The sequence below is a fragment of the Caproicibacterium sp. BJN0003 genome, from assembly GCF_026314295.1.
In the GTDB taxonomy this organism is placed as follows: domain Bacteria; phylum Bacillota; class Clostridia; order Oscillospirales; family Acutalibacteraceae; genus Caproicibacterium.
The window spans coordinates 2,417,340-2,458,513 of sequence record NZ_CP111108.1; the positions used below are offsets into that span (position 1 = coordinate 2,417,340).

Consider the following 41,174-nt stretch of genomic DNA (forward strand, 5'->3'; position numbering starts at 1 on the left):
ACAAATAGTTGACATCGCTCATCGAAAAAAAGGTTGCTCCCCGCTGCAAACCAGTGTAAAGATTACTACACAAAAAGAAAATTAAAAGGGCTAGGTAGCCAGCCTGCAAATAACGAATATCCATTGCATGCTGACGTGCTGACGCCGAAAATGCCCCTTCTACCAGCATGACCACAAAGAACGCTGTAATCACTATGTATAAAACCAGTTTTGCCGGCTTATGCAGCAATTCTTTGAAGCCATTTTTGATCTCTTTGCGCATTAGGTATCCAATGGCATTCATGCTTCTTCCTCCTCGTCTTCCTGCGGCCCCTGAGGATTTCCTTCCGTAATTTGAAAAAATGTCTCTTCCAAATTTTCTCCGCTCTCTTCGACTTCTTTTCGAGTGCGGATTGCTGCAATTTTTCCATTCATCATAATTAATGCACGGTCCCAAAGTTCTGAAACGCTGTCCAGCATATGCGTAGAGACTAAGATGGTACAACCTGTCTGTTTTAATTCTTGCATCATCATTTTGAGCTCTTTGATGGCATGCGGATCAAGTCCAATCAGTGGTTCATCAAGCAAAATCACTTTTGGACTCGGCAGCAGCGCACAGGCAATCGAAAGCTTTTGCTGCATGCCTTTCGAAAGTTCCTTGCCTAATTTTTGCCGTTTATCGGAAAGCTCAAGCCGTTCCAACAAATGATCTGTTTTCTCTTTCCAATTTTCCACCCGGTATGCCCTGCCGATAAATTCCATATGCTCCTCTACCGTAAGCATTTCAATAGGGGCGGGTAACTCCGGAATATATCCAAAACATTTCTTTGCCTCTGTGCTTTTATTTGGATTTCCACAAACGGTAATATTCCCATGAAACCGCAAAAGTCCTGCAATACATTTAATTGCCGTACTTTTTCCTGCACCGTTTGGCCCGATCAAAACTGCAATTTCCCCCGGATAGACCGTAAATGAAATGTCATCGTTTGCCTTTAACTTTTTGTACTGTTTTGTCAAATGTGATACTTCAAGCATCTTTTTCCCTCTTCCTTTTTCCTTGGCTGTCTTATTCCTAAAAATAAAACAGATCTTCAAATTTTACGTCCAATGCAACACAGAGAACCAGCGCAAGTTTTGCGGTAGGACTAAATTGTCCGGTCTCAATGGAGCTGATCGTTTGTCTCGAAACGCCCACCATCTCGGCAAGTTCACTCTGAGATAGATTCTTTTTCGCACGCGCTGCCTTTAAATGATTTTTTAAAACAAGTTCTTCTTTCAATATAGATCCACCTCATTCTCAAGGTGTCGGTGACATAATTGATAAAATCAGATAGCAAATTGACGCAACAGCAGCACAAATCGTTACAATTAATTCTCCTTTTGATTTTCCCGTCCGGTATTTACCAAACCCTTCCGCAGCTAAAAATCCCCAGAACAATGTAAAAACTTGATGGTTGGTATGTCCACGAAATAAATTATAAATCATCAAAATGGCTGCTAAAATGATAAAAACAATCTCTCCGTAATATCTGCCGCGTCCTTCTATATACTCCTTGCCCTCATCGCAATCTTCCAACCGACTCTTTTTTAGAATTTCTTCCTTCTTCATCCTTTTACCCCATTGTCAAATATTCATAGATGGCAGACCCAAGCGCCAAAAGTGCCAGTGCGCCAAATAAAATTCCATATGCCAGCTCATGTTTTTCTTTTAATTTAATTCCTTTATAAAAATGAATGGAAGCTATGCTGACAAACATGAGACTGTATAGATCATACCAAGGCTGATTGGTGCAAATCTTGACAACCATCAAAATCAACGCAAAAACCAGCATGCAAAAAACTGAAATTCCGCTTCCTTTCTGCATAATCTGCATTTCTCTTTCGTCAGGATGATGTTTTTTTTCATCTTGCACTTTTTCTAAAACTTTATCGCGGTTCATCGTATCCCTCCAATTAAAAACGACAAGTTTACTTGTCAACGGCAAAAGTGAATTTTTAACCAAAAAAAGCACTGAATCAAATCCAGTGCTTTTCTATTTAATTAGCAGGTTCCACAAACTCCAGCAGAATTTTTGTCATCAAATCCTTTTTCCCTGTTCTATAATATCTCCAGCAAAAAAGTGCAGTTATAAGGCCTCCTAAAGTACAAACAATCATGTCCGTCATTGTATCGGTAACCCCGGTCGTTTTGACCAGCTGCGGATCGTATGTTCCGCCACTGATCAAAGAAGCCGTAAACTCATAGATTTCCCAAAGCTGACCCAACGCCATAGAAGAAAGCAATGCCGCCCATGAAACGCGCGCGCCATCTGTTTTCTCAAGTCGATGATTCGGTTTTAAATAATAATAAAAAAGCATTCCGCCCTCAGCGAAAAGGAATCCCGCAATCGTATGTAAAACCTTATCAAAATGTGGAATCAATGTATATCCGTTTAAAAGGCTAGCAAAGGTAACCGCTAAAATCAAAAAGCTGTCAAAAATCACATCAATTAAATAAAGGCGCGGTAATCGCAATGCTCGGCAAAAAACACGGGGTAAGAATGGTAAAATCCATGCAGAAAAAATCATCACATATGAAAGCCCCAACAGTTGTTCTGTCTTTTGAGCAAAAATCTGTGCGGCCAATGTTATTGCTGCGTAAAATACAATAAAAACATAAAAACGTTTTTGCCAAACCGTCTGACGCTTTTGAAGAAACAACATAAAAATTCTCCTCTTATTGGAAAATTTCATCTTTACTCTGTCAATTTTCCATCCAAAAATACGCCTATGCTTCTGTAGGATTATTAAAACAGGCTCCGCCTGCCGTATAAAAATAAGGGCCATCCGTCGGCAACTGATCATTGCCTTCCCAAGCAAGATAAGCCACCCTCACAGATTTTCCTTTTAATGCTGCAATCGTATAATCAGGGCCCCCAGTTCCGGAAGAAATGCGCTGTATCGCGCGATCATAAAGAATTGCATAAGAAATCCATTGCTTTTTTCCACTGGTGGAAGAAAAAGCAACCGTATAAAAAGAGGCATACCGATTTGATTTTCCCGAAGAAGTCAGCTGCAAAGTCCCAGCCTGATAATCAGTCTGATATCCAGAAAAAACAGGACTCGTTAATGCTACTGAAACCGTCCCCGACTGATTTTCATAAAAAATCAAATTTCCAATCTCTGTAGGCGCAGATTTTAAAATTGTCTCAACCTGAAAATCAGGATTCACTTTACTAGAAGCCTTAAATACTGCAGCCTCGGACGATTTTGGAAGCCGATCATACCAAAAACCAAAGCATACCAGTGCCAATAAAGCCACTGTAACAAAAATGGTTTTCTTTGTATTTTTCATACAAAAGCTTCTCCTTTTATTTATCATCTTATTTAAAAAACATTATAAACTTTCCTATAAAATCTTAATTCATATCATAACAAAAATAAGATCTTTTTTCAAGACAGTCAAAATGAGGCTAAAATAAAACATATTTTAAATTTACAAATAAAAAAAGCCGCCCAAATCAAAGGGCAGCTTTTACATTTTGTACACTGAAAACTGAATAAAGGTAAGTAGAAGAGAGAAAGAGCGCGGACCAAAGAAGGTTAATGGTCAAGCCCTCGACCTATTAGTACTGCCAAGCTACATACGTTACCGTACTTACACACGCAGCCTATCAACCTTGTAGTCTACAAGGGGTCTTACTGACTTACGCCATGGGATATCTAATCTTGGAGTCGGCTTCACGCTTAGATGCTTTCAGCGTTTATCCGATCCGCACATAGTTGCCCAGCTGTGCCATTGGCATGACAACTGGTGCGCCAGCGGTGCGTCCATCCCGGTCCTCTCGTACTAAGGACAGCTCTCCGCAAATATCCTGCGCCCACGACAGATAGGGACCGAACTGTCTCACGACGTTCTGAACCCAGCTCGCGTACCACTTTAATCGGCGAACAGCCGAACCCTTGGGACCGAATACAGCCCCAGGATGTGATGAGCCGACATCGAGGTGCCAAACCTCCCCGTCGATGTGGACTCTTGGGGGAGATCAGCCTGTTATCCCCAGGGTAGCTTTTATCCGTTGAGCGACGGCAATTCCACTCTCATACCGCCGGATCACTAACTCCAACTTTCGTTACTGCTCGGACCGTCATCCTCGCAGTTAGGCTCGCTTTTGCGTTTACACTCGAGAGCACGGTTTCCGTCCGTGCTGAGCGAACCTTTGAGCGCCTCCGTTACTCTTTTGGAGGCGACCGCCCCAGTCAAACTGCCCGTCTAACAATGTCCCCCGGCCGGATTCACGGCCGCAGGTTAGAATTTCAGCAACTTAAGGGTGGTATCCCAAGGGTGACTCCACTCCGGCTAGCGCCGGGGTTTCCAAGTCTCCCACCTATCCTGTACATAAATTACCGAAACCCAATATTAAACTACAGTAAAGCTCCATGGGGTCTTTCCGTCTTGTCGCGGGTAACCGGCATCTTCACCGGTACTACAATTTCGCCGGGCGGGTAATTGAGACAGTGCCCAGATCGTTACACCTTTCGTGCGGGTCGGAACTTACCCGACAAGGAATTTCGCTACCTTAGGACCGTTATAGTTACGGCCGCCGTTTACTGGGGCTTCAATTCAATGCTTGCACATCTCCTCTTAACCTTCCAGCACCGGGCAGGTGTCAGCTCCTATACGTCATCTTACGATTTGGCAGAAACCTGTGTTTTTGCTAAACAGTCGCCTGGGCCTATTCACTGTGGCCACATCTCTGTGGCGTCCCTTATTCCGAAGTTACGGGACCAATTTGCCGAGTTCCTTAACTACCCTTCTCCCGTTGGCCTTAGAATTCTCTTCCTGTCTACCTGTGTCGGTTTGCGGTACGGGCGCCTAAGATATACAATAAGCTTTTCTCGCCCTCGTCTAAGCATGCTTCCCTACTCTAATTTCGGTCCCTTACGCCCGGGTCAACCAACGCCCGGGTCATGCCCTTTCAAGGTGTCACTTATCTTAAATCTTTTGGCGGCTACGGAATATCCACCGTATGTGCATCGGCTACGCCTTTCGGCCTCACCTTAGCTCCCGGCTTACTTGGAGCGGACGAACCTTCCTCCAAAAACCTTAGACTTTCGGCCAATATGATTCTCACACATTTCGCGCTACTCATTCCGGCATTCTCACTTCTATACAGTCCACCATCGCTTCCGCTATGATTTCACCCCGTATAGAACGCTCTCCTACCATGCATTTCTGCATCCCAAGCTTCGGTACACGATTTAGCCCCGTTAAATTTTCGGCGCAGGGTCACTCGACCAGTGAGCTATTACGCACTCTTTTAATGTATGGCTGCTTCTGAGCCAACATCCTGGTTGTCTGTGCAACCCCACATCCTTTTCCACTTAACCGTGTTTTGGGACCTTAGCTGTGGGTCTGGGCTGTTTCCCTTTTGACAATGAAACTTATCTCACACTGTCTGACTCCCGTACATCAATTATCCGGCATTCTGAGTTTGATAGGTTTTGGTAACCTTTCGGTCCCTAGACCATTCAGTGCTTTACCTCCGGTAATCTAATACAAGGCTAGCCCTAAAGCTATTTCGGAGAGAACCAGCTATCTCCGAGTTCGATTGGAATTTCTCCGCTACCCACACCTCATCCGCTACCATTTCAACGGGAGTCGGTTCGGTCCTCCATGGAGTTTTACCTCCACTTCAACCTGGACATGGGTAGGTCACCCGGTTTCGGGTCGAATATAACTGACTTCTTACGCCCTATTCAGACTTGCTCTCGCTGCGGCTCCAGACCTGAAGTCCTTAACCTTGCCAGTCACATTCACTCGCCGGACCATTCTACAAAAGGTACCCGATCACCCTTTGACGGGCTTTCGGTGCTTGTAAGCACAAGGTTTCAGGTTCTTTTTCACTCCCCTTCCGGGGTCCTTTTCACCTTTCCTTCACAGTACTCTTCACTATCGGTCACTGGGTAGTATTTAGGCTTGGAGGGTGGTCCCCCCGTATTCCCACCGGGTTTCTCGTGTCCGGCGGTACTCTGGATACAGCTTGGTGTTTCACCTTTTCACTTACGCGGCTCTCACGCTCTCTGGCCAGCCTTCCCAGGCTGTTCTGTTAAAGTTCCACATCCATTATGCTGTCCGAACCCCAAAGGGATTACTCCCTTCGGTTTGGCCTCTTCCGCGTTCGCTCGCCACTACTTGCGGAATCTCATTTGATGTCTCTTCCTCGCCCTACTTAGATGTTTCAGTTCAGGCGGTTCCCCTCCCGACGCTATGAATTTACGTCGGGATGACTGGACATGTCTCCAGCCGGATTGCTCCATTCGGATATTTCCGGATCAATGCCTACTTACGGCTCCCCGAAACTTTTCGCAGTTTGTTACGTCCTTCATCGGCTCCCAGTGCCAAGGCATTCCCCTTGCGCTCTTTGTAGCTTGACCATGTGTTCTTCTTTGGTTCTCAGCTGACGATGATCTCTCATCGTTGCTTAATGAAATTGTAGATTTGATAATAATTTCTAACAATGATTTCTCATTGTTGCGTTCAATATCTGCTTCTACTTCTTTATTCAGTTTTCAATGTACAACTTGCACCTTTCGGTGCTGGTGGGCTTAAGTGGACTCGAACCACCGACCTCACGCTTATCAGGCGTGCGCTCTAACCGGCTGAGCTATAAGCCCATGTTTCCGGCTTCCGGTTCTCACCGTCTGCCCATCTTTTCTTTTGGCCCCTTTCGGAGCCTTGGTGGAGATAAACGGGATCGAACCGTTGACCTCCTGCTTGCAAAGCAGGCGCTCTCCCAGCTGAGCTATACCCCCATAACTGGTGGCTGTTACCCTTCCACCTTCTGAAGTCCTTTTGCAAGGCCTTCAAAATTAAACAACGATTAGAGACTCAGGAAACCTGACCTTGGAATGTCGTTAAATGCTTCCATTTAACTGTTCTCCATAGAAAGGAGGTGATCCAGCCGCACCTTCCGATACGGCTACCTTGTTACGACTTCACCCCAGTCGCCAATCCTACCTTCGGCAGCGTCCTCATTGCTGTTAGACTACTGACTTCGGGTATTACCGGCTCCCATGGTGTGACGGGCGGTGTGTACAAGGCCCGGGAACGTATTCACCGCGGCATGCTGATCCGCGATTACTAGCAATTCCATCTTCATGTAGGCGAGTTGCAGCCTACAATCCGAACTGAGACCGTTTTTAGAGTTTTGCTCCACCTCGCGGGCTTGCTTCTCTCTGTTAACGACCATTGTAGTACGTGTGTAGCCCAGGTCATAAGGGGCATGATGATTTGACGTCGTCCCCACCTTCCTCCGTTTTGTCAACGGCAGTCCTGCTAGAGTGCTCTTGCGTAGCAACTAACAGTAAGGGTTGCGCTCGTTGCGGGACTTAACCCAACATCTCACGACACGAGCTGACGACAACCATGCACCACCTGTCTTACCGTTCCCCGAAGGGCACGCCCTAATCTCTTAGGGTTTCGATAGATGTCAAGACCTGGTAAGGTTCTTCGCGTTGCTTCGAATTAAACCACATACTCCACTGCTTGTGCGGGCCCCCGTCAATTCCTTTGAGTTTCAACCTTGCGGTCGTACTCCCCAGGTGGATTACTTATTGTGTTAACTCCGGCACGGAAGGGGTCAGACCCCCCACACCTAGTAATCATCGTTTACGGCATGGACTACCAGGGTATCTAATCCTGTTTGCTACCCATGCTTTCGTGCTTCAGCGTCAGTTAAAGCCCAGTAGGCCGCCTTCGCCACTGGTGTTCCTCCCGATCTCTACGCATTTCACCGCTACACCGGGAATTCCACCTACCTCTACTTCACTCAAGTCCCACAGTTTCAATTGCAGGCTATGGGTTAAGCCCATAGTTTTCACAACTGACTTGCAGAACCGCCTACGCACCCTTTACACCCAGTAAATCCGGACAACGCTTGCTCCCTACGTATTACCGCGGCTGCTGGCACGTAGTTAGCCGGAGCTTCCTCTTTAGCTACCGTCATTATCGTCACTAAAGACAGAAGTTTACAATCCGAAGACCTTCTTCCTTCACGCGGCGTTGCTGCATCAGGGTTTCCCCCATTGTGCAATATCCCCCACTGCTGCCTCCCGTAGGAGTCTGGGCCGTGTCTCAGTCCCAATGTGGCCGTTCAACCTCTCAGTCCGGCTACCGATCGTCGCCATGGTGGGCTGTTATCTCACCATCTAGCTAATCGGACGCGAGTCCATCTTTCAGCGGATTGCTCCTTTGATTCCCTCTCCATGCGAAGAGAAAATGTTATGCGGTATTAGCGTCCGTTTCCAGACGTTATCCCCCTCTGAAAGGCAGGTTCCTCACGCGTTACTCACCCGTCCGCCACTAAACTTATCGGATTCCATCCGAAAACTTCATCCTTTAAGTTTCGTTCGACTTGCATGTGTTAGGCACGCCGCCAGCGTTCGTCCTGAGCCAGGATCAAACTCTCTAAAATATTTTATCAAAACGCTTCCGCGCTCTAATCGTATTTCAGAGCTTTCTTATAGCTCATTTCAAAACACTTGCGTGTTTCTTTCTTTGTCCGTTTTTTACGAGTTTTTCTTCTCGTTCCGTTCCAATCCCTCTCGGAATCTTTCCGGGTCCCTTTGTCTCTTTTCGTTGTTTAATTTTCAAGGTCCTGCGCCGCTCGTTCTCGCGAGTCAGCTTTACTATAATACCAAACCTACTTCCTTTTGTCAACCCCTTTTTTCTCCTTTTTTAATTTTTTTTAAGAGGGTTCTTATTTCCAGTATTTCATGATTCATTTTGGGGCATTCTTTCTTTAGAAAGAAGGTTTGGGAAAATGAAAGGATATGGTATGTTTTTTTGGAGGCTGCTTGTTATTTTGCTTGTAAACTTACTGGCAATCACGCTTTTGATTGGACACAGCGGTACAACAGCAGTACTTTCTCAACAAGGCAGCCGCGGAGACGAAGTCGTAAAAATTCAAACCGTATTACAGAATCAAGGGCTTTACTCCGGAAACGTCGACGGCATTTATGGCAGCAATACAAAAAATGCAGTGATCAAATTTCAAAAAATCAATGGTCTTACTGCAGATGGTGTTGCAGGCAAAAACACATTGAACGCCATGGGCATCGGTGGAGGCGGCCAAAGTGCAAATACGGGTGCTGCCGGCGGATATTCGAGCAACGATGTTGCTCTTCTCGCAAAAGTTATTTCCGCAGAATCGCGCGGTGAACCTTATGAAGGGCAAGTTGCCGTAGGAGCTGTCATCTTAAATCGAATTGAGCATCCCAGCTTTCCTAATACACTTGCCGGTGTTATTTACCAGCCAGGCGCTTTCAGTTGTTTAAACGACGGCCAAATTGATGCTCCTGTTTCCGATTCTGCCTATCGTGCTGCTCGAGATGCAATCAATGGTTGGGATCCTTCCGGCGGTGCAGTCTATTATTATAACCCAAAAAAGAGCACTAGTCAGTGGATTTTTTCCCGTCCGGTCATTACAATTATTGGCGACCACCGATTCTGCTCTTAATCTTTAGTATAAGAAGGCTCTAATTGTCTTCCTTATTTCTTCAAAATGATATTCTTATCAAAAAATAAGAGGCCCTTTCGTGAAGAATCACAAAAAGCCTCTTAAACTGATCTTTAATTGAATGTTATTAATAGATCCAATTTACGCTTTAAAATTTTCAAATTCCTGTGTTGCTGCCTTTTCCATCTGCTGATGATCATCATTGGATACAGAATCATGATAGATCATCAGATATTTTCCGTTTTTGCTAAGGACTGCCTTTACGTTGTCATTAAAGACCGGAACGGTTCCGTTCTCTTTTGCACTTTCAAGGCAGGTCTTAGCCTCATCAGAAAGATTGTTAAGGTCGTATTCATAGAACTCAACGGATAAATTCTTTTCATCTTTTGCAGGATCTTTGCTGAACACGTACCGCAAACCGGATTTTGCTCCAATAAAAGAAGCCTGCATTTCTTCGGGCTGTCCTTCTTCCTGTACAACAATTCCGCTGTCAATCATATAATTGCACAAACCCGAAAGCGTATTTTCGTATTTTCCGGCATCAACTGAAACCGTGGAAACGACCGCAGAAGAGACAGCCTCCGAAGAAGCTGTTTGGGAAGAAGCGGCAATATCGCCTTCTCCGCAGGCGGTAAGGCTGAACATGAGCGCTGCTGCAACGGCAATAACAGATAATTTTTTCATGGCTTAGAAACCTCCCGGAAACTTTCAAAATACTAAAAAAACCGCTGCGAGAGCGGTTTTCAGCGCGGCAAAAGCCGCTGGGTTTGGTGGACACGAAGGGACTCGAACCCTTGACCTCTCGCGTGTGAGGCGAACGCTCTAACCAGCTGAGCTACGCGTCCACATACGCGAAAAAAATAAGAAAAATGGTGACCCGGATGAGATTCGAACTCATGAAGCCGCCGTGAAAGGGCGGTGTCTTAACCGCTTGACCACCGGGCCAAATTGATCGGAGAAACCCTCCGATAAATGGTAGCGGCAATAGGATTTGAACCTATGACACTTCGGGTATGAACCGAATGCTCTAGCCAGCTGAGCTATGCCGCCATTTTGTCCACTATCTGCTCACAGCACACAGTGAAGCGTTAATTATTATAATACAGAAATGAAAGCTTTGTCAATGGATTTTTGCAAAATAAATTTTGGAATTTTTTAGTTTTTAGCAAAATAGTCGTATAAAATGGCTGATCTTGAAGTTTTACCGCTCTGTCTCTCCCTCTTTTTCCGTATCAAACAAGACTTTTTTGTATTTTAAAAAGCAAAGCAGCGCAATACAGGAAACCCCAAAACTCATCACAGTATTCCCAATAGACCCAAACTTATCAAATAAAAATCCGCCCAAAAGGTTCGCCGTAACGGTGCCAATAACGGTGACCACCGTCAATCCTACAGAAATGGAAAAACTGCGGATATGAGGATCTGCCGCTCTGGAAAAACACTCTACACTAATTGTATAGAAAAGGCCAAAGCTTACTGACTGCACAATTTGTCCCAGAAAAAGCGGAATGATTCCAGGGAGCAAAAACAAAGCCGGCCGACCCAGATTGATAAAAAAAGTCATCGTAGTTTCCTGTTTTAAAGTGATCAGGTCCCGTGAGCGCGCAATCCAAAGCAAAACCACAAATTCTGTTACCGCACCAATCCCACAAATCCATCCAAACATTTGGTCCGTTCCGCCGCGTTCCCCACAGAATAAAGCAAGATAGCTGCCCACTGGGCGATGGCTGAGCCAATAAAGACTAAAAATGAGAAGGCAAGCTCGATAGCGCGGATTTTTCATTGAAACACGAAAAGACTCAAAGAATCCCAGGGCAGCCCCCTCGTCCCCGGATTTTCCCTCCGCTCGGTTATCAGGCTTTAACTTGGGGAGCTCCTGCAAAAAGAAAATTAAGCCTGCAAAAACGATTGCCTGCAATAAAAAATAGTTGCCATATCCAAAAATAGAGAAATAAGCGCCCACCGCAGTTGCAGCCAATGCATATCCAATCGAGCCGAACGCGCGCACCCTGCTGTAAACAAGATTCGTCCCCGAAAAATGGCTGACAATATTGACCCACGCATCCATCAGCTGACCAAACGGATAAGCAAATCCTGCGGAAAAAACAATCAGAACAAAGCAAACAAGCTCCTGCCCCCCAAACACCATGTTGCAGATACAAAGTACAATCAAGCCGATGCAGGAAAGGATGAGATAATCCCTGACCGACAAAAACGTATCAGTCAAATATCCGGAAATCGGCTGCACCACCACATTAGCGACCAAAGTCAAGCTGGTAATCAGGCCGCAGGTCACCGCAGAAAAGCCTCGCTGAGAAAGATACGAAACTAAATAGGAAGCAAAAAGCGCATATGCACTATAATAAATAAAATAAGCTCCAAAAAACGCCGGTGCATAATTTTTCTCTTTTGGAGCTTTTTTTCGCAAACAGCACTTGCTCATAAAGTTCCCCTCGGTTTTCCTTTTATAAAACGGCCCCTGTCAAAATTTCTTTCGTACAGGGGCCGTCATTTTTTATTGATTATCTCTGGTGATTGATATTGGTCTGGTCTTTCAAAATAACATCGTGAGCGCCGCCCTCTACGATACTGGTTGCAGAAACGAGTGTCAGCTTTGCTTTCTCCTGCAATTCCGGAATCGTCAGCGCACCGCAGTTACACATTGTAGACTTCACTTTGCTAAGCGTTGTGGCCACGTTATCTTTAAGCGGGCCAGCATAAGCAACATAAGAATCAACGCCTTCTTCAAACGAAAGCTTCTTGTCGCCGCCAAGGTCATACCGCTGCCAGTTGCGGGCACGGTTGCTGCCTTCACCCCAATACTCTTTCATATAAGTCCCATTTACGTTCACTTTATTGGTCGGGGATTCATCGAAGCGGGAGAAATAACGTCCCAGCATCACAAAATCAGCACCCATCGCAAGCGCCAAAGTAATATGATGATCATAAACGATTCCACCGTCGGAACAAATCGGGACATAAACTCCAGTCTCACGGTAATATTCGTCCCGTGCCTTTGCAACTTCGATAATTGCGGTCGCCTGTCCGCGGCCAATACCTTTTGTCTCACGTGTGATACAAATAGACCCGCCGCCGATTCCGATCTTCACAAAATCCGCTCCGCATTCTGCTAAGAAGCGGAAGCCGTCTTTATCAACTACATTTCCGGCGCCAATCTTAACGCTGTCTCCGTAATTTTCGCGTACCCATTCGATGGTCATCTTCTGCCATTCAGAGAAGCCTTCGGAAGAATCGATACAAAAGATATCCGCTCCAGCTTCCAAAAGTGCTGGAATCCGCTCCTTATAATCTCTGGTATTGATCCCGGCACCGACTACATAACGCTTTTTCTCATCCAACAGCTCGTTGACATTTTCCTTATGCTCTGAATAATCTTTGCGGAAAACCATATAGCACAAACGGCCGTCATCATCAATTACCGGCAGAGAATTGAGCTTATGGTCCCAAATGATATCATTGCACTCCGAAAGAGTCGCGCCTTTTGGAGCAGAAATAATTTTTTCAATCGGCGTCATAAAGTCGCTGACCTTAATATCAAGGCTCATACGGCTCAAGCGATAGTCACGGCTCGAAACGATCCCCAAAAGCTTACCGTTAGCAGTTCCGTCAGAAGTAACCGCTACCGTGGAATGTCCGGTCTTTTTCTTTAGCTCCAGAATATCCGAAAGGGTCTTGTCCGGCTGAATATTGGAGTCGCTGATCACAAATCCCGCTTTATACGCCTTTACTCGTGCAACCATTGCCGCTTCGGACTCAACCGACTGAGAACCGTAAATAAAAGAAATGCCGCCCTCTTTTGCCAGAGCAACCGCCAGCCGATCTCCAGAAACAGACTGCATAATTGCTGATACCATGGGGATATTCATGACGATTGCAGGCTTCTCCCCATCTCCCTTACGGTACTTTGTCACCGCTGTACGAAGACTCACTTCGCTCGGAATACACTTTGAAGAAGAATATCCGGGAATTAAAAGATATTCGTCGAAAGTATGGGAAGGTTCATCATAAAAGATCGCCATGTTTTGCTGCCTCCGTGTTTTTATTTTTTGGTTTTATAAACGATTTATCTATATTTTTGTAATTATAGCAGATTCCCACCCCTTTTTCAACAATTCCTCACTGAAAATCTTTTTCTCTCTAAAAAAGGTATTTCCTTTTATCTCTCTGCTTTTCATCGGCTTGTCCTCTTTTCAAATAGATATTTATCTGATATAATGAAATTTATGCTATAAAGGAAATAGATCCTTTTAGAATGCAGAATCGGGAGAATTTGAAAATGTTGAAAAAAAGCAATTCTGCGCTGCCAAAAATAATTGGCGCAGGAATTCTTTGTGTGATTTTATGCTTAACCGGCTGGTACCTTTTTCGCAAATCATTTGACTATAGTAATAATGAAACTCCAAATATATTTTCCAGTTCGTTAACTGCAACGCATAACGGAGAGGTTTTAGAAACAGAATGTTCTTCCTCCCTTCTGATTCACCGGGTGGGAATATGGTGTTCCCTTACTGCCGACGGACAACCCCTTGATCCGTCATTACTCAGCCAAGATTCCACTCCTCGTGGCTTTCTGGAAGTACAGGCAATCGATTCCCGAGGATCTATCGTTGCAGAAAACTCTGTCAGCTACTCAGACCTCAATGGGAGTTCTTATATGACGATCCTGTCCGGATTTTCCTATTCTTCCGCAAAGAATGGGAATCTGCGTCTTAGAATTACGGTTCATCAAACAGGAATAGACCCAATTTATCTTAAAACATCCAGAAACGGGCAACCGGATATCCTGCTTGTCGGCTATCTGGATTCTACTGATAACCGTGCCCTGCAAAAAGGATTTGCGCTTGTCTTTGCCTTTGTTTTTACAGCGGCACTTGGTACTTATCTTCTTTTAGCCTTTTCTCATATGAAACTGCATCTGATCTTTTTGATCGCTGCTTTTTTGCTTTCTATGGGATACGAGCTCGTTCTGCCCATTCAATCGGCTCCCGATGAATGGGATCATTTTACACAAGCCTACCGCGTTTCCGACCAGATGATGAATTTACCTGCCGGCAGCGCTGAGATTTCCATGCGGCAGGAGGATTTTGATTTACTGCCTTCGGTTTCTCACACTCCAGATCATTTTGTTTATTCCTATGTTTTTGGTAAGATCGAAAAAATGGCGACTCAAACTGATTTAAAAGAAGTTGACGTTTCCCGTATTTCGTGGGACGGACCTACCTACCTTTTGGGTGGAACCGCGATCACACTTGGACGACTTCTTCATTTAAATAGCGTCACTGTTTTTTACATGGCACGATTTGCAAATTCTCTTCTTTTTTTACTTTTATGTACACTAGCAATCGCCGTAACTCCAGTAAAAAAAGGCTTTTTTATCGTTGCCTCGCTTCTTCCAATAGCGCTCCATTTAGGGAACAGTCTCTCTTATGACGTAGAGATGTTCCCGATGTCTTACCTTGTAATTGCGCTCTGGCTACGAATGTCCTGCAAAGAGGAAGGTCACTTCATTTTCTTAAAAGAGTGGCTCCTTTTTTGTATTCCGCTTATTTTACTTGCCCCTTGTAAAGTTTACATCTTGGTTTGCGTCCTTGCGCTTTTCGTTCCAAAAGAAAAATTTGTGAATCCGCACTGGGCCTATGCGCTTCGTACTGGAGCATTTGTGCTGGCCGTTCTATTTTTGATTTTTAAAAGCTTTAATTCCGCCTGGTCATCACCATCGGAAATTGCCAGCGTTCATTTTTCTTTGGGATACTTTTTTGCACACCCGACGAGAACGATTCAAGTGCTGTGCAACACAATAACAGACTATAAAGCTGCCTTTGTGCATGGAATGATCGGTAGGGCCTTAGGTTGGCTGAATGTTGCTGTTGATTTACTTTGGATTTTTATATTCTTTGCACTGCTGCTTTTTTCCTCTCTCTGGACAGAAGAGGAGCTAAACAAGCTACCGGCAAAGTTTTCCCGCTATCAATGGGTCTTTTTGAGCATCATTCTCCTCGTAATTGCCGGAGTTGTTTATGCCGCTTTTACATGGACCCCGATCGTAAGCGACAGGGTCGAAGGGATTCAGGGCCGATATTTTCTGCCGATCCTTCCACTGATCATGCTTTTGTGCTGCCAAAAAACATTTATTACAAAAAGAGACGATTGTCGCCGCTTTTTTATGATTGCTGTCTTTTGTAATTCCTTCCTTCTGATGGAAGTATTCTCAGACAGACTACTTGCTTAGATAAATCCCAAAAAATGTTGGAGGAAAACAAATGATAAAGGATTCTATGAAAAGGATTTTTAACAAAGAAAAAACGAAGAAATTATGGATTCCACTTTTAATCTGCTGTATCTTTGCTGTTGCCGGATGGTTTTTTTACCATTCTGCATTTGATCAGATCGATACAATTCCTTTTTCTTCAGAAAATATTACATGGAAAGCGGTCGAAGACCGAGAAGTAATAGAATCTTCCTATATAACGGATGCCAAACTGAAACAAATTTCGATCAGCTGTTCTCTAACAAATGCCGCTCCCACTATCAAGGTTCAAACAAACAACAACCAAAAAGACGATCGGGCAAAGGGGTATTTAAAAGCAGAACTAATTGATCCTGATAACCATGTTATTAATTCCGTTCTAGTCAATTACTCTGATCTTTCAGAAAGCGCATTTTCCCCCGTTCTCGCTCATTTTACTTATGCGGCCAACGAAAACCGCCCTGTTAAAATTCAAATCACCTTTCACCAGCAGAACGATATTCCTCTCTCTGTAGCAATCAATCAGGACGGTACGCTTTCTGCCTGTATGAACGGTTTTCTTAATACACGGGATAACCATTCCCTCGTAAAAGGATATTGGATCCTTTTTGTACTGCTTTTTGCTGCGGTTCTTGTGGGTTACCTGATGCTGGCGGTTTTCCATGCAAAACTGCATTGGTGTTTCCTTATCGTGGGCTTACTTCTCATCATGGGATTCGATATGGTTCTTCCGATCCAATCCGCGCCCGACGAATGGAATCATTATTCGCAGAGCTATCGTTTTTCGGATCATCTGATGGGAAAGCAGGCAGACCCAAGTCTTATTACTATGCGCCATGATGATGCTTTTATCTTTGATATGATCGACGAAAATCCAACCAAACAGACTTATTTAACTGTCTTTGGAAATATCGGAAAAAAGATAGACGGTGATCCGAATGAGCTTCCAATGCCGGTTGAAAAATTCGGTTGGGATGGTCCCTCCTATATTTTTGAAGGACTTGCAATTACCGCCGGACGCCTCATGAATTTTAATTATGTAACTGTCTACTATATGGCGCGTGTAGCAAATTCTCTTTTGTATCTGCTGCTTTTTACCCTTGCAATCGCAATTGTTCCCGTGCGAAAAGGATTTTTTGCCGTTGCCGCTTTATTGCCGATGGCACTGCATTTAGGAAGCAGCTGCTCCTCCGATACACAGATGTTCCCGATGGCATTTCTCGTCTTTGCCGCGTGGCTGCGGCTCCTTTTAAAGCCGGAAAATGAACCGATCAACATAAAAGACTGGCTTCTCTTCTGCATTCCATTGGCACTTTTAGCTCCATCAAAAGTCTATGTGCTGTTTTGTCCGCTCATCCTGTTCATTCCGGCTAAAAAATTCAAGGACCGCCATTCTTCCCGTGTTTACCGTTGGGGCTCTCTTGCAATCGTAGCTCTCTTCATGCTGCTGCAAACGGGCGGCAATGCGGCTTCTTATACGACACCCGGCGCTAAAACGCTGTTTACTCCAAAATTTTTACTGACCCATCTACAGGAAACCTTTTTAATGCTTTTCCAAACCGTTAAGGATTTAAAAGGCACGCTGGTTGAAAACCTAGTTGGAGGGCGCTTGGGTTGGTCGAAGATTCCAGTAGACCATTTTTGGATCATCACTTTCATTGTCCTTCTGATTCTTTCCATGCTTTGGAAGAAAGAAGAATCTGAGCGCCTACCGCGGCCGCTTACAAAGCATCGCTGGCAAATGGTCTTTATTATTCTTTTGGTAACCGGCGCAACTGTGTATGCGGCTTTTACATGGACAATGGTTTATTATCGCTTTGTTGATGGGCTGCAGGGGCGGTATTTCCTGCCGCTTCTGCCGCTCCTTCTCCTTCTGTTCCAGCAAGACAATCTGGTTCCCAAAAAGGGAATCGACCGGCCACTTGTTTTTTGTGGTATCTTTTGCGACGCATTTTTACTGCTGGAACTTTTCACAAATCTTCTTTCCGGAACACCGGCAATCGGATAAAATCATTTCCGTCTGCAACTTATATATTTAGAAAGGATTTTTTATGAGCGCTTTTTTTAAAGAATACGATACAGAAACCCTTTTAAAGCTACAACAGACCCTTACCAAAATGAGTTCTGCATTGCTGGATTTTTGTAAAAAGCAAGACTTAATTGTTCTTGGTGCTTACGGAACCACCTTAGGCGCTTATCGACACCATGGGTTTATTCCATGGGACGATGACATGGATTTTTACATGCCGCGAAAAGATTATGATAAGCTTCTTTCACTCAATGCAAAAGGGATCACCATTCCAGGATACGAAATTCAATCGCTGCAAAATAACCCCGATTACATCAAGCCCTTTGCAACCCTTCATAAGCCTGGAACGCTTTGTATCAGTCAAGGAGCTGAAAATCTTCCGGGGCATGAGCGAATGCATATTTCTATTGATCTTTTTCCGCTGGATTTTATTCCAAGGGACCCGGAACTTGCTAAAAAGATTGCTTCCAAAACGCTTACCCTATGCCGTGCAATGTATTTAGGTACCGGACTCCCTATCAATTTCCCTTCAGAAAATCCAGTTTTTTGCACATTTGCGAAATTAGGCTGCTCCGTATTGCGCGGGTTTCTTCATTTAACAAAAACCAATGCCGCCGCAATCCAGAAAAAGCTTGATTTTTGGCGAAGCAAAGGGCAAGAAAACCCAAGCGACCGAATGTGTTATTTTGGAGAAGCAAGATCCCTCGATATTTGGGTAGAGGATCCTGCTAAAAAGGATTCTATATTCCTTCCTTTTAATGGAACACAGATTCCGGTAATGAATCATCCCGAAGAATATCTTGCTCGCTCATATGGAAATGATTTTATGAAACTTCCCCCTATTTCTCAACGGCACAATCATGCTGCCGCTGTCCTAAAATTCTAAACATTATCGACAGTGATTTGATTTAAAACACCACTGATCTTCCTTTTGATTTTATTAGCCTTCCGGTGATGACAAATCCGGAAGATTATCTTTCCTGAGAATATGGGAATGATTATCTTGAGCTTTCCCCTTCGGAACAACGGCGCAATCATATGGCCACCGTTCTGGATTTTGGAAAGCAGAATCTGAGAAATGAACGGAGTGCTTAAAACGCATGTACCGAAAAGCATTGAAGCCGGCTACAAAAAGCGGCATCTTCTTCTGGAATATGGCAGGCAGCATTTGTAACGCTGCCAACACTGTTTTAATGACGCTGATCATTACAAGGATCTGCGGCGCCGAAACAGCCGGAATCTATTCGCTGGCTTTAGCGGTCGGGCAAATTGTAAGCCCTGTCGCTTATTTTGAAGTGCGAAACTTTCAGGTCAGCGATATCCGCCATGAATTTTCTTTTTCGGAATATCACCTTTTCCGACTGATCACAATTATTGCTGCTTCCATTTTTACGGTTATCTGGATTCTTCTCAATGGATACAGCGGTGAAAAATTGTCGGCGGTTGTTCTCTGCTGTATTTTTCAAATGATCGAAGCCTACGAAAATGTTTTTCAAGGACTTTTACAGCTTAACAACCGTCTCGATCTCTCCGGAAAAAGCTTTACGCTTCGAGTTGTCTTCGATACTATTTTATTTTGGGGTCTATTAATTTTAACAGAAAACTTTTTCCTCTCCCTACTTGTCTATACGATTTTTGCAGGGATTTGGATTTTCGTGATTACAGTTCCTATTTCAAATCATTTTGAAAAGGCTCACCGTACCTCCCTATCTTTTGTTCCACAGCTTGCCACTGCATGCTTACCGCTTTTCTTAACTACTTTTCTGATGTCTTACATTATTTCAGCGCCAAAATACGCAATCGATGAATTTCTTTCGCCGGATATGCAAACCTATTTCAGCATTTTATTTATGCCGGCCTCTGTTGTAAATCTTTTTACGTTTGTCATCTACCGCCTTTATATCACCAAGATGGCGGAAGATTGGGTAAACGGAAACCGCAAAGACTTTATGAGGCAGGTTTTGTTCCTGCTCCTTTGGATCGCCCTGATCGGCATTGCCGCTCTTCTGGTCGGCTGGTGGATTGGAATTCCATTTTTAAGCTGGTTTTACGGTCTGCCTCAGCTCTCTGCTTATCGCTCCGAGTTAATGATTGTCCTGCTAGGTGGAATCTTTGCCGCTACTGCTGGATGGTTTAACGTTGTTTTCACGATTATCCGACACCAAAAAACACTCTTGATCGTCAATGCGGTCTCTGCGGTCTGCTGCTTCTTGATCGTGCGGCCGATGGTACGAGATTTTGCTCTGCTGGGTGCCTCGTTATGCTATATGGTTTCTATGGCCGTTCTGACACTCGTCCAAATTATCTTTATTCTGTATTTTTTGAAGCAGTCAAAAAAGGGCACGGAGTTTTAAAGAACAGGAGTTTTAAAAAATGGAAAATCCTAAAATCAGTTTTATTGTTCCGGTCTATCAGGCCGAAAAAACTTTAAATGCCTGTGTGGACAGTATTCTATCCCAATCCATGCCAAATTTTGAACTCCTTCTAATCGATGACGGTTCTCCGGATCAGAGCGGAAAAATCTGCGACGAAATGGCACTGCGGGATAATCGGATTCATGTTTTTCATCAAAAAAATGGCGGTGTTTCCCATGCACGAAATTTGGGGCTTCAAAGAGCTACTGGTGAATTTGTTCTTTTTGTAGACAGCGATGATACCATTTCTCCCAAAATGGCAGAAAAAATGCTGACTGCTCAGAAAAATCAAAAAGCAGACCTTGTGATCTGCGGAATTTTACATATCTGGAAACAGAAAACGACACAAACCCATTACGGCGATTTTGCTGTTTCTTCTTTACAGGAGCTAAAGGAAAAGAATGCTTCTCTTTCGTTGGAATATGCGTGGAATGCTCCCTATAATAAACTCTATCTCCGCTCACAGATTCAAAAAGGATTTGATGAAAAAGTAGGCCTTGGAGAAGATTTGCTCTTTAATCTTTCTATTTTGCCTGCCTGTCAGAAAATTGTATTTCTTCCAGATTGCCTGTATTATTACGATCACCGCAATGAAAATTCTATTACACAGTCCTATCGGGAACAAAAATTTCAGGACGCTTTGCGGGTTTACCACGAGAAATGCGACTTTGATCGAAAAGCTTTTGGAGAAACCTATGTTCCAACGGCAGAAAGCGCTCTTCTCTGCGGAGATGTTACCCGCTGCATTCAGCGTCTTGTTCAAAAAGGTAGCAAATCTTCTGCAGAAGAAAAGCAGATCATTGAATCCTGGCTTTGTAATTCGGAAGTCAAAGAAGCTTCCAAAATCATGTACCGTCAAAGTCCAACCTTTCTTGCAGTCTGGTTTCTCATTCATTTTAAAATGGCCAGACTGATGCGAACCGCTTTTCGCCTACAAAAATAGAAAATCCATTTTGGAGTTGAAACGATATGACTTACTGTTTTTTTTCGGCGCAATATCTTCCCTCTTTCGGCGGGGTGGAACGCTATACTTTTAATCTCGCGCGGGAACTGATCGCCCGCGGCGAAAAATCCATTGTCGTCACCAGTGAAAGGCCCGGGCTTTCTCCACATGAAATTGATTCCTATGGGATCGAAGTTTTCCGGGTTCCCACTCATCTTTTGATGGGCGGGCGGTTTCCCGTTGCAAATGGAGGGCCTGCACTTAACCATTTATTAGACGACATCATTGCTCGCTGCGATCGCGCGGTAATTCAAACAAGGTTTTATCCGCTCTCTTATTTTGCAGCAACCCGCTGCCATAAAGCAAAAATTCCATTTATTGTAATCGATCACGGTGCCGGCCATTTAAATCTTGGAAACCCGATCGCAAATCAGTGCGGAGAATGGTATGAACACATAATTACAGCCAACTTAAAGAAAAAAGTCCCCGCCTTTTATGCCGTCAGCCACGCCGGATGTGATTGGCTCCATCATTTTAAAATTGAATCGCGCGGCGTTCTCTATAATTTTATTGACCCACGGATCATTAAATCTGCTACCGATGATCTTGACCCTCTAAAAACACGGGAAAAATACGGCTTACCAAAAGACCGTCCGATTATCCTTTTCACCGGACGTCTGGTAGAAGAAAAGGGCGTTTTACCGCTTGCGAAAGCGATTTCTCTTCTTCAAAAGGAAGAAAACCCTCCCGTTGCTGTTTTCGCAGGGAGCGGTCCCAGCGAAGAAGCGCTTCAAAAAGAGGGGGATTTTGTTTATCTCTTAGGGACCTTGGAACAAAAAGAGGTCTTTGCTCTTTTAAAAGCCAGTGAGATTTTCTGTCTGCCCAGCCGCAGTGAAGGAATGTCGACTTCCGTATTGGAAGCAGCTGCCTGCGGATGCTATGTCATCACAACAGACCGCGGCGGCAGTAAAGAGCTGATTTCTTCTCCACAATATGGGACCATTTTGGAAAATACCGAACCAGAAACCATTGCCGAAACGATTCGAAACCTGCTTTTATTTCCCGAAAAAAGGGAAACTGCAGCGGCCGCTGCGAAAGAAAAAGTTCTTCATGGATTTACTTACGCTTCTACCTGCACTGCACTGATGGAGATTCCATGGGAATCTCTATAGCCCTTGCTTATCGAGTTTTTGTTTTCAAGTGCTATAATCTGTAGTACAATAAAAATTTAGGAGAAATTGCATGATCACAGGAAAGGATGTTCTTAATTTGCGAACTCTGATTATTATTCCTGCCTATAATGAGGCCCAAAATATTGTCCGCGTTGTGGACAACCTGATTCAGAATTTTCCGCAATATGACTATGTAGTCGTCAACGACGGCAGTCATGACCAAACCGCTCAGATCTGCCGCGATCACGGTTATTGTTTAATTGATCAGCCAATCAATCTAGGACTTGCCGGTGCATTTCAAACCGGAATGAAATATGCAATGCAGAATGATTACGATGCTGCAATTCAATTTGACGGCGACGGACAGCATCGTCCTGAATTTATCGGAGCCATGGAAGAAAAGATCAAAGAAGGCTATGATGTTGTGATCGGCAGCCGTTTTGTCTCAGCGGAAAAGCCTAAAACTCTGCGGATGTTTGGAAACAATCTGATCGAAACTTTTATTCATATGACAACCCATAAAACAATCACCGACCCTACCAGCGGAATGCGAATGTTCAGCCGCCGGGTGATTCGAATTCTTGCAACTGAAATCAACTATGGTCCCGAACCGGATACAATCGCACATCTGATTCGCAGTGGTGCAAAAGTCTGCGAAGTACAGGTGAAAATGGATGACCGAATTGCTGGAGAAAGCTACCTAAATTTATCTCGGAGTATCCGCTACATGGCAACGATTTGTATCAGCATCGTATTTATCGGATGGTTTCGGCAAAAAGTTGACCTTGGAAAAGAGGAGGTTCTCTCATGACGATCTGGTTTCGAGTTCTGCTGCTTTTAGCAGCTATCCTTTCTCTTCAGCTTGTTTTACGAAATATTCGTAAATCAAAACTTCTGATCTCCGATAGCCTCTTCTGGATCTTCTTTTCCGCCATCTTGGTCATTCTGGCCATTTTCCCACAGATTGCTTACGTAGTCTCTGATTTATTGGGGGTCCAATCTCCAGTAAATCTTGTCTATTTGGTTATCATTGCGCTTTTGATCTGGCGTGTTTTTAAACTGTATCTGCGTGTCTCTTCCATGGATACAAAATTAAAAGAGCTTACTCAGCGAATCGCGCTGAACGAAAAAGCAACTCATTCAAAATGAATCTAAAGGAGTGAATTTGTGAAATGCAGGCAATTATTTTGGCCGCTGGAATGGGAAAGCGACTAAAGGAACTAACGCAAGACAACACCAAATGTATGGTAAAAGTAAACGGAATCACTCTGATTGAACGCGCGCTCACTCAACTCGATCAGCTTTCTCTTAACCGTATTATTATTGTGGAAGGGTACGAGGGGAAAAAGTTAATCAACTTTATTAAGACGCTTTCTGTTAAGACTCCCATTACCTTTGTTGACAATCCTATTTACGACAAGACAAACAATATTTATTCTCTATGGCTTGCAAAAGACTACCTTTTGGAAGATGATACTTTGCTTTTAGAATCGGATATCATTTTTGAAGATTCTGTTCTGCATGCATTGACGGACGATCCCAGAGATACGTTGGCACTGGTTGATCGTTACGAAAGCTGGATGGACGGCACGGTCATGCAAATTGACAAAAATGACCGAATTCTTTCATTTGTTCCTGGAAAAGATTTTGATTTTAAGAATACGGATTCTTACTATAAAACAGTAAATCTTTATAAATTCGGCAAGGAATTTTCCCGCACACATTATGTGCCGTTCTTGGAAGCCTACTCTAAAGCGCTAGGAAACAATGAATATTATGAGCAGGTCCTTCGGGTAATCGCTATGCTTGATAATCCCGGAATTTACGCAAAACGACTTGAGGGGCAGCGCTGGTACGAAATTGACGATATTCAGGATCTTGATATCGCTTCTTCTCTTTTTTCTTCGAATGATGAAGAGCTTCTTTCCTCTGTCGAAAGCCGTTATGGCGGATATTGGCGCTATCCAAAGCTTCTTGATTTTTGCTACCTCGTTAACCCTTATTTCCCTCCTCAGAAAATGATCAACGAGATGCAGTCGAATTTTGTATCTCTGCTGACCCAATATCCTTCCGGCATGAAGGTTAACAGTCTTTTGGCTGCACGAAATTTTAATCTTCATTCCGATGAGATTTTAGTAGGAAACGGTGCCGCTGAGTTAATTAAATCATTTATGAGCTTTCAAAACGGCAAAATCGGTGTTATTCGCCCCACCTTCGAAGAATACCCCAATCGCTACAGTCCCGAAAAAGAAGTTATCTTCCGTCCTAATAATGCAGACTTTTCCTATACAGCCGATGATTTAATGTCATTTTTTTCAGACAAAGGAATCTCTACATTAGTTTTAATTAACCCGGATAACCCCAGCGGCAACCTCATTCCTAAAAAAGATTTACTGCGTTTGCTCGCTTGGTGCAAAGAAAAATTTATCTGCTTACTGCTCGATGAATCTTTTGCTGATTTTTCTCAACAGGATGCTTCTCTATTGGAACAATCTCTGATTTTAGCTAATCCAAATCTTTTCGTCATGAAATCCATCTCGAAATCTTATGGTGTTCCCGGAATTCGTCTGGGCGTTTTTGCAAGCGGAAACAAAGAACTGATTGCTTCGATGAAAAAAGACGTAGCAATCTGGAATATCAACTCCTTCGGTGAATTTTTCATGCAGATCGAAGAAAAGTACAAAAAAGATTATTCCGCTTCTCTTTTGAAGATTAAAGAAGCACGTAAAAAATTTGTATCACAGCTCTCCTCCATACCGCAGCTTCGGATCATTCCATCAGAAGCAAACTATGTAATGGCAGAGATTGTTTCTCAGAAATGGACCGCTCTTTCATTAACCAAAGAATTACTCAGTAAAAATAACATTCTGATCAAAGACCTTACCAAAAAGGTAGGGAAGCAGTATATTCGTATTGCTGTTCGCAATGAAACAGACAATCAAAAGTTGACTAACTGTCTCAAAAAGCTTTTCTAATTTTATGCCCCCATGTTCAAAATCTCATAAAAAACAAATAAAAATGAACAGATTGGACGAACTATCATGCTTTCTAAACTTCAATTTGATATTCTATATTTTCTGCTAAAGAAAAATTCCTCTTTTTCTCCCTCTCAGCGAGAACTTTCAGAAACTTTTTCTGTTTCTCTTGGAAAAATTAATTCCTGTTTAAAGGAGTTAAAGGCCTCTGGTTTAATCAATGATGCGCTTTGTATTACACAAAACGGAAAACAGGCTTTACTTCCCTACAAGGTTCAAAATGCAGTGATTATGGCAGCCGGCATGAGCTCCCGCTTTGCACCGCTTTCTTATGAAAAGCCAAAGGCTCTTTTAAAGGCTCGCGGCGAAATTTTGATTGAGCGGCAGATTCGTCAGCTGCAAGAAGCTGGAATCAACGATATTACGCTTATTGTCGGCTATATGAAAGAAAAAATGTTTTATCTGGCCGATAAATTTCATCTAAATTTGGTCGTGAACGAAGACTATTATCGCTATAATAATCCTTCTTCTTTAATGCGGGTCGTCGATAAACTCAAGAATACCTACATCTGCTCCTCTGATGATTACTTTACCCAAAATGTTTTTGAACCATATGTTTATCAAGCTTATTATGCGGCTGTCTATTCCCCTTCTAAAACAGATGAATACTGCATGAAGGCAAACCGAAAAGGAAAAATTATTTCGGTATCCATCGGTGGTCAGGCCGCATGGTATATGACGGGTCATGTTTATTTTGACCAGGAGTTCAGCAGCAATTTTGTTCGTTTAATGCAGCAGGATTATGAAAATCCCGAAACCAAAACTCAACTTTGGGAAAACTTTTATATGCGCCATTTAAATGAACTCACACTTTATTTAAAGCCGTATCCTTCCGGCGTTATTTACGAATTCGATTCTCTTTCGGAACTGCAGAAATTTGACCAAAGCTATGTTGAAAATATTGATTCTGATATTTTTCACAATATTCAAAAAATTCTCTCCTGCAAAACAAAGGATATTCAGAAAATTGAACCAATTAAAGCCGGCATGACCAATACTTCTTTTTCCTTCTTTTGTGCTGGAAAAAAGTATGTTTACCGCCACCCAGGTATTGGAACAGATTCCTATATTAACCGAAAAGCAGAAGCCTGGGCCATGCATGCTGCAAAAGAGCTGAAGCTGGATCCTTCCTTTCTCTACATGGATGAAAAAAGAGGCTGGAAGCTTTCTTCCTTTATTAACGGCGCAAAGGCCATGGATTATCATAATCCCTCACAAGTAGAACATTCCCTAGAAATGGTCCGAACGCTTCACGCTTACCCCCAAAAAAGTCCTTATTCCTTCGACATTTGGAAAATGATTCACAACTTTACCTCTCAGATCGAGCAAAAAGGGCGCGATCATTTCGAAGATTACCAGACCCTCTATAAAAGGACCAAAGAGCTTTATGCCTTGGCAGAAGCAGATGAAATTCCTAAATGTCTCTGTCACTGTGACTGCTATGATCAAAACTTTTTAGCCAACGAAAATGGCGATCTTTTTCTGATTGACTGGGAGTATGCCGGAACAGCTGATCCTGCATGGGATTTAGGAACCTACCTTGCCTGCTCTGACTATTCCTTACAGCAAGCTAAAAAGATTTTATCGATCTATTTACAGCACGATCCCAGCCAAAAAGAGCTTCGGCATTACTTTGCCTATACTTCTATTTCCGCTTATTACTGGTTTTTATGGGCGATCTACCAAGAAAGCATGGGAAAAAGCGTCGGAGAATATCTTTACATTTGGTACCGTTATACCAAAGAATATGGAAATGTCGCATGGAATCTTTATCATTCTGATCGAAATGGAGATGAAATGAATGAAGCCGCAAACTGATTTTGAAAAAGAACAAATGAAAGAAATTGCACGTCGGGTTGAGTATCTGGAAAATAATTCCGACATGGAATCAAGTGATTTCAGCCGCGGAAACTGGATTGCTGTATGGTGTACAATTATCGGCAGTCTTGCATTGTTTGTATGGGGTCTGTTCGTCTGATTTGAAATTTTTAAAAGGCAGTTTATGAAGGAATATGAAAGAGAAAAGCAATCGAGAAAAGCTGATTGAACAGGAAACAACGCTGGGAATTGCACCACTTTTGCCGCAGGAACGAAAATACGGATTTTTGGATGCTTTTTTAATTATCAGCGGATATGCAATCGCCACGTGGTGCTATACACAGGGAGCTACTGTTGCAGGGCTCTTGGATTTTAAACAATTAATTGCCAACACCTTTGGAATTAATATTTTAGTTTTAGCAATTGTTTCCCTTCCAATTTTATTTTCCGTCCGTTATGGAATTGATGTTTGGATTTGGTTTCGCAGCATTTTTGGATTAAATGGCTGCAAAATACTTACTGTTTTAGCCGTGCTTGCTAATTTTCCATGGTATGCCGTATGTGCAGAATTATTTTCATCCTCTATGAGCAATCTGTTAGCAATGGCAGGCATTATTATTCCAGAATCTTTTCAGCCATTTTTAGGAGTCGGTTCTATCCTTTTAGGTACAGCCATTGCAATCGGCGGCCCAACAGCAATTCAGAAATCAACCCGTATTATGGTTCCCTCCATGCTGGGGGTCGGCATTATCGTTGTTATCATTGCAATGACCTCTGTTCCAACTTCTGAGATTCTCAACTATCAGCCGGATCTTAGTGCCTATCCAGGAGGACGACAAGAAGCTTATATGCGTGCATTAGAGCTAAATATTGCTTTTGCTTTCTCATGGTCGGTCGCAATGTTTGTTCTTCCGCGACTCTGCAAAAAAGAAAAGCATGCATATTGGGCCACTGTTACAAGCTATGGAGTTGTTGCGCCGTTTTTCTGTTTTGCCGGCGGTGTTCTCGCAATTGCAATGTTTGTTAAATTCGGAGTGATGAGCGATGACCCCACTTATATGCTTGCAAACCTTGCTTCTCCTCCTGTTGCACTGCTTTCTCTTGTACTTGTGGCATTTGCTAATATCGGAACACAGGGCGTCGGTTCTTACATGAATGCGCTTGTTCTCAAATCTTCTTTTCCAAAAGTAAAGTACAATACATTCGTATTTTTACTTGCGGCTTATGTTTTGTTTCTGACAGTTTGGAATAAGGTGATTGAATATTTCAGCTCTTTTCTCGCGGTAGAAACTTATCTTTATGCCCCTATTATGGCTGTGCTTGTGGTGGATTTCTTCTTTGTAAAACATCAGCACCTCTCTTTACGAGACGCTTATTTTCTCAATTCTGATCGATATCGTTTTACCCATGGATTTAACTTGATTGGGCTTTTTAGCCTTGTGATCGGATTTGTTTCTGCACTGTTGATTTTTAATCCGATTTCCGGGGAAATATATTCTCCAATTTTCTATTATGTTGGTGCATCCTCTGTTTCCTTCTTTACTGCAGGCATTGTTTATCTGATTGCCTGCAAAACAGCCCCTGGAAAAAGCTATATGAAACTTGATTCTAAATAATTGTTCTTGCTTTTTTGAATCCAAAAGGGAAGCCTGATAACATAAAAAATCATGTTATTGGGCTTCCCTTTTTCATTTGTCTTTGTTCTTTTATTACAGCGTTTCATTCTTATTAAGAAATAAACGCTGTAAAACCGATTTCTCCGTGATGAATCCCCTGTATCGCAAACCCGTCGTTATGTACTTCTCCAAAAAGTTCCAGCATATCGCCAAGCTTACTTTCTTTCTGATAATTGATCTGCACATTATGGTAGTTTCGAAAAGTTTCCGGTAAAAAGTCTTCAATAATATCTCCGTAAATCGTATTCGTCAGATGTCCATTACGGTCAAGGTCACTGTACCGAATCGGGCGATCTCCCAACTTTGGCATCTCTCCAAAGCGCAGCCGTACAGGACGTTCCTTTTTTTCTGCCTGCAGCGGACAGAATATCCGGTATTCATAAATTTTGTCCGGCCGAAGTGGTTTATGTTCCCGAAAATCCACGACTACACTTACCTGTAAAATTCGGACAATTTCTTTTCCCTCTGATTGAAAAGAAAACTCTCGATAAAACTGAACGCCGTTCGTCCCCAAAGGACGCGTTACGATTGTTAGTTGTTCGTTGCGCTGCGGCATGTGGTGAATCGTCACCTGGTTTGTCGTAATCAAAAAAGCTTTCTGCTCTTTCATTAACCATTCATAGCCCATGCCGATTCCATCCATATGCTCTTCGCCAGTTTCCTGCTCCATCCGCAGCAAAGCTGAAAGCCGTATATTTCCGGCGGCACCGATTTGATAGCTTGCTACCCGTGCCTTCCGCTCAAACTTGGCAACAGCGATCCCCGTTTTCGGATTTACATATGGATCTGCTTTTCTGATCTCTTCATCCGTCATCTGAAAAACCTCCCTCTTTTGCAAATTTTAAGACAGGGAATCCTTAGAAAGACAGCTCATTTCTGTCCTCTCAAGGATTCCCTGTTCTTGATTTTTGTTCCGATCTTATTTAATCGGCTTTAATACTTCGATTCCGCCCATATACGGTCTCAAAACTTCCGGCACGATGACAGAACCGTCTGCCTGCTGATTTTGTTCTACGATTGCAGGCAGCAACCGGGAAGTTGCCAATCCGGAAGCATTCAGCGTATGAACAAAACGCAGTTTCTTGTCTTTACCGCGGTATTTAATGTTTCCGCGACGTGCTTGATAGGTTCTTGCGTTAGAAGCGGAAGAAACTTCCTTATAAATCCCCATAGAAGGAATCCAAACTTCAATATCATAGGTACGTGCCATGCTGAATGAGCAGTCGCCCGCAGCCAAACGGGACAAACGATAGTGAAGACCAAGTTCCTGTACAAGGCGCTCTGCTTTGCCTACTAGTTCTTTAAATGCTTCGTCGCTGCGATCTTCGGTTGTATACTGCACCATTTCAACTTTATTGAACTGATGTCCGCGAATCATTCCGCGTTCCTCGCTGCGATAAGAACCTGCTTCCCGACGATAGCAGGGAGTATAGGCAATATATTTATGCGGCAACTCATCTTCTGTTAAGATCTCATCACGATGAAGATTCACAAGCGCTGTTTCGGCTGTCGGCAGCAAGAATTTCTTATCTGTGCTGGTGGGGTTTGCAATCCAGTAATCTTCGTCTACAAACTTCGGGAACTGACCTGCTACATAGCCGCACTCATATTTGAGCATGTGCGGCGGAAGGATCAGCTCATATCCATCCGAAATATGCTCATTAATAAAGAAGTTGAGCAGCGCCCATTCCAATCTGGAGCCCATACCGCGATAAATCCATGCACCGTTTCCAGCAAGTTTGGCTCCACGCGGATAGTCGATCAAGCCAAGATTCTCACAAAGAGTCACATGATCTTTTGCTTCAAAATCAAAAACCGGTTTTTCTTTAAAATAATGATCCGGAATGTTCTGCTCTTTTCCGCCGGCCTGTACATCTTCATCCGGAAGGTTCGGCAAAGACAGCATTTTTGTTTTCTGCGCTTCTTCCAGCTCAGCAAGCTTTGCGTTCTGCTCTTTTACTTCTTCTGAAAGTAGCTTCATTTTCTTCAGCACTTCAGAAGCATCTCCGCCCGCTTTTTTAATCTTCGGAACTTCTTTAGAAACCGCATTCTGCTCCGCTTTTTTCGCCTCAACTGCACCGGTCAACTCACGGCGCTTTTCATCCAGCGCGAGAATTTCATCAATCACATTGTCCAGATTCATTTCTCTTTTCTGGATTGCCTTTTTTACATAGTCAGGGTTTTCCCGAATCAATTTGATATCCAGCATGGTTTGCTAACTCCTTTTATCGTTTACTCATTACAATTTTTCCCATTTTTTATGAAATTAAGCATCTATTCTTCAAACATCCGCAAAAGATTTTTTAAATCCTCTTCATTGCGAAATTCAATCTGTAAAAATCCCTTTCCACGGGTTCCGCTCACCTTTACTCTGCGTCCCAACTGCTCATGCAGAGAAAGTGCAACCTCTTTGTAATAAGGATTTTCCTTCTTTAAATTTGCCTTTGGTGTTGAACTCTTTGCAAGCTTTTCTAAATCACGAACCGTGATTCCTTCTTTAAGACAACGTTTTGCAAGAGAAATCTGCAATTCTTTTGGAAATGCCAGAATTGCTCTTCCCTGTCCTGCTGAAAGACTGCCGTCACTGATCAGTTTTTGAATCTCCTGCGGCAGGGATAAAAGCCGCAGCGCATTGGCAACCGCTGGGCGGGAACGTCCTACCGATTTTGCGACACTCTCCTGCGTATAACCATAGGAATCCATCAAAGATTGATAACCCTGCGCCTCTTCCAACGGATTCAGGTCTTCCCTCTGCAGATTTTCGATCAATGCAAGCTGCATGACCTCTTCATCAGAAAGGTCTCTCACGAGTGCCGGAACTGTTTGTACCCCAGCCATACGAGCTGCTCTCCAACGGCGTTCACCGGCGACAATTTGATAGCCACCCTCTAAAAGAGGCCGCACAAGAAGCGGCTGTAAAATACCATGCTGTGAAATGGAGTCCGCTAAATCGGCAAGTGCCTCTTCGTCAAAATCTTTTCTCGGCTGATTTCGGTTTGGTTCCAACTCGCTCAGTTTCAACTCGATTGATCGTGGGCCTGCCTCAATATCATTCTCAGCAAAAATTGCATCCAAGCCCTTTCCCAATCCGCGCTTTTTCTCTTTCAATACTTTACCCCTCCTCTGCTGCTTTTTCTATAATTTCTTTTCCTAATTCATTATAGGCTAGTGCGCCTTTATTGCTCTTATCAAAATATTGAATTGGTTTTCCAAAGCTTGGTGCTTCTGAAAGCCGCACAGTCCTTGGAATAACCGCTGCAAACACTTTCTTTGGAAAATATTTTTTTACTTCTCCGACCACCTGCTGCGTCAGATTGAGTCTGCCGTCGTACATAGTCAAAAGGACCCCTTCAATTTCCAAATGCGAATTATAAAGCCGTTTTACTCGCTTTACACTGTTCATCAGCTGACTTAGCCCCTCTAAGGCATAATATTCGCATTGAATGGGCATTAAAATAGAGTCGGCAGCACAAAGGGCATTCGTTGTGATAATTCCAAGAGATGGAGGGCAATCAATCAAAATCATATCATATTTTTCGCGCAAAGGCGCTAAATCAAGGCGAAGAATTGATTCCCGATGAGTCTGTTCCACTAATTCCAGCTCTGCAGCCGCCAAATCGAGACTACTTGGTAGGATATCAAGATTTTCAAATGCCGTATGTAAAAGCACTTCTGCGGCAGTTGCCTGTCCAATCAGCATTTCATACGTTGTCTTTTTTAAGTTTCGGCGATTGATTCCTACCCCGCTGGAGGAATTCCCCTGTGGATCAATATCTACCAGCAGCGTCTTTTTTCCTGCTAATCCCAAAGCAGAAGAAAGATTTACCGCTGTTGTAGTCTTTCCGACGCCACCTTTTTGATTTGCTATTGCGATGATCTTACCCATTTTGCTCCACCTCCCCCAATTTTCTAAAATTGGACTTGGTTTTTATTATATCACTTCTCTCTTTTTGAGACAACCATCTTTGCTCTTTTATCCAGATGTTTTTATATGTTTCACGTGAAACAGCGCGCAAAAAGGGACTCGGCAATTTGATACCGAGCCCCTGCTTGCGGGAAAAATGATAAGGAAATGGATGACTTGTAATTAATTTTAGGCAGGCCGTTTCTTTTGGGTGATTCGAATTACCCATTCGAGGCAATCCTCTTTTTTGTTGCATGACGCTTCAGCCTGCACCCCGGCGCTCTGCAATGTTTTTACTGCATGGTCAATTGTATTCCCAAAAATCCGCACATCTTTAATAATTAAAAGTCTACGTGGTGCGGAAGATTTTTGCTTTTTATTTGGATTCAAAAGCTTGTCCACCATTTGCTCTGTCTGCTGAACATTTAACTTTTGACTTAAAATGGAGTCCAATGTCTTTTGACGAGACTTTTCTGGCAGGCGAAGCAATGCTCTTGCATGGCGTTCTGTCAATCCTGCAGAAATGATCTGTTGCCGCAAATTGAGGGAAAGATTCAGCAGCCGCAATTTATTTGCTACAGAAGACTGACTTTTCCCCAAGCGCTGTGCACATTCTTCCTGTGTCAAGTTTGCTTTTTGCATGAGGCGCCGAATTCCCTCGGCTTCTTCAAACAAATTCAGATTGGAACGCTGTAAGTTTTCGATCAATGCCATAACTGCACTCTCATTTTCAGAATATTCTGAAAGGACGGCCGGAATTACCCATAATCCCGCCATTTTGCAAGCACGAAGCCGCCGTTCTCCCGCCACCAGCTCATATCCTTTTAAAGTTCTTCGAACAACGATTGGCTGAATCAGTCCGTTTCTCTGGATACTTTCTGCAAGAGAACGAAGTTCTTCTTCTCCGAAAAATTTTCTTGGCTGAGAAGGATTCGGATGAATCGCGTCAATATTCAGTTCTAAAATTTTCTGACGCATTTGTGATTTTTCCCTCCCGCCTTGTCCATAGAATACCATATAAAAAGCAAAAGATTTTGTCACTTTCTGCGAACAATTTTAAAAAGATTTAGAAAAATTTTGAATAAAAAAGACCTGCTCTCTCTTCGTCACTTGCAAAGAAAAAAGCAGATCTTTTTTGTTTTTTACAAAGGTTGTTTTTTTATTTTTCCACCCGGACGTGGATATTTTTTTGGCATTAATTGTTTTTGCCGAATTAAAATCAAGCTTCGGCCTTCGCCATCCGGCAAAGAATATTTTTTAACTGCTTCAACTTCTGCTCCAAGTTCTTTTAAAGCATGTTGGGCAGACTGAATCTCCTGCTCCGGCTTCGGTCCTTTCATTGCACAAAAAAGGCCGCCCTGTTTTAAAAATGGTAAACAATATTCGCAAAGAAGGGGAAGCTGCGCCACTGCTCGTGCAGAAACGAAATCAAATTTCCCACGCAGTTCTAAATTTTGTCCGCTTTCTTCGGCTCTGCCATGAATTTGCTTTGTTTCAATTTGCAGTTTCTGGCAGATATCTTCCAGTACATGCAACCGCTTTTGAAGACTATCAAGCAAAGTAACGGAAAGGGATGGTTCAAAAAGTTTTAACGGGATTCCGGGAAAACCAGCGCCGGAACCCACATCAATTAGATTTTTACCAGAAAAATTGACAAATTTCGTCACATATAAACTGTCGATAAAATGCTTCATTACCGCTTCTTTTGGATCAGTAACTGCAGTCAGATTAATTTTTTGGTTCCATTCGAGAAGTTCTTTCAAATAAAGCTGAAAAGATTTCGCTAATTGGGGAGTTATTTTAATTTTACAGATTTCTGCTTGCTCGATCAGATAGGATTCAATGTTCTCCATTGACTAGTTCCTTTCTACTTTCCTTCTGCAGCCAAATTAAAAGCACACTGATATCAGCAGGGCTGACCCCAGAAATTCGGCTTGCCTGACCAATGTTGGCAGGGCGCACACGATTCAGCTTTTCCTGTGCCTCTGAGCGCAGTCCTGTAATTGTTTGATAGTCTGTCCCTTTTGGAAGCTGTTTGCCTTCTAATCGGCGCATCTCTTCAATCTCGGATTTCTGGCGGCGAATATATCCTTCGTATTTTAATTCAATCTCTACATTTTCAAAAATTGCTGCTGGAAGATCGGGACGAGCCATATCGATAGGCTCCAAAACTTTATAAGAAAGCTCCGGCCGTTTTAACAGATCAGAAAGTCTTACTCCACTGGAAACCGGTGTTGTTCCACGTGAAACAAGAAGCTGATTTAGTGCTTCGGACGGCGATAGAATGGTCTTTTCCGCACGCTTTCTTTCCTCTTTTTTCTGTTCTTCTTTTTTGAGAAAGCGTTCCCAACGCTCATCTGAAATCAAGCCGATTTTTCTTCCAATCGGGGTCAGGCGCTCATCTGCATTATCCTGCCGCAGTACCAACCGATATTCGCTGCGGGAAGTCATCATACGATAAGGGTCCATTACCCCTTTTGTGACCAAATCATCTACTAACGTTCCAATATAAGAGCTTGCTCTGTCAAGAATCATCGGCGGACGATTTTTCACTTTTAATGCTGCATTGATTCCCGCAACGATTCCCTGCGCCGCGGCTTCTTCATATCCGGAAGATCCATTAAACTGTCCGGCTCCATAAAGGCCCGGAAAATCTGTAAACTCCAATGTATTTTCCATTTGCAGAGGATCTACGCAATCATATTCGATTGCATAGGCAAATCGCATGATCTGTACATGTTCCAGCCCTTTAATGGTATGATAAAACGCCAGCTGCACGTCTTCCGGCAAAGAAGAGCTCATGCCCTGCAAATACATTTCTTCCGTATCCATTCCGCATGGTTCAATAAAAAGCTGATGACGCGGCTTATCTTTAAAGCGCATAATTTTATCTTCAATACTAGGACAGTACCGCGGCCCAATTCCTTCAATCTTTCCTGCGTAAAGGGGACTGCGCCCAATATTTTTCAGAATGATCTCTTTTGTACGATCGTTTGTCCACGAAACATGACATACTGCCTTATTCTTCCCCGGAACAAGCGTATCATAAGAAAATGGAACAACCGGTTCATCCCCGCACTGTTTTTCAAGTCCTGTAAAATCAATCGATCCACGCTTCACCCGTGCTGGTGTTCCGGTCTTAAAACGACGCAGACGAAGCCCTAATTTTACAAGACTCTGTGTGAGAAAACTTGCGGGAAACATTCCATCAGGCCCACTTTTATAACTGACATCTCCTACATAAATTTTTCCTCCGAGAAAAGTTCCTGTCGCAATCACTACCGCTTTTGTGTGATAGACAGCTCCCATTCGAGTAACAAGTCTCCAGCCGTCCTCTTCCTTCGTTAATTCCGTTACTTCGGCCTGTTTAAGCTCCAATCCATCCTGTAATTCCAGCTTATGCTTCATTACTTTGGAATACTCTCGACGGTCAATTTGGCATCGCAGAGAATGCACAGCCGGCCCTTTTCCTAAATTCAGCATACGACTCTGCAAAAACGTCTGATCCGCTGTTTTTCCCATTTCACCGCCCAGCGCATCAATTTCTCTCACAAGATGCCCTTTTGCTGTTCCTCCAATGCAAGGATTACAGGGACAATTTCCAACCGCATCCAGATTAATCGTAAAAACAATTGTCTTTGCGCCAAGCCGCGCACTGGCAAGTCCTGCCTCTATTCCGGCATGTCCTGCACCGATGACTGCAACCTCACAATTTTCCGCTTCATACTCAGTTTCCATGTTCTGTCTCCCTTATAATTTTCCACATTGTCCACGTCTTAAGTTGAAAACTATTTGCCTACGCAGAAGTTTTTAAAAACTTCCTCTACGACCGCGTCGGTCACTCGCTCTCCGGTAAATTCCAAAAGCGCAGAAAGCGCTCCTTCCACACTAACCGTAACCGCATCCAGCGTCATTCCGCTTAAAAATGCGTCCCGCGCTTCTTTTGCACATTCCAATGCCCGCCGAATCACATCTTTTTGACGTTCCGTAAATAGAATTCCTGCTGAAGGATCAATCTCTCCTGTGTGAAAAATTGTTTTAATCGCATCCGTCAGTTCTTCTATCCCTTCGCCTTTTAATGCCGATATATATACTTTTTGTTTAATATACTTGTTAATATACTCTTCGTCTAATTTATTTTGTAAATCCGCTTTATTAATGACTGCGATTGCCGGAACATTTCCAATCGACTGCAAAAGCTTCTGATCTTCTTCTGTCAGAGACTCTGAAGAATCAAAGACTGCAAGAATCAGCTGTGCATGATTTAGGCGTTCTCTCGTCCTCTCAACCCCAATTTGTTCGATCGGATCGCTGCTTTCCCGCAAGCCGGCAGTATCTGCAAGATGAAGCGGAATTCCACCCAGGGAAATTGTATCTTCTACAATATCTCTCGTCGTCCCCGCAAAAGCCGTTACAATGCTTTTTTGTGTTCCAGAGAGTAAATTCATTAGTGTACTCTTTCCCACGTTAGGACGTCCTACAATGACCGTATCAACACCATCACAGAGAACTTTACCTGCTCCAAACCCATCATAAAGTTTTTGCAGACGGCTCGCACTATCAGAAAGTTGTTTTTTTAGCACTTCATTATCTACCTGCGGTACATCATCATCAGGATAATCTGCCCAAGCTGCCAAATGAGAGGTCGCATCCATCAATTCGTCTTTGACTTTGCAAATTGATTCATGAAGTTTTCCAGATTGTCCTGCACGGGCGGCACGAGCAGCACCTTCGCTTTTTGCACCGATCATTTCCATAACGGATTCTGCCTGCGTCAAATCCATCTTTCCATTGAGAAAAGCTTGTTTTGTAAACTCACCTGGTTCTGCCGGACGTGCTCCTGCCGCATAACAGGCAGAGAGCAGCTTTCTCAAAAGAAATGGACCTCCATGACAGGAAAGTTCCACTACGTTTTCGCCTGTATAGCTTTTTGGTGCCCGAAAATTGGAGGCAACGCATTGATCAAATGTTTCTTTTCCATCAGAAACAGTCCCAAAAAGGGAGGTATATCCAGGCAAAGATTCTATTTTTTTACCCGAAACGGAATGAAAAACCCGATCGGCAATTTTTTGAGCATCAGCTCCGGAAATCCTTACGATTCCAATTCCACCTTCTCCGGGCGGTGTACTGATTGCGGCAATGGTTCTCATATAAAAAAGCGACTCCTTTTTGAAATCATCAAATAAAAGGGGAGACGCCGCGATCTAAACGCGGACGCCTCCCCGATTTTTTTATGCATCCATGCACGATCTCTGCGGCAATGGTTTTTTATTCTTCCTTCTCTTTTTTGACATCAATTCTGCCATAAAGAAATGGCGTTTTTACCTGTGCAGAAGCTGTTCTCTGCTCTGGTTTTGGAGAATGAAAAGCGGGCTTTTCTTCTGGAGAACGATCAATTCTCCCATAAACCGGTGCAGGATGATTCGTTTTTGCAGGATAGCGATTATTTTGGTATGGTCTATTCTGCCCTTGAAATCCGCCGTTGCGATTATTATTATAAGGACGTCTGTTATTATTCCTATAATTTACCGAACGTTCTCCGGCTTCCGGGCCAATCACAACATGACGGGCAAGATCTTGTCCTTCACTCCAGCTTTTTGCTCCTTCTACTTCGGAGACAGCGGTGTGAATAATTCTGCGCTCATAAGGATTCATTGGCTCCAACGGAAAATTACGACCATATTTGAGCGATTTTCCTGCCATTTTCTTTCCGAGAGCTTCCAATGTTTCGCGGCGTTTCTCCCGGTAATTTCCGATATCCAGCGTAATACGGAAATAATCATCTCGTTTATGATTGACAACAAGGCCACTCAAATACTGCAGGGCATCCAAAGTTTCTCCGCGATGACCGATAATAAACCCAACATCTTCTCCGGTAATCGTTAACATTGCACCATTTTCCTGCGGTTCTGCTTTGATTTCGACCTCATCTAACCCCATCGCATCTAAAATCGAAGAAAGATAATTTTTCGCAATTTCTGCTGAATTATCTTCTATATAAGCTCTTACTTTTGCAGGATTTCCTCCAAAAAGACCAAGCGTCTTTTTGATTGGAAGCTCGAGAACTTCATACTCGACTTCGTCTGATTCCACCCCGAGTTTCTGATAAGCATTTTCTTTTGCTTTTTCTACAGTATCTCCAATCCCGATGGCTTCTTTCATCGTTGCTTCCTCCTTTTGAGAGCATTTTTATTCCAAAAAACACTTACTTTTCTCTCTTTATTTCTTTTTTCCTAAGTAATCATTGGAACTTTTTGTTTTTGCCGGCAATTTTGCAGAGGAATTTTTCTCCTGCGTATCTTTACGCCCTGATGCCGTTTTCTTTTTCTTTGTCTTTTGTGCTTCCATGCGTCTCTCTAATTTTTCTGCAAGCTGTAACTGAACTTCGGCAGGAAGCGGAACTTTTTCTGCTTCATTGAGTTGCATTCTCGCAAGGTGGGAAGCCTCTACATGGGAATTCATAATTTCAGGTGAATAATATTTATTCATCAAAAGCATTCGTCCGATATTCAGAATAGAGTTTACAATATAATAAAGGCCAACACCAGCTGGAATTACAGCAGCCAGATACGCCATATAAATTGCCATACCATACATTGCAGCCTTCATACAACCCATTTGCTGCTGCATTCCGGGCTGCATTTTGTTCATGAAAAACTGCATACATATCTGTAAAATCAAACACAAAAGTGGAATCATAAACAGATTGCTATGGAAGAGCTGTCCAAAAAAGTCAGACGAAGAAGTTGGGGAATCCAGAAGATCCATTCCAAGAAAAGAAAATCCTTTACTAAAAGAATCTAACTTTTCGGTTTCTTCCGGTGTCAGTGTTGTCAACTGTCCCTTTACGTTATCATAATTTTTTACGATCTGCAGTTCTCCATAGAACTGGTTTAATCCTAAAAAGCCAGCGTCCGATTGCTGATATCCCGGAACATGATCTGCAACGCTCTTAATTTCTGCAATATGATCACTTTGAATGTGCAGCGTATTAGAAAGAGGCATTGCAAAAGAATAAAACAATCCCATCATGATCAATAACGGCAGCAACATTGTTAAACAGCCGCCGGTTGGTTTGATTCCTTCTTTTTCATAAAGCTTCTGCTGTTCTTCTGCCAAACGAGCTTTGTCATTGGCATAAATTTTTTGCAGTTCCTTCATTTTTTTCTGAACTTTTTGCATTCCAACGGAACTGCGCTGCTGCTTAATATAAAACGGAATTTGGATTGCAAATACCAAAATAGTAAATAAAATAATTGCAACACCAAAGTTTTTTACCAGCGAAAACAAAAACCACAGCACATATCCAAAGACGCTGCCAATTGAACTAAAAATCTGGCTCATATTTTTTTGGTCTCCTCATTTGATTTGCTTTTTTTCCGGAACAGGATCATATCCGCCCCGGCTGAACGGATTACATCGTAAAATTCTCCATATTGCAAGTAAGCCTCCCTTTAAGGCTCCAAAACGCTCAATCGCCTCTTTCGCATAGGCAGAACAGGTTGGAATATACTTGCAGCAAGGTGGATGACGCGGAGAAATTACTTTTTGATAAAATTCAATGAGCTTTAAAAAAAGCTTTTTTACCATTCTCTGGAATCTCCCTAATTATTTCCAATCTCTTTTTTTTCTTCCTGTTTTAAAATTCCGGATTTTTGAAAAAGCATTTCTATTTTCTTTTTTACATCTGTACTTTTTACAAATGGGGTACGGCTACGGGCCACCACAATCATATCATAACTGCCCTCTATTTTCGGCAGGACTTCCCGCAGAGCCGCCCGAATGATTCTGCGCGAACGATTTCGCATGACTGCATTACCAATCTTTTTACTGGTCGTAATCCCAACCCGACAGGTTTTTAAACGATTCTTTCTGAGATAGATTACCACCAGTGGACTTACAAGACTTTTTCCACGACCATAGATCCGGCGGAAATCACGATTTTCTTTTATCGAAACAAAACAGTCCATCTGGTCACTCCGATACAAAAATGTGCCATACAACAAAAGGCCACAATTGTGGCCCTTTTCGTTGATTCATTAATAGGACAGGCTCTTCCGCCCCTTTGCACGACGGCGAGAAAGTACCTTGCGGCCATTTTTTGTAGACATTCTTTTCCGAAAGCCATGCTCCTTCTGACGATGGAGTTTCTTAGGCTGATAGGTTCTAAGCATTTTAAAAACCCTCCTTTCGGGTATAAACCTTGCAATTTAGAATTATAGCGTAAAATGCAAGAGCCTGTCAAGCAAAATCATACAATTGAATGAAAAAGAAAAATTTTTCTAATGATTAAAAATTTTTTCTCCAAATAATGCAAAAAACAGTAAAATAAACTGGTCTTTTTCAAATTTCGAAAACAGAAAAACCCAGCAATAAATTTGCAAACTGACCAAATTTATGGTAGGATATAAAAGTGTATTAATATATTTAAATGTA

At 43.0% G+C, this 41,174-nt stretch carries 36 protein-coding genes, 5 tRNA genes and 2 rRNA genes (1 of these 43 only partly in view); 13 read left to right on the plus strand and 30 right to left on the minus strand.

The genetic code is table 11. The features are described from left to right. The 11 genes from OP489_RS12090 to OP489_RS12140 all read right to left on the minus strand — a co-directional run. Window positions 1-283, minus strand: partial view of a putative ABC exporter domain-containing protein gene (locus tag OP489_RS12090; protein WP_266162253.1) — the beginning only. The gene continues 1,328 nt to the left of window position 1, outside the view; 283 of the gene's 1,611 nt are visible here — the first part of the coding sequence; it begins with the start codon at window positions 281-283; its stop codon lies off the left edge, out of view. Continuing rightward, window positions 280-1,014 carry an ABC transporter ATP-binding protein gene (locus OP489_RS12095; RefSeq protein ID WP_266162255.1) on the minus strand — a complete coding sequence of 245 codons (735 nt, stop codon included), beginning with the start codon at window positions 1,012-1,014 and terminating at the stop codon, window positions 280-282. The genes OP489_RS12090 and OP489_RS12095 overlap by 4 nt, the downstream gene beginning before the upstream one ends. A gap of 37 nt (window positions 1,015-1,051) precedes the next feature. Next, window positions 1,052-1,258 carry a helix-turn-helix transcriptional regulator gene (locus tag OP489_RS12100; protein WP_266162257.1) on the minus strand — a complete coding sequence of 69 codons (207 nt, stop codon included), beginning with the start codon at window positions 1,256-1,258 and terminating at the stop codon, window positions 1,052-1,054. 18 nt (window positions 1,259-1,276) lie between these two features. Beyond that, window positions 1,277-1,588, minus strand: a complete 312-nt coding sequence (locus OP489_RS12105) for a DUF6442 family protein (protein WP_266162259.1) — start codon at window positions 1,586-1,588, stop codon at window positions 1,277-1,279. 4 nt (window positions 1,589-1,592) lie between these two features. Next, window positions 1,593-1,919, minus strand: a complete 327-nt coding sequence (locus OP489_RS12110) for a DUF6442 family protein (RefSeq protein ID WP_266162260.1) — start codon at window positions 1,917-1,919, stop codon at window positions 1,593-1,595. Window positions 1,920-2,016: 97 nt separating this feature from the next. After that, window positions 2,017-2,682, minus strand: a complete 666-nt coding sequence (locus tag OP489_RS12115; protein ID WP_266162261.1) for a hypothetical protein — start codon at window positions 2,680-2,682, stop codon at window positions 2,017-2,019. Between the two features lie 64 nt (window positions 2,683-2,746). After that, window positions 2,747-3,313 (minus strand): hypothetical protein, encoded by a 567-nt coding sequence (locus OP489_RS12120; RefSeq protein ID WP_266162262.1) that lies wholly within the window; start codon window positions 3,311-3,313, stop codon window positions 2,747-2,749. Between the two features lie 251 nt (window positions 3,314-3,564). Next, a 23S ribosomal RNA gene (locus OP489_RS12125) occupies window positions 3,565-6,396 on the minus strand. Window positions 6,397-6,559: 163 nt separating this feature from the next. After that, window positions 6,560-6,636: transfer RNA gene (locus OP489_RS12130), tRNA-Ile, on the minus strand. Window positions 6,637-6,698: 62 nt separating this feature from the next. Then, a tRNA-Ala gene (locus OP489_RS12135) sits at window positions 6,699-6,774 on the minus strand. Window positions 6,775-6,907: 133 nt separating this feature from the next. Next, window positions 6,908-8,435: ribosomal RNA gene (locus OP489_RS12140) — 16S ribosomal RNA — on the minus strand. The 16S and 23S rRNA genes sit together here with 2 tRNA genes alongside, the layout of an rRNA operon. A gap of 348 nt (window positions 8,436-8,783) precedes the next feature. On the opposite strand from OP489_RS12140, the gene sleB reads away from it, so the two are divergent. Next, window positions 8,784-9,479 carry a spore cortex-lytic enzyme gene (gene sleB, locus OP489_RS12145; RefSeq protein WP_266162263.1) on the plus strand — a complete coding sequence of 232 codons (696 nt, stop codon included), beginning with the start codon at window positions 8,784-8,786 and terminating at the stop codon, window positions 9,477-9,479. 141 nt (window positions 9,480-9,620) lie between these two features. Here the strand turns inward: sleB and OP489_RS12150 are convergent, their stop codons facing one another. The 6 genes from OP489_RS12150 to OP489_RS12175 form a co-directional block, all read right to left on the minus strand. Further along, window positions 9,621-10,163, minus strand: a complete 543-nt coding sequence (locus OP489_RS12150) for a hypothetical protein (protein WP_266162264.1) — start codon at window positions 10,161-10,163, stop codon at window positions 9,621-9,623. Window positions 10,164-10,247: 84 nt separating this feature from the next. Then, window positions 10,248-10,324 (minus strand) — tRNA-Val (locus tag OP489_RS12155). A 25-nt stretch (window positions 10,325-10,349) separates the two neighbouring features. Continuing rightward, window positions 10,350-10,424 (minus strand) — tRNA-Glu (locus OP489_RS12160). Window positions 10,425-10,452: 28 nt separating this feature from the next. Further along, window positions 10,453-10,529 (minus strand) — tRNA-Met (locus OP489_RS12165). A 151-nt stretch (window positions 10,530-10,680) separates the two neighbouring features. Further along, window positions 10,681-11,922 (minus strand): MFS transporter, encoded by a 1,242-nt coding sequence (locus tag OP489_RS12170; protein ID WP_266162265.1) that lies wholly within the window; start codon window positions 11,920-11,922, stop codon window positions 10,681-10,683. A 79-nt stretch (window positions 11,923-12,001) separates the two neighbouring features. Continuing rightward, window positions 12,002-13,519 (minus strand): IMP dehydrogenase, encoded by a 1,518-nt coding sequence (locus tag OP489_RS12175; RefSeq protein WP_266162266.1) that lies wholly within the window; start codon window positions 13,517-13,519, stop codon window positions 12,002-12,004. Between the two features lie 257 nt (window positions 13,520-13,776). Between OP489_RS12175 and OP489_RS12180 the strand changes: the two genes are divergently transcribed. The 12 genes from OP489_RS12180 (at window position 13,777) to OP489_RS12235 (ending at window position 28,774) form a co-directional block, all read left to right on the plus strand. Continuing rightward, a complete protein-coding gene (locus tag OP489_RS12180; protein WP_266162267.1) occupies window positions 13,777-15,729 on the plus strand; it encodes a DUF2142 domain-containing protein in 1,953 nt (650 codons plus the stop codon). A 31-nt stretch (window positions 15,730-15,760) separates the two neighbouring features. Continuing rightward, a complete protein-coding gene (locus OP489_RS12185; RefSeq protein ID WP_266162268.1) occupies window positions 15,761-17,755 on the plus strand; it encodes a DUF2142 domain-containing protein in 1,995 nt (664 codons plus the stop codon). A gap of 43 nt (window positions 17,756-17,798) precedes the next feature. Continuing rightward, window positions 17,799-18,662: a LicD family protein gene (locus OP489_RS12190; protein ID WP_266162269.1), complete on the plus strand. Its 864-nt coding sequence runs from the start codon at window positions 17,799-17,801 to the stop codon at window positions 18,660-18,662. Between the two features lie 214 nt (window positions 18,663-18,876). After that, window positions 18,877-20,130, plus strand: coding sequence for a lipopolysaccharide biosynthesis protein (locus OP489_RS12195; RefSeq protein ID WP_266162270.1), 1,254 nt, complete (start codon window positions 18,877-18,879; stop codon window positions 20,128-20,130). 19 nt (window positions 20,131-20,149) lie between these two features. Beyond that, complete coding sequence (locus OP489_RS12200; RefSeq protein ID WP_266162271.1) at window positions 20,150-21,133, plus strand: glycosyltransferase family 2 protein; 984 nt, start codon at window positions 20,150-20,152, stop codon at window positions 21,131-21,133. A 26-nt stretch (window positions 21,134-21,159) separates the two neighbouring features. Then, window positions 21,160-22,305 carry a glycosyltransferase family 4 protein gene (locus OP489_RS12205; RefSeq protein ID WP_266162272.1) on the plus strand — a complete coding sequence of 382 codons (1,146 nt, stop codon included), beginning with the start codon at window positions 21,160-21,162 and terminating at the stop codon, window positions 22,303-22,305. Between the two features lie 70 nt (window positions 22,306-22,375). Beyond that, the gene (locus tag OP489_RS12210) at window positions 22,376-23,116 is read left to right on the plus strand and encodes a glycosyltransferase family 2 protein (RefSeq protein ID WP_266162273.1); all 741 of its coding nucleotides are present in this window, start codon (window positions 22,376-22,378) and stop codon (window positions 23,114-23,116) included. Next, window positions 23,113-23,454, plus strand: a complete 342-nt coding sequence (locus OP489_RS12215; RefSeq protein WP_266162274.1) for a DUF2304 domain-containing protein — start codon at window positions 23,113-23,115, stop codon at window positions 23,452-23,454. The genes OP489_RS12210 and OP489_RS12215 overlap by 4 nt, the downstream gene beginning before the upstream one ends. A gap of 23 nt (window positions 23,455-23,477) precedes the next feature. Next, a complete protein-coding gene (locus OP489_RS12220) occupies window positions 23,478-25,280 on the plus strand; it encodes an aminotransferase class I/II-fold pyridoxal phosphate-dependent enzyme (RefSeq protein WP_266162275.1) in 1,803 nt (600 codons plus the stop codon). Between the two features lie 66 nt (window positions 25,281-25,346). Then, window positions 25,347-27,158, plus strand: a complete 1,812-nt coding sequence (locus OP489_RS12225) for a phosphotransferase (RefSeq protein WP_266162276.1) — start codon at window positions 25,347-25,349, stop codon at window positions 27,156-27,158. Continuing rightward, complete coding sequence (locus OP489_RS12230; RefSeq protein ID WP_266162277.1) at window positions 27,142-27,318, plus strand: hypothetical protein; 177 nt, start codon at window positions 27,142-27,144, stop codon at window positions 27,316-27,318. The genes OP489_RS12225 and OP489_RS12230 overlap by 17 nt, the downstream gene beginning before the upstream one ends. Window positions 27,319-27,352: 34 nt before the next feature. Continuing rightward, a complete protein-coding gene (locus OP489_RS12235; protein ID WP_266162278.1) occupies window positions 27,353-28,774 on the plus strand; it encodes a purine-cytosine permease family protein in 1,422 nt (473 codons plus the stop codon). A 112-nt stretch (window positions 28,775-28,886) separates the two neighbouring features. Here the strand turns inward: OP489_RS12235 and OP489_RS12240 are convergent, their stop codons facing one another. From OP489_RS12240 to rpmH, 13 genes are all read right to left on the minus strand, one after another. Next, entirely contained in the window at window positions 28,887-29,648 is a 762-nt protein-coding gene (locus OP489_RS12240) for an acyl-[acyl-carrier-protein] thioesterase (RefSeq protein WP_266162279.1), read from the minus strand. Between the two features lie 105 nt (window positions 29,649-29,753). Beyond that, window positions 29,754-31,043: a serine--tRNA ligase gene (gene serS / locus OP489_RS12245; RefSeq protein ID WP_266162281.1), complete on the minus strand. Its 1,290-nt coding sequence runs from the start codon at window positions 31,041-31,043 to the stop codon at window positions 29,754-29,756. 65 nt (window positions 31,044-31,108) lie between these two features. Continuing rightward, window positions 31,109-31,942, minus strand: a complete 834-nt coding sequence (locus OP489_RS12250; RefSeq protein WP_266162283.1) for a ParB/RepB/Spo0J family partition protein — start codon at window positions 31,940-31,942, stop codon at window positions 31,109-31,111. Between the two features lie 4 nt (window positions 31,943-31,946). Then, the gene (locus tag OP489_RS12255; protein ID WP_266162284.1) at window positions 31,947-32,720 is read right to left on the minus strand and encodes a ParA family protein; all 774 of its coding nucleotides are present in this window, start codon (window positions 32,718-32,720) and stop codon (window positions 31,947-31,949) included. Between the two features lie 207 nt (window positions 32,721-32,927). After that, window positions 32,928-33,716, minus strand: coding sequence for a ParB/RepB/Spo0J family partition protein (locus OP489_RS12260; protein WP_266162285.1), 789 nt, complete (start codon window positions 33,714-33,716; stop codon window positions 32,928-32,930). A gap of 164 nt (window positions 33,717-33,880) precedes the next feature. Then, window positions 33,881-34,591 (minus strand): 16S rRNA (guanine(527)-N(7))-methyltransferase RsmG, encoded by a 711-nt coding sequence (gene rsmG, locus OP489_RS12265; RefSeq protein WP_266162286.1) that lies wholly within the window; start codon window positions 34,589-34,591, stop codon window positions 33,881-33,883. Then, window positions 34,578-36,476, minus strand: a complete 1,899-nt coding sequence (gene mnmG / locus OP489_RS12270) for a tRNA uridine-5-carboxymethylaminomethyl(34) synthesis enzyme MnmG (RefSeq protein WP_266162288.1) — start codon at window positions 36,474-36,476, stop codon at window positions 34,578-34,580. Before mnmG ends, rsmG begins: the two co-directional genes overlap by 14 nt. A gap of 50 nt (window positions 36,477-36,526) precedes the next feature. Beyond that, the gene (gene mnmE / locus OP489_RS12275; protein WP_266162290.1) at window positions 36,527-37,888 is read right to left on the minus strand and encodes a tRNA uridine-5-carboxymethylaminomethyl(34) synthesis GTPase MnmE; all 1,362 of its coding nucleotides are present in this window, start codon (window positions 37,886-37,888) and stop codon (window positions 36,527-36,529) included. A gap of 118 nt (window positions 37,889-38,006) precedes the next feature. Further along, window positions 38,007-38,900, minus strand: coding sequence for an RNA-binding cell elongation regulator Jag/EloR (gene jag, locus OP489_RS12280; protein WP_266162292.1), 894 nt, complete (start codon window positions 38,898-38,900; stop codon window positions 38,007-38,009). A 57-nt stretch (window positions 38,901-38,957) separates the two neighbouring features. Next, the gene (locus tag OP489_RS12285) at window positions 38,958-40,082 is read right to left on the minus strand and encodes a YidC/Oxa1 family membrane protein insertase (RefSeq protein WP_266162294.1); all 1,125 of its coding nucleotides are present in this window, start codon (window positions 40,080-40,082) and stop codon (window positions 38,958-38,960) included. Between the two features lie 15 nt (window positions 40,083-40,097). Beyond that, a complete protein-coding gene (gene yidD / locus OP489_RS12290; protein ID WP_180341824.1) occupies window positions 40,098-40,328 on the minus strand; it encodes a membrane protein insertion efficiency factor YidD in 231 nt (76 codons plus the stop codon). A 14-nt stretch (window positions 40,329-40,342) separates the two neighbouring features. Continuing rightward, the gene (gene rnpA, locus OP489_RS12295) at window positions 40,343-40,708 is read right to left on the minus strand and encodes a ribonuclease P protein component (RefSeq protein WP_266162297.1); all 366 of its coding nucleotides are present in this window, start codon (window positions 40,706-40,708) and stop codon (window positions 40,343-40,345) included. Window positions 40,709-40,777: 69 nt separating this feature from the next. Then, the gene (gene rpmH, locus OP489_RS12300; RefSeq protein ID WP_180341822.1) at window positions 40,778-40,912 is read right to left on the minus strand and encodes a 50S ribosomal protein L34; all 135 of its coding nucleotides are present in this window, start codon (window positions 40,910-40,912) and stop codon (window positions 40,778-40,780) included. Window positions 40,913-41,174 lie beyond the last annotated feature (262 nt).

What these genes read in the sequence shown, in the direction of transcription:
- mnmG (WP_266162288.1), bottom strand. Translation starts at nt 36,476, where the DNA reads ATGGAAACTGAGTATGAAGCGGAAAATTGTGAGGTTGCAGTCATCGGT.
- rsmG (WP_266162286.1), bottom strand. Translation starts at nt 34,591, where the DNA reads ATGGAGAACATTGAATCCTATCTGATCGAGCAAGCAGAAATCTGTAAA.
- mnmE (WP_266162290.1), bottom strand. Translation starts at nt 37,888, where the DNA reads ATGAGAACCATTGCCGCAATCAGTACACCGCCCGGAGAAGGTGGAATT.
- OP489_RS12285 (WP_266162294.1), bottom strand. Translation starts at nt 40,082, where the DNA reads ATGAGCCAGATTTTTAGTTCAATTGGCAGCGTCTTTGGATATGTGCTG.
- rpmH (WP_180341822.1), bottom strand. Translation starts at nt 40,912, where the DNA reads ATGCTTAGAACCTATCAGCCTAAGAAACTCCATCGTCAGAAGGAGCAT.
- OP489_RS12240 (WP_266162279.1), bottom strand. Translation starts at nt 29,648, where the DNA reads ATGACGGATGAAGAGATCAGAAAAGCAGATCCATATGTAAATCCGAAA.
- OP489_RS12215 (WP_266162274.1), top strand. Translation starts at nt 23,113, where the DNA reads ATGACGATCTGGTTTCGAGTTCTGCTGCTTTTAGCAGCTATCCTTTCT.
- OP489_RS12120 (WP_266162262.1), bottom strand. Translation starts at nt 3,313, where the DNA reads ATGAAAAATACAAAGAAAACCATTTTTGTTACAGTGGCTTTATTGGCA.
- OP489_RS12095 (WP_266162255.1), bottom strand. Translation starts at nt 1,014, where the DNA reads ATGCTTGAAGTATCACATTTGACAAAACAGTACAAAAAGTTAAAGGCA.
- OP489_RS12220 (WP_266162275.1), top strand. Translation starts at nt 23,478, where the DNA reads ATGCAGGCAATTATTTTGGCCGCTGGAATGGGAAAGCGACTAAAGGAA.
- rnpA (WP_266162297.1), bottom strand. Translation starts at nt 40,708, where the DNA reads ATGGACTGTTTTGTTTCGATAAAAGAAAATCGTGATTTCCGCCGGATC.
- OP489_RS12260 (WP_266162285.1), bottom strand. Translation starts at nt 33,716, where the DNA reads ATGCGTCAGAAAATTTTAGAACTGAATATTGACGCGATTCATCCGAAT.
- OP489_RS12255 (WP_266162284.1), bottom strand. Translation starts at nt 32,720, where the DNA reads ATGGGTAAGATCATCGCAATAGCAAATCAAAAAGGTGGCGTCGGAAAG.
- OP489_RS12210 (WP_266162273.1), top strand. Translation starts at nt 22,376, where the DNA reads ATGATCACAGGAAAGGATGTTCTTAATTTGCGAACTCTGATTATTATT.
- OP489_RS12185 (WP_266162268.1), top strand. Translation starts at nt 15,761, where the DNA reads ATGATAAAGGATTCTATGAAAAGGATTTTTAACAAAGAAAAAACGAAG.
- OP489_RS12235 (WP_266162278.1), top strand. Translation starts at nt 27,353, where the DNA reads ATGAAAGAGAAAAGCAATCGAGAAAAGCTGATTGAACAGGAAACAACG.
- OP489_RS12205 (WP_266162272.1), top strand. Translation starts at nt 21,160, where the DNA reads ATGACTTACTGTTTTTTTTCGGCGCAATATCTTCCCTCTTTCGGCGGG.
- OP489_RS12105 (WP_266162259.1), bottom strand. Translation starts at nt 1,588, where the DNA reads ATGAAGAAGGAAGAAATTCTAAAAAAGAGTCGGTTGGAAGATTGCGAT.
- OP489_RS12225 (WP_266162276.1), top strand. Translation starts at nt 25,347, where the DNA reads ATGCTTTCTAAACTTCAATTTGATATTCTATATTTTCTGCTAAAGAAA.
- serS (WP_266162281.1), bottom strand. Translation starts at nt 31,043, where the DNA reads ATGCTGGATATCAAATTGATTCGGGAAAACCCTGACTATGTAAAAAAG.
- OP489_RS12150 (WP_266162264.1), bottom strand. Translation starts at nt 10,163, where the DNA reads ATGAAAAAATTATCTGTTATTGCCGTTGCAGCAGCGCTCATGTTCAGC.
- OP489_RS12175 (WP_266162266.1), bottom strand. Translation starts at nt 13,519, where the DNA reads ATGGCGATCTTTTATGATGAACCTTCCCATACTTTCGACGAATATCTT.
- OP489_RS12195 (WP_266162270.1), top strand. Translation starts at nt 18,877, where the DNA reads ATGTACCGAAAAGCATTGAAGCCGGCTACAAAAAGCGGCATCTTCTTC.
- OP489_RS12180 (WP_266162267.1), top strand. Translation starts at nt 13,777, where the DNA reads ATGTTGAAAAAAAGCAATTCTGCGCTGCCAAAAATAATTGGCGCAGGA.
- yidD (WP_180341824.1), bottom strand. Translation starts at nt 40,328, where the DNA reads ATGGTAAAAAAGCTTTTTTTAAAGCTCATTGAATTTTATCAAAAAGTA.
- OP489_RS12230 (WP_266162277.1), top strand. Translation starts at nt 27,142, where the DNA reads ATGAAGCCGCAAACTGATTTTGAAAAAGAACAAATGAAAGAAATTGCA.
- OP489_RS12200 (WP_266162271.1), top strand. Translation starts at nt 20,150, where the DNA reads ATGGAAAATCCTAAAATCAGTTTTATTGTTCCGGTCTATCAGGCCGAA.
- sleB (WP_266162263.1), top strand. Translation starts at nt 8,784, where the DNA reads ATGAAAGGATATGGTATGTTTTTTTGGAGGCTGCTTGTTATTTTGCTT.
- jag (WP_266162292.1), bottom strand. Translation starts at nt 38,900, where the DNA reads ATGAAAGAAGCCATCGGGATTGGAGATACTGTAGAAAAAGCAAAAGAA.
- OP489_RS12115 (WP_266162261.1), bottom strand. Translation starts at nt 2,682, where the DNA reads ATGTTGTTTCTTCAAAAGCGTCAGACGGTTTGGCAAAAACGTTTTTAT.
- OP489_RS12170 (WP_266162265.1), bottom strand. Translation starts at nt 11,922, where the DNA reads ATGAGCAAGTGCTGTTTGCGAAAAAAAGCTCCAAAAGAGAAAAATTAT.
- OP489_RS12190 (WP_266162269.1), top strand. Translation starts at nt 17,799, where the DNA reads ATGAGCGCTTTTTTTAAAGAATACGATACAGAAACCCTTTTAAAGCTA.
- OP489_RS12110 (WP_266162260.1), bottom strand. Translation starts at nt 1,919, where the DNA reads ATGAACCGCGATAAAGTTTTAGAAAAAGTGCAAGATGAAAAAAAACAT.